Source organism: Pseudoalteromonas sp. CH_XMU1449-3 (genome assembly GCF_037027245.1).
GTDB lineage: Bacteria > Pseudomonadota > Gammaproteobacteria > Enterobacterales > Alteromonadaceae > Pseudoalteromonas > Pseudoalteromonas shioyasakiensis.
In genome coordinates this window covers 115,343-173,013 of record NZ_JAYMDY010000003.1, presented here as the reverse complement: position 1 = coordinate 173,013, position 57,671 = coordinate 115,343, and the positions used below count along the sequence as shown (strand labels likewise).

52 protein-coding genes (2 of these 52 running past the window's edge) are annotated in these 57,671 nt (G+C 48.4%); 22 read left to right on the top strand and 30 right to left on the bottom strand.

The annotated features are described in order from the left end of the window. Positions 1-77: the 3' portion of an FMN-dependent NADH-azoreductase gene (locus WA256_RS05720; RefSeq protein ID WP_335989644.1), read on the top strand. 586 nt of this gene lie to the left of the window's left edge; 77 of the gene's 663 nt are visible here — the last part of the coding sequence; the start codon falls outside the window, past its left edge; its stop codon occupies positions 75-77. 69 nt (positions 78-146) lie between these two features. Here the strand turns inward: WA256_RS05720 and WA256_RS05715 are convergent, their stop codons facing one another. Next, positions 147-605, bottom strand: a complete 459-nt coding sequence (locus tag WA256_RS05715; protein ID WP_063530197.1) for a GyrI-like domain-containing protein — start codon at positions 603-605, stop codon at positions 147-149. A 192-nt stretch (positions 606-797) separates the two neighbouring features. On the opposite strand from WA256_RS05715, the gene WA256_RS05710 reads away from it, so the two are divergent. The 6 genes from WA256_RS05710 (at position 798) to WA256_RS05685 (ending at position 5,498) form a co-directional block, all read left to right on the top strand. Beyond that, positions 798-1,424, top strand: coding sequence for a fused MFS/spermidine synthase (locus WA256_RS05710; protein WP_058584358.1), 627 nt, complete (start codon positions 798-800; stop codon positions 1,422-1,424). Then, the gene (locus tag WA256_RS05705) at positions 1,409-2,299 is read left to right on the top strand and encodes a spermidine synthase (RefSeq protein ID WP_335989640.1); all 891 of its coding nucleotides are present in this window, start codon (positions 1,409-1,411) and stop codon (positions 2,297-2,299) included. The genes WA256_RS05710 and WA256_RS05705 overlap by 16 nt, the downstream gene beginning before the upstream one ends. After that, positions 2,296-2,772 (top strand): TlpA disulfide reductase family protein, encoded by a 477-nt coding sequence (locus tag WA256_RS05700; protein ID WP_335989638.1) that lies wholly within the window; start codon positions 2,296-2,298, stop codon positions 2,770-2,772. The genes WA256_RS05705 and WA256_RS05700 overlap by 4 nt, the downstream gene beginning before the upstream one ends. A 135-nt stretch (positions 2,773-2,907) precedes the next feature. Next, on the top strand, positions 2,908-3,384 hold the full coding sequence (locus tag WA256_RS05695) for a MarR family winged helix-turn-helix transcriptional regulator (protein WP_335989636.1): 477 nt from the start codon (positions 2,908-2,910) through the stop codon (positions 3,382-3,384). Positions 3,385-3,388: 4 nt separating this feature from the next. Next, a complete protein-coding gene (locus WA256_RS05690) occupies positions 3,389-4,450 on the top strand; it encodes an HlyD family secretion protein (RefSeq protein ID WP_335989634.1) in 1,062 nt (353 codons plus the stop codon). A gap of 13 nt (positions 4,451-4,463) precedes the next feature. Next, positions 4,464-5,498, top strand: a complete 1,035-nt coding sequence (locus WA256_RS05685; RefSeq protein ID WP_062565449.1) for a DUF2955 domain-containing protein — start codon at positions 4,464-4,466, stop codon at positions 5,496-5,498. A 16-nt stretch (positions 5,499-5,514) separates the two neighbouring features. Here the strand turns inward: WA256_RS05685 and WA256_RS05680 are convergent, their stop codons facing one another. Together WA256_RS05680 and arfB are read right to left on the bottom strand one after the other, a co-directional pair. Continuing rightward, on the bottom strand, positions 5,515-5,835 hold the full coding sequence (locus WA256_RS05680) for a hypothetical protein (protein ID WP_062565448.1): 321 nt from the start codon (positions 5,833-5,835) through the stop codon (positions 5,515-5,517). Between the two features lie 135 nt (positions 5,836-5,970). After that, complete coding sequence (arfB, locus tag WA256_RS05675) at positions 5,971-6,384, bottom strand: alternative ribosome rescue aminoacyl-tRNA hydrolase ArfB (protein ID WP_062565447.1); 414 nt, start codon at positions 6,382-6,384, stop codon at positions 5,971-5,973. Positions 6,385-6,496: 112 nt separating this feature from the next. On the opposite strand from arfB, the gene WA256_RS05670 reads away from it, so the two are divergent. Further along, the gene (locus WA256_RS05670; RefSeq protein ID WP_335989630.1) at positions 6,497-7,054 is read left to right on the top strand and encodes a short-chain dehydrogenase; all 558 of its coding nucleotides are present in this window, start codon (positions 6,497-6,499) and stop codon (positions 7,052-7,054) included. Between the two features lie 48 nt (positions 7,055-7,102). Here WA256_RS05670 and WA256_RS05665 read toward each other — a convergent pair whose 3' ends face one another. Genes WA256_RS05665 through WA256_RS05650 form a run of 4 tightly spaced genes read right to left on the bottom strand, consistent with a single transcriptional unit; the run spans position 7,103 to position 9,507 of the window. Beyond that, positions 7,103-7,837, bottom strand: a complete 735-nt coding sequence (locus WA256_RS05665; RefSeq protein WP_063528012.1) for a phytanoyl-CoA dioxygenase family protein — start codon at positions 7,835-7,837, stop codon at positions 7,103-7,105. A 4-nt stretch (positions 7,838-7,841) separates the two neighbouring features. Then, complete coding sequence (locus WA256_RS05660; RefSeq protein ID WP_063528011.1) at positions 7,842-8,423, bottom strand: uracil-DNA glycosylase family protein; 582 nt, start codon at positions 8,421-8,423, stop codon at positions 7,842-7,844. Positions 8,424-8,442: 19 nt separating this feature from the next. Next, entirely contained in the window at positions 8,443-8,805 is a 363-nt protein-coding gene (locus WA256_RS05655; RefSeq protein ID WP_062565443.1) for a VOC family protein, read from the bottom strand. A gap of 9 nt (positions 8,806-8,814) precedes the next feature. Then, the gene (locus WA256_RS05650; RefSeq protein ID WP_335989626.1) at positions 8,815-9,507 is read right to left on the bottom strand and encodes an aspartate/glutamate racemase family protein; all 693 of its coding nucleotides are present in this window, start codon (positions 9,505-9,507) and stop codon (positions 8,815-8,817) included. Positions 9,508-9,708: 201 nt separating this feature from the next. Between WA256_RS05650 and WA256_RS05645 the strand changes: the two genes are divergently transcribed. From WA256_RS05645 to WA256_RS05635, 3 genes are read left to right on the top strand one after another with little or no spacing between them, the layout of a single operon-like run. Beyond that, complete coding sequence (locus WA256_RS05645) at positions 9,709-10,053, top strand: hypothetical protein (RefSeq protein WP_253048974.1); 345 nt, start codon at positions 9,709-9,711, stop codon at positions 10,051-10,053. After that, on the top strand, positions 10,050-11,651 hold the full coding sequence (locus tag WA256_RS05640) for a PepSY-associated TM helix domain-containing protein (RefSeq protein ID WP_063528009.1): 1,602 nt from the start codon (positions 10,050-10,052) through the stop codon (positions 11,649-11,651). Before WA256_RS05645 ends, WA256_RS05640 begins: the two co-directional genes overlap by 4 nt. Further along, the gene (locus WA256_RS05635) at positions 11,648-11,983 is read left to right on the top strand and encodes a DUF3325 domain-containing protein (protein WP_062565440.1); all 336 of its coding nucleotides are present in this window, start codon (positions 11,648-11,650) and stop codon (positions 11,981-11,983) included. The genes WA256_RS05640 and WA256_RS05635 overlap by 4 nt, the downstream gene beginning before the upstream one ends. 235 nt (positions 11,984-12,218) lie before the next feature. Here WA256_RS05635 and WA256_RS05630 read toward each other — a convergent pair whose 3' ends face one another. The 23 genes from WA256_RS05630 to WA256_RS05520 all read right to left on the bottom strand — a co-directional run bounded on the left by WA256_RS05630 (position 12,219) and on the right by WA256_RS05520 (position 49,265). Then, entirely contained in the window at positions 12,219-13,391 is a 1,173-nt protein-coding gene (locus WA256_RS05630; RefSeq protein WP_335989622.1) for an Arm DNA-binding domain-containing protein, read from the bottom strand. Between the two features lie 278 nt (positions 13,392-13,669). After that, positions 13,670-13,873, bottom strand: coding sequence for a hypothetical protein (locus WA256_RS05625; protein WP_250660517.1), 204 nt, complete (start codon positions 13,871-13,873; stop codon positions 13,670-13,672). Then, positions 13,873-14,229 (bottom strand): hypothetical protein, encoded by a 357-nt coding sequence (locus WA256_RS05620; protein WP_335989620.1) that lies wholly within the window; start codon positions 14,227-14,229, stop codon positions 13,873-13,875. Before WA256_RS05620 ends, WA256_RS05625 begins: the two co-directional genes overlap by 1 nt. 80 nt (positions 14,230-14,309) lie before the next feature. Next, positions 14,310-15,581 carry a hypothetical protein gene (locus WA256_RS05615; RefSeq protein WP_335989619.1) on the bottom strand — a complete coding sequence of 424 codons (1,272 nt, stop codon included), beginning with the start codon at positions 15,579-15,581 and terminating at the stop codon, positions 14,310-14,312. Then, entirely contained in the window at positions 15,581-24,712 is a 9,132-nt protein-coding gene (locus WA256_RS05610; RefSeq protein ID WP_335989617.1) for a tail fiber domain-containing protein, read from the bottom strand. Before WA256_RS05610 ends, WA256_RS05615 begins: the two co-directional genes overlap by 1 nt. Before the next feature lie 12 nt (positions 24,713-24,724). Beyond that, entirely contained in the window at positions 24,725-25,102 is a 378-nt protein-coding gene (locus WA256_RS05605; protein WP_250660513.1) for a hypothetical protein, read from the bottom strand. A 12-nt stretch (positions 25,103-25,114) separates the two neighbouring features. Continuing rightward, positions 25,115-27,049 carry a DUF3672 domain-containing protein gene (locus tag WA256_RS05600; RefSeq protein WP_250660512.1) on the bottom strand — a complete coding sequence of 645 codons (1,935 nt, stop codon included), beginning with the start codon at positions 27,047-27,049 and terminating at the stop codon, positions 25,115-25,117. After that, positions 27,049-28,875, bottom strand: coding sequence for a hypothetical protein (locus tag WA256_RS05595; RefSeq protein ID WP_335989614.1), 1,827 nt, complete (start codon positions 28,873-28,875; stop codon positions 27,049-27,051). Before WA256_RS05595 ends, WA256_RS05600 begins: the two co-directional genes overlap by 1 nt. Further along, a complete protein-coding gene (locus WA256_RS05590) occupies positions 28,875-29,252 on the bottom strand; it encodes a D-Ala-D-Ala carboxypeptidase family metallohydrolase (RefSeq protein ID WP_335989612.1) in 378 nt (125 codons plus the stop codon). Before WA256_RS05590 ends, WA256_RS05595 begins: the two co-directional genes overlap by 1 nt. Before the next feature lie 56 nt (positions 29,253-29,308). Beyond that, on the bottom strand, positions 29,309-36,097 hold the full coding sequence (locus WA256_RS05585) for a hypothetical protein (protein ID WP_335989611.1): 6,789 nt from the start codon (positions 36,095-36,097) through the stop codon (positions 29,309-29,311). 71 nt (positions 36,098-36,168) lie between these two features. After that, positions 36,169-37,983 carry a hypothetical protein gene (locus WA256_RS05580; RefSeq protein ID WP_335989609.1) on the bottom strand — a complete coding sequence of 605 codons (1,815 nt, stop codon included), beginning with the start codon at positions 37,981-37,983 and terminating at the stop codon, positions 36,169-36,171. 2 nt (positions 37,984-37,985) lie between these two features. After that, positions 37,986-38,654, bottom strand: coding sequence for a hypothetical protein (locus tag WA256_RS05575; protein WP_250660507.1), 669 nt, complete (start codon positions 38,652-38,654; stop codon positions 37,986-37,988). Position 38,655: 1 nt separating this feature from the next. Beyond that, the gene (locus WA256_RS05570; RefSeq protein WP_335989607.1) at positions 38,656-39,255 is read right to left on the bottom strand and encodes a hypothetical protein; all 600 of its coding nucleotides are present in this window, start codon (positions 39,253-39,255) and stop codon (positions 38,656-38,658) included. Then, positions 39,255-39,644: a hypothetical protein gene (locus WA256_RS05565; RefSeq protein ID WP_250660505.1), complete on the bottom strand. Its 390-nt coding sequence runs from the start codon at positions 39,642-39,644 to the stop codon at positions 39,255-39,257. The genes WA256_RS05570 and WA256_RS05565 overlap by 1 nt, the downstream gene beginning before the upstream one ends. Continuing rightward, positions 39,638-40,252 (bottom strand): hypothetical protein, encoded by a 615-nt coding sequence (locus tag WA256_RS05560; protein WP_335989605.1) that lies wholly within the window; start codon positions 40,250-40,252, stop codon positions 39,638-39,640. Before WA256_RS05560 ends, WA256_RS05565 begins: the two co-directional genes overlap by 7 nt. Continuing rightward, positions 40,252-40,917, bottom strand: coding sequence for a phage adaptor protein (locus tag WA256_RS05555; RefSeq protein ID WP_250660503.1), 666 nt, complete (start codon positions 40,915-40,917; stop codon positions 40,252-40,254). The genes WA256_RS05560 and WA256_RS05555 overlap by 1 nt, the downstream gene beginning before the upstream one ends. Before the next feature lie 15 nt (positions 40,918-40,932). After that, the gene (locus WA256_RS05550; RefSeq protein WP_250660502.1) at positions 40,933-41,277 is read right to left on the bottom strand and encodes a hypothetical protein; all 345 of its coding nucleotides are present in this window, start codon (positions 41,275-41,277) and stop codon (positions 40,933-40,935) included. A 54-nt stretch (positions 41,278-41,331) separates the two neighbouring features. Then, a complete protein-coding gene (locus WA256_RS05545) occupies positions 41,332-42,471 on the bottom strand; it encodes a N4-gp56 family major capsid protein (protein ID WP_335989604.1) in 1,140 nt (379 codons plus the stop codon). Positions 42,472-43,262: 791 nt separating this feature from the next. Next, positions 43,263-44,285, bottom strand: a complete 1,023-nt coding sequence (locus WA256_RS05540; RefSeq protein ID WP_335989602.1) for a hypothetical protein — start codon at positions 44,283-44,285, stop codon at positions 43,263-43,265. A 2-nt stretch (positions 44,286-44,287) separates the two neighbouring features. Then, a complete protein-coding gene (locus tag WA256_RS05535) occupies positions 44,288-46,426 on the bottom strand; it encodes a portal protein (RefSeq protein ID WP_335989599.1) in 2,139 nt (712 codons plus the stop codon). Positions 46,427-46,719: 293 nt separating this feature from the next. Further along, a complete protein-coding gene (gene terL, locus WA256_RS05530) occupies positions 46,720-48,444 on the bottom strand; it encodes a phage terminase large subunit (RefSeq protein ID WP_335989597.1) in 1,725 nt (574 codons plus the stop codon). After that, positions 48,437-48,940, bottom strand: a complete 504-nt coding sequence (locus tag WA256_RS05525) for a hypothetical protein (RefSeq protein ID WP_250660497.1) — start codon at positions 48,938-48,940, stop codon at positions 48,437-48,439. Before WA256_RS05525 ends, terL begins: the two co-directional genes overlap by 8 nt. A 1-nt stretch (position 48,941) precedes the next feature. Beyond that, positions 48,942-49,265, bottom strand: coding sequence for a hypothetical protein (locus tag WA256_RS05520; protein WP_250660496.1), 324 nt, complete (start codon positions 49,263-49,265; stop codon positions 48,942-48,944). A gap of 288 nt (positions 49,266-49,553) precedes the next feature. Here WA256_RS05520 and WA256_RS05515 point away from each other — a divergent pair, with 288 nt between their 5' ends. The 11 genes from WA256_RS05515 to WA256_RS05465 all read left to right on the top strand — a co-directional run. Then, positions 49,554-51,029: a hypothetical protein gene (locus WA256_RS05515; RefSeq protein WP_335989593.1), complete on the top strand. Its 1,476-nt coding sequence runs from the start codon at positions 49,554-49,556 to the stop codon at positions 51,027-51,029. Between the two features lie 80 nt (positions 51,030-51,109). Beyond that, on the top strand, positions 51,110-51,529 hold the full coding sequence (locus WA256_RS05510; RefSeq protein ID WP_250660494.1) for a hypothetical protein: 420 nt from the start codon (positions 51,110-51,112) through the stop codon (positions 51,527-51,529). Positions 51,530-52,771: 1,242 nt separating this feature from the next. After that, on the top strand, positions 52,772-52,930 hold the full coding sequence (locus WA256_RS05505; RefSeq protein ID WP_250660493.1) for a hypothetical protein: 159 nt from the start codon (positions 52,772-52,774) through the stop codon (positions 52,928-52,930). A gap of 718 nt (positions 52,931-53,648) precedes the next feature. Next, positions 53,649-53,993 carry a hypothetical protein gene (locus WA256_RS05500; RefSeq protein ID WP_335989590.1) on the top strand — a complete coding sequence of 115 codons (345 nt, stop codon included), beginning with the start codon at positions 53,649-53,651 and terminating at the stop codon, positions 53,991-53,993. 261 nt (positions 53,994-54,254) lie between these two features. Then, entirely contained in the window at positions 54,255-54,806 is a 552-nt protein-coding gene (locus tag WA256_RS05495; protein WP_335989587.1) for a hypothetical protein, read from the top strand. Positions 54,807-54,867: 61 nt separating this feature from the next. After that, the gene (locus WA256_RS05490) at positions 54,868-55,155 is read left to right on the top strand and encodes a hypothetical protein (RefSeq protein ID WP_335989586.1); all 288 of its coding nucleotides are present in this window, start codon (positions 54,868-54,870) and stop codon (positions 55,153-55,155) included. Positions 55,156-55,478: 323 nt separating this feature from the next. Further along, entirely contained in the window at positions 55,479-55,940 is a 462-nt protein-coding gene (locus tag WA256_RS05485) for a hypothetical protein (protein WP_335989583.1), read from the top strand. Between the two features lie 34 nt (positions 55,941-55,974). Beyond that, positions 55,975-56,595 carry a hypothetical protein gene (locus tag WA256_RS05480; protein WP_335989581.1) on the top strand — a complete coding sequence of 207 codons (621 nt, stop codon included), beginning with the start codon at positions 55,975-55,977 and terminating at the stop codon, positions 56,593-56,595. Continuing rightward, complete coding sequence (locus WA256_RS05475; RefSeq protein WP_335989579.1) at positions 56,592-56,912, top strand: hypothetical protein; 321 nt, start codon at positions 56,592-56,594, stop codon at positions 56,910-56,912. Before WA256_RS05480 ends, WA256_RS05475 begins: the two co-directional genes overlap by 4 nt. An 18-nt stretch (positions 56,913-56,930) precedes the next feature. Then, positions 56,931-57,575 carry a hypothetical protein gene (locus tag WA256_RS05470; protein ID WP_335989577.1) on the top strand — a complete coding sequence of 215 codons (645 nt, stop codon included), beginning with the start codon at positions 56,931-56,933 and terminating at the stop codon, positions 57,573-57,575. Further along, positions 57,572-57,671, top strand: the 5' portion of a protein-coding gene (locus tag WA256_RS05465) for a hypothetical protein (RefSeq protein WP_335989576.1). 1,979 nt of this gene lie beyond the right edge of the window; only the first 100 of its 2,079 coding nucleotides appear in the window; it begins with the start codon at positions 57,572-57,574; its stop codon lies off the right edge, out of view. Before WA256_RS05470 ends, WA256_RS05465 begins: the two co-directional genes overlap by 4 nt.

Below are 57,671 nucleotides of genomic sequence, written 5' to 3'. Positions count from 1 at the left end.
ACGACCAAAGACATCAACGCTCTTTGACTAACGCTTATGCTAAAGCTGAACAATTAGCGCTTAGATACGCCAATTAAGCAAACAACAAAGCCGCAATAAGCGGCTTTATCTGTAATGGGGCTTTACACTAAAAAATGGGTTTCGCGTTATTCAACCGAAATGAATACTTCAACTTCTTCACTGCTTTTATAAAACTCATAGTCAGTTTTATATGCTCGAATATGCGGGCATTGTTCATTACTAAAGTACTGCCAAACTTGACCCCAAACATCGATAACGGTTTGTGGCATTGCACCTTTGCCGCTAAAGCGAAGGTAGTTACCAGTGGCGAGTGTAGTTTGTTCTATCTCTGGCAAAGTGACTCGCAGGTCAGTACACGCAAAGACATCAAACTCCCCTGTGACATCAGATTCATAATGAGTGTACACGCCATAAACTTGGCTAGATGGCGCTAATTTTGGCGCTATGTCTGTGTAAAACTGCTGCCATAGGCCCGCTATTTTGGCACCTTCCCCACTCATTTCATTCATATTGCTGGTGCGAACTTTGAGGCCAAATAAAGTCGTTGGGTTGTCGATATTGATGTGTGTTACTTGCTGATCCATTGCATTTATCCTTGCTTAATTTGTTCCCTGTAAAATACCAGAGCACATGTACTTTAACCTAGCCTTTTTAATTATTTATTTTAAAAAGACTATATTTTGTTAACGGCCTTTACAGCTTAAAAAACAGTCATGGCATCCTTATCTGCATCAGGTTAAGATGGGTAAAATAACAACAAAATCAGCGGGTGTTTAATGAATAAAATCAATGCGCTTATCTACTTTTTAGCCTTTAGTAGCGGCTTTTGCATTATGGGAATTGAGCTTTTAGGCGGGCGAATTTTAGCGCCGTACTTTGGTAGCAGTGTGCATATATGGGGCAGTATTATCACTGTATTTATGTTGAGCTTATCTTTCGGCTATTTACTTGGCGGTAAGCTCTCAACCCGCAATCCTTCGTTAACTAAATATGGTCTCATTTTCTTTGTAGCGAGTATTATGGTGGTGCCAATAGTATTGTTTGCTGAGCCAATTATGACCTTTATTTTCACCCATATTGAAGACAGTCGTTACGGCTCGTTGCTGGCATCAACGGCGTTGTTTTTTATTCCTACAACAATACTCGGCATGATCTCACCTTACTCAGTGCGATTATTGGTTACCGATCATGAAAAAAGTGGTCAGGTTGCCGGTGGTTTGTATTTTGTGAGCACCTTAGGAAGCGCCCTTGGCACGATTATTACCTCTTTTTATATGGTGCTAGCATTCGATGTTAACGACATCATTAAAACCTTTGCTGCGGTATTAGGCGCGCTTGGTTTGCTTGCAATTGCGGTTAGTCAATTAAAAACGAAGGAGCGTGCTGTATGTTTAGAGTCGTAACGCTTTGTTTGATCATGACACTGCCTTTTAGCAGCTTGGCAGAAGTAATACATAAAGAGCGCTCGCTTTATCGAAATATTTTAGTGGAGAAGACTGGCGATTTACTGTGTTTAAAATTTAACGAAAAAACCCGTAAAAGTACGCAAAGTTGTATGTATAAGAGTGAGCCTAAAAAGCTGGTGTTTAATTACACCAAAATGACGTTCGCAAGCTTACTATTTATTGATGACCCTAAAAATGTACTGATCATAGGTTTAGGAGGAGGTTCACTCTCTAATACCATTCATGAGCTTTACCCTAGCGCTCATATCGAAAATGTCGAAATTGACCCCGCGGTAATAAAAGTTGCCCGTGATTATTTTAGCTTTGTAGAAACTAATAACGTAACGTCTAAGGTGCAAGATGGCCGAATTTTTATTAAACGTGCCGCACTTAAAAAACAAAAGTACGATTGGATTATTCTTGATGCCTTTAACGGCGATTATATCCCTGAGCACCTCCTCACTAAGGAGTTTTTTGCGGAAGTAAAAAGTGTTTTGGCTGATGGCGGTATTGTCGCTGCAAATACTTTTTCATCGAGTAAATTGTACCAGCATGAGTCGGCAACTTACTTCGATGTGTTTGGTGACTTTGTTAATGTTGTGACCGATGAAAACTCTAATCGCATTATTTTAGCTGGCTTTGAGACTATGCCTAGCCAGCAACAGTTAGCCGAACGCGTCAACAAACTCGCAAATAAGTTAACCCCGTACGATGTTGATTTGCAGTTACTCAGCGAGCATTTGTTTTATACTAAGGGTAATCAAGATTGGCCATCGGATACCAAGGTGCTCACTGACCAATATTCACCAGCGAATTTATTAAATTATCAATGATCAAATACGCCTTAATTGCATGTCTTTTATTTACCAGCTCTGCTGCTATGGCAGAGCACCCTTCACCCCCACCTTTAGCTGCAAGTCAGCAGCAGTTGTCTAAACTATTAAATCAATACAAAGGGAAAGTCGTGTTACTCGATTTCTGGGCGTCTTGGTGCAGCCCGTGTCGACGGTCATTTCCTTGGTTTATTGCCATGCAGAGCAAGTATCAACAGCAAGGGCTTAAAGTGATTGCTGTAAACATTGATGTTGAACGCGGTGATGCCGATGCATTTTTAGCTGAGTTTGCAGTTAACTTTAATATTATTTATGACCCAGATGCTGTTATTGGCAGACAATACCAACTTAAAGGGATGCCGAGCAGCTTTTTAATCGATAAAGAAGGCGTAGTACGGTTCCAACACACAGGATTTGTTGCTGATAAATTAGACCTCTATGAAAGCCATATCAAAGAGTTAATTGCTAAATAGTGTTATCTATCAGATAACTTTTGCTGTTGTTCGCTTTTATCGAACACAGCTATCTATTTTATTAATTGCACTAATATTTACTTAGCATGCTAACTATATTAAAATAGTTAGCATGCTAAGTAAATGGAGCGCATCATGTTTTCCACTCCCCCTTTTCACGAAACTCTTGATTTAACATTATGCGGCAGTATGGGCCGTGTGCATCGTTTATGTCGCGATGCTGTCACTTTGGCGGTTGAGCCTTTGGGCCTTACTCAATCTCGCTGGACTGCGATGATGCACCTGTTTCATTTAAACCAAGGTTGTACGCAACAAGAGTTGGCAAATAGCTTAGGCATTGAAATGCCTTCACTAACTCGCACTATTAAGCAGCTTGAGCAACAAGAGATTATTGCTCGTAAAGCTGACGCTGAAGATAAACGCAGTAAACGTCTGTACTTCACTGAGCAAGGTCTACAATTGTTAGACACATTGCAGGTGATTATTGCCGATGTGAAAGAGCACCTTTATGCCGATTTAACCACTGAGCAACTCGATACCATGGCGCATGGCTTAATTCAGATGGAACAGAATGCCCGTCAGTGTATCCGTCATTATTCAGGAGATAAGTAACGTCATGACACCAGATCAAAAGTTTGCCCGTTACGTAAAAATCTCTTTAGCGGGTTTTATTGTTTTATTTTTATATTTTGTGATTGCCGATTTGTATATGCCTGTTACACCGCAGGCCCGTGTGTATCATCCGGTTGTGCAAGTGACCCCACAGGTAAGTGGTCGTGTGACTGACGTGTTAGTGACTAATAATCAAGCTGTCGAAAAACAGCAGGCCTTGTTTAAGATTAACGATGAGCCATTCGAGCTTGCTGTACAACAAGCTGAGCTTGCTTATGATGATGCAAAACTACAAAACCAACGTTTAGATAGTAGTGTGAAAGCAATAGAAGCACAGTTAGCGGCTGCTCAAGCTAAGCTACATGAGCAAACGTTGCTGTTTGAACGCGGTGAGTCGCTACTGAAAAAGCGTTCTATTTCAGAGCAAGAGTACGAAACTATCAATGCGAACTATCAATCAAGCAAAGCCAATGTGGCTGCAATTGAAGCCCAGCTTAGCGAGGCTAAATTAGCGCGCGGTAAAATAGGGGATGACAATTTAGCGCTTCGTCATGCTCAAAACCAGCTTGAACAAGCGAAACTAAACCTGTCGTACACCACAGTGACAGCTGATATCGACGGTAAAACAGCAAACTTACAAGTAACACCGGGTACCTATGCTAATAAGGGCCAGCCGTTAATGGCGATTGTTGCTAATAAAGCTGATTTAGTGGCTGATTTTCGTGAAAAGTCTTTAGTTCACGTGCAAATTGGTAGTACTGCAAAAGTCAGCTTTGATGCGCTACCGGGCAAAGTGTTTACAGGCAAAATTGTTAGTTTTGAAGCGGGTGTGAGTGATGGCCAGCTTAATGCTAACGGTTTACTCAGTGCTACTGAAAGCAGCAACCGTTGGGTACGAGATGCACAGCGTCAACGTATCCATATTCAACTAGATGAACACCAGATGCTGGCTAAATTTCCAAGTGGTGCGCGTGCAACTGTGCAACTTCTGCCTGACTCTAGCATCGGTAGCTGGTTTGCAAGCATGCAAATTCGCTTAATTAGTGTTCTGCACTTCATTTACTAAGGCTGGGTGAGTTATGTCAGTATTGCAACTCGATGGTAATGGCTTGCGCCAAGCGCTGCGCATTGCTACGGGCTCAGCATTAGGGTTTTCACTGGCAAAATTGATGAACTGGCCGAATGGCATCTTTTTTACTGTTTACCCTATGCTACTACTCGGTTTAGTGCCTGTGCTTAACATGCATATTATTCGTCAGTTTTACGCAGGCGCGGTGTTCAGTGCGCTGTTTGTGCTGGTTGTACAAGGATTGTTTGCACACTTGCCTGTTGTAATGACAATGATGAGCTTTATAGCCTTTGCCTTTTTGTTCTATCAAATGAGCCGTGGCGCTAACTTTTTATTTGGCGCCACAACGGTGGTGAGTTTGTCGATTCAATTGCATTTTTCGACCTACACCGGCGGTGGTGTCAGTATTTATCCGCTGATCATTAGTAACGCTGTTGCAGTTGTCGTAACTGTGCTGTTTTCGATGCTAATGCATGGTTTATTCCCTGATGTTGCACCACGGCAAGGTCGGGTAATGCCAGAGAAAGCAAAAGAAAGTATACGCCACGAAGTATTGCTTTGTTCAACCGTTGCGACTTTATCATTTGTTGTATTTCAGGTATTTGATTTACAAGACTCTATCTCTGCTCAAGCAGCCTCGGTACTGATATTGTTTTCATTGTGCTGGAAAGCGGCAGGTATGGCTGCATGGCAGCGCGCGATAGGCACCTTAATCGGTTGTAACTTAGCGTTAGTGGCACAGTTATTTTTGTATAACCATACAGATATTTTGATATTTCCTGCGTTAATTCTGTGGATTTTGACCTTTATCTTTAGTCGTTATCACATAATTGGTGGCGGTATTCCGGGTGTTGGCTTTGGTATTATCACCACATTTGGTATTTTGTTTGGCCAGTCATTAGGGCCGGGGCAAGATTTGGTTTACAGTGCGCTCTATCGTTTTTCGTCGGTGTCTGTGGCCATACTATTGAGCTTATGTGCGGTGTATATAATGCATCACATCTTAAATCGCTTTGCAATGACTAGGCATCACACGTTTGATTAAAGATTAAAAAAGGGAGTTAATCAGAACTCCCTTTTTTATTGATATTTGGTTCGAAAATTGTAGGTAGAGACTTAAGTAAATCGTCTTGTTTCTTTACGACACTCTGTACACAGGTTTTTGAGGCGACATCTGCAACCCAAGCGCCCCATTGTGAACTGCCAGGCTCTTCTCCTGGGGTTGCCCACCATCTGGCTTTATAAAGAATTTCGTTGTAACAGGTTTCACTACCTTGCGGATACGCGCTTCCGGCTTGCCATGAATCTACAGCAAAACTCGACATAGGCAAAGCTGACAGCGTTATCATTGCAGCGGCAACAATGCGTGATTTCTGGCCCATACGCGGCTCCTTCTTTAATGGTGAGATTGTATGACTATTATAGACGCGGCAGGATTAACCATCAATTAACTTTGTTAACAAGTTACACTTCTTTACAGTTCTGCTTATTTTTGACACGATCTTCTGATGTGAAAGTTAGAATTTTACATTTTTTCTTAATGCTTTTGTTTGTCCTCTTTTTGTTTTAGAGTCCATGCGCTTTCTCTGAGAATTTTTACTTGGTTTTGTTGCTCTTCGTTTCTTTTGTATTTGTGTTGCATTAATGATTAATTCTTTCAAACGATTAAGCGCATCTTCTTTGTTCATTTCTTGCGTGCGATGACTTTGCGACTTTATGACAATAACGCCCTCTTTGGTAATTCGAGAATCATTTAAATTAAGTAAACGTTGTTTGTAAAAGTCAGGTAACTTTGAGCGATTAATATCAAAACGAAGATGAATAGCTGTAGCTACTTTATTGACGTTCTGCCCGCCTGCGCCTTGCGAGCGGATCGCACTAAAGTCGAGTTCCCATTCATCAATTTTGACGGTATTAGAAATAATTAACATCAGGTTCAGTTAGCTATGGTAAAAAAGGTATTGTAACATTTGTAATTGGCTAAACATAATAGCTCGACTATTTGCGCCGGTTGCTAACCATTTTGAAAGAAAGGAGATCACGATGAAAGCACTACTTATTTCTATGAGCCTACTTGCGATGAGTTTTTCTAGCTTCGCAGAAGATATTACTGAAAGCCAGCTACAGCGTTATATAAAAGCCTTACCTGCTGTGGTCAATTGGTCACAAAATCAGTCTGAATTAGATACTGTAAATCTCGGTGGTATGCTAGGTAGTTCTGATGGTGTTGACAGTTCGTCAGTAATGGATGCATTAGGCCACATTAAAGATCACGAGCTATACGCAGAGTTTGAAGCCCTGACCAAGCAATATGGTTTCACACCTGAGCAGTTAGTTACTGTTGGCTCAGAGGTATCAATGGCGTATTTAGAAAACCTTAAAGCGGGTATGTCAGAAGAGAACAAGCAACGTGTAAATCAAGCAATGAGTGGTTTACAAAGCCTTACAGCATCTTCATCTGATGCGGGTACTCGCTCAATGGCAGGTGCTTTAGAAGGTGTTAAAGCAAGTACTGCAACAGCAAATGTTAGCGAAAGTAACGTCAACTTAGTTAAGCAGTATATGCCGCAGTTAAAAGAACTGTTCGCAATGTTGCAGTAACAGCACTATCAAATAAAGAAAGCGGCGAGTGAGCCGCTTTTTTTATGCTTACTTGAATACCATAGGGTTTTTTAGCTGCTGCTTTTGTTGTGCAGTTGGTAAAAATCCAGTTTGTACAAACTCATTAAGGCTTGGGTGACGTTCAAAGTATAAAATATCTAGGGCAAAACGATTCATACCGTACAAGCCCCGATGGATCATATTTGCCGAAAATATGAGTAAGTCACCTTTTTTGAGTGCTACACTTTTACCACGAGTTAGTGAGTCACTATTTCGAGCGCCCTGCTGTTCTAATCTAACTATTAATTCTTCATCTGAATCCCAGTTTTTATGGCTGCTTGGTATTAGCTCTATTCCCGGCTCATCTTCAAAAGCAACGCGGCAATGCAACACTTCAGGGCCGCTAAGAGCGGCCTTTTGCGCATCAAGCTCTAAGTGATACTGCATATCGCGATGCCAATAATTTGCCTGTTTAGGGTTGTAAGGGTTAAAGAATAGTTGAGTATTCATAAACTGGGGCTCAGCAACAATACCCTTAACCTGTTTCAATAGTGTGTTGGCGCTGACAAACTCAAAAAGAGCAAACTTTTCCTCAACACTTAAACATGCAGCACCAGTCAAACCTGAGCTATTAATCCCTCTGGATTGGTAAAAAGATTGGTTTTCTTGCAACCAGTGATGATGAAATTTATCGAGAATTGGCCTTACCTTGCTAAGCTCACTCTCTGTGTAAAGGCCCTTTACATGGTAGTAGCCGTTTTCAGCAAAAAAGTTATTTTCCATTTTTTTACCTTGCTAAAATTGCACGTATTTTACTACTAAGCTCAGGCAATACTTGTTGCTCAAACCACGGATTTTTCTTTAGCCAGATATTATTGCGAGGGCTTGGGTGAGGCAGTGGCAAGTAATTTGGCCAATATTCACGCCACGATTTTACTAACTCAGTTAAGGGCAGCTGCTTAGTGTGGGGTAAATGATATGCCTGCGCATACTTTCCTAAGATAATGGTGAGCTCAATATTATTTAGTTGCGCTAAGAGCTTTTCACGCCATGCAATCGCGCACTCTTTTCTTGGTGGTAAATCACCTGATTTTCCTTTGCCCGGGTAACAAAAGCCCATCGGCAAGATAGCAAAATTGCGCTCATCGTAAAACTCATCACTCGTTACACCAAGCCAAGAGCGAAGCCTTTGCCCGCTTGCATCATTAAACGGTTTGCCACTTTCATGCACTTTAATTCCCGGTGCTTGACCAGCAATTAAAATGCGAGCCCGTGGATTAAACTGAATAACGGGCCGCGCTCCGAGTGGTAAATGAGGTTCGCAGATCACGCATTTACTAACTTGTTCTAATAATGATTGAGTACTCATGAGTTAGTAAAAATATGATCTATGCTTGCTTTGACCAAACTGCTAACTCATTACCACTTGGCTCTGTGAAGTGAAAACGACAGCCTCCAGGAAAATCAAACAAGGGTTTAATAATTGTGCCGCCGTGTTTTTCTACCTGTGCTTGAGTCTCTTTAATATTATTTGAATAAAGCACCAGTAGCGCGCCGCCATTATTGGTTAAGCTAGTTAATGGGGCTTGATAAAAACCGCCATCAAGGCCCGCTGATTCAGCGCTAAAAGCCGTGTATTCAGGGCCATAGTCGGTAAATTGCCATTTAAAAACCTGATGAAAAAATGCCTTTGTTGCGGCTAAATCTTTAGCAGCAAATTCAACATAATTTAAGCTATGGTGGTTCGACATGGTGTGCTCCTAATTTAAACAATTCTCAAGCGCCATAGCGCAATGAAGTGCTGTACTATCAAGTAATGGAATAGATGTATCTGATTGTTGAACTAACAGCGCTATTTCGGTGCAACCAAGAATAATGGCTTCAGCACCTTGCTGAGTTAGAGCATCAATAATGGTTAAATACTCAGCTTTAGATTCTGGGCTGATGATGCCTTTACATAGTTCATCATAAATCACTCGATGCACTGTTTCACGCCCCTGTGCATCAGGAATTAACACGTCTATGGCGAATTTATCAGCTAGGCGTTGCTTGTAAAAGTCTTGTTCCATAGTGAATTGTGTACCCAACAAAGCCACTTTTTTAAAGTTATTCTGGATCAGGTTTTCACCAACTGCATCTGCAATGCGTAACAAAGGAATTGCAACCGCAGCTTGCACTTGCTCAGCTAGTTTGTGCATGGTGTTGGTACAAATTAATAAATAATCCGCGCCCGCAGCTTCAACTTGCTTAGCGGCCTTAATGAGTATCTCGGCCATCTGTGCCCAATCTTGTTGCTTTTGCATAGCTGCTATGTGGGCAAAATCGAGGCTAACGAGTACTATCTTGGCACTATGCAGCCCCCCAAGTTTGTTTTTAATGCCTTGATTTAAAAGCTGGTAGTAACTTTGTGTAGACTCCCAACTCATGCCACCGATTAAGCCTATTGTTTTCATTGCAGCTCCCTTTTTATTTACTTAACACCATATGATATTGCACAGAACAAAGCTAGCAGATCATTATTTTACTAACAGATCGAGTTAGTTGGTTCTGTTTCATTATTTAATACGTGCATGCAAATGATAACTACTATCTTTTCTGTTTGTCGGCGATATAATACGGGGTTTTCTTCTCGTGTTATTTTTTAAGGGATTATCATGCATTCTCAATCATTAGATGCAGTGACTACCAATCGCCCTAAAAATACAGCTAAAAAGCGCTCTGTGAGCCTATCTTATCGTGTTGCTGTGTTTTTGCGTTTCGTTGCAGCCATCATTGGTGGTTACGCCTTTACCAGTGTGCTTATTTCATTACTAGCTGTGTTATTACCACTTAATAAACTCGACAGCGTGCTGTTAACCACGACTCTATCGGTATTTTTTTACTGTTGTGTGTTTATTTGGGTATTTGCCGTTAAGTCTTTAAAGACTGTTTGGATCACTATTTTACTAACAACTAGTGGGCAATTGCTGGCCCTTTCATTGATTAAGGATTGGTTATGAAAGAGAGCTTTTTCCGCTCAATGACTTGGCTTCATACCTGGGTTGGCTTATTGGTATGCTGGTTACTGTTCTTAATCTTTTTTGCTGGCACCATCAGCTTTTTTAAAGATGAAATCACTATTTGGGCCAAGCCTGAAACGCACCATGTGCAGCATCAAGCACAACGGGTTCAGTCTCAAGCCGAGCAAATTAATTATGTGTTTGCGCAATTACAGCAACAGGCACCTAATTCATTATCTTGGCGGATAAACTTACCTGAGCCGCGTAACCCTGTTTTAAGCTATGGGTTTGCTGAGCCTAAACAGCCTGGTCAGCGCCGTGCACCTTTCAACTATACACATCTAGACCCTAATACCTTAGAGCAATTACCCGAACCTCGGGAAACTAAGGGGGGTAACTTTTTCTATCGCTTACACTTTGATTTACATTACATAGATGTATTTACTGCAAGGATAATTGTTTGTTTAGCCTCATTATTTATGTTGGTAGCGCTTATAACAGGCATAGTGATCCACAAACGTATTTTTAAAGATATGTTTAGCTTTAGAGCAAACAAAGGCAGCCGAAGTTGGCTCGATGCACACAATGTTTCGTCGGTGCTGGCACTGCCATTTCATATCATGATCACCTACACGGGGATTATCACGCTTATATTTATGCTGTTCCCCTACCCTGCCGAGACTGTATATGAAAATGGCTTAAGGCAAATGTTTGATGAGGCATTGCCTATTAATAAACGTGCAAAGCCCAGTGAAGAGCAGCGCCCTATGGTGGCAATCAAAGATGTGTTAGATCAGATTTATACTAAGTCACCGAATGCCGACATTAGCTACGTGTTTGTTAGAAATGCCAATACAGCGACCTCACAAATCGTGGTTTATTTGGCAACCGGCAAAGAGGTTGTAGATAACGGACCACGCTACTTATTTAGTGGTGTAACAGGTGAGCTTGAAGCGAGTTCTGGCGAAGATTGGAGCGCTTCGGCGCAGTTTTATGACTCAATGACGGCATTACATAGCGGTCGTTTAGCCGAGCCGTTGCTACGTTGGTTATATTTTTTCTGTGGTGTAGCTGGCTGTGCCATGATAGCTACAGGCTGCATCATGTGGGCAAAGCGCTTACGCGAGAGGCTCAAAGCAGAGCAAAAACCAAGCTTTGGGCTTAAGCTCGTTGAGACACTAAATTTAGCCACCCTGATGGGTTTACCAATTGCAACCGCAGCGTTCTTCATTGCTAATCGATTATTACCTTTAGGGTTAGCCGGGCGTGCCGATAAAGAAATACTCGTGTTTTTCTTAGCTTGGCTGGCGATGCTAATCGTTGCTGTGATCGGCCGAGAAAAACGCCACTGGCGCTATAGTGCTTGGCTTAACGCTGCTGCTTGCTTATTAGTACCAGTGGTAAATGCGTTGACAACAGATGGTAATTGGATCACGTATTTACTAACTCAGCAGTGGGCCTTATTCGGTATTGATAGTGCGTTTATTTGTGCTGGGCTGCTGTTTTTACTACAAAGCAAAAAAATACCTAGCCATAAAACCGCTACAAATAAGACTAAATTAAATAAAAACAGGCTGTTAAAGGAGCAACAAGGATGATGGAGTTACTGCAATTTAGTCTCTGCTTTTTAGGCTTTAATTGTTTTGCACTTGCAAAATTCAATCATTTCCGTGATGTATTTAAAAAGAAATTAACCGAAAAACAGCGAAGTAGCTTTTTATTCAGCGGCTGGATCAGTATTTTACTAAGTTTGGTGCTTTGCGTGCTGTCAGATGCTGGGTACGGCGCATTGCTATTTTGCGGTTATATGGCTTTAAGTGTACTTATGCTCATGATTTTATACAGTTTTACTGTTTCATGGGTAAAGCATGTCAGTGTATTAACTATGTCTGTTTTGCTGTTGAGTGGCTTTTCGGTGATGATTTTGTAGTGTAGTTAGTAAAAAACTGATCTGATACCAATTTGCAATAGTGCTTAATTAAGTAATAAAAAAATGGGTAGGCAATGCCTACCCAAGCAGGGGATTAAATTGGGGGATCACATGTTGTTTCAAATTAACGACGCTAAGTTTGCCTAGCATCCATTACAGTTGTGTTGCACATTCGTGATAGTTTAAAGACAGGTGTAAAGCCCCTTTACGCCCTTGAAAACTTTAAACCCCTGTTTTACATTGATTTTTTAAGCTTCTCTACTTTTGTGGGGTCATCGAGGGTCCATTCTGGTTTCGCGTCTGGTATGAACTTACCGTATGTCTTGCGAATCATTGAAACATTACTATGACCTAAATGCGCTGCGACGGAGGCTTCAGGTTCGCCAGCCTTGAGCATCCAGCTCGCAAAGCTGTGTCGGGTTATGTACCTTTTCTTGTAGCCTACGCCCGCAGCCTCAAGAGTTCTTCGCCACGCCTTCATGCTCATGATGTCCGACTTCTTGAACGGTAGCCCCCGCTCCGTCAGCCATACCCTCTCGGAATCGTGCGTTAGCAATTGCTGTTCTAAGACTGATCTCGCGGAAGATGGAAGGTAAATCTTCCTCGCGAGGCCACTCTTCGGCGTCTGAATCGTTCCGTACTTTGTTAAAGTGCGTTTCACAGTGATATATGGTAGACATACGTCCTCTCTCCTTAGTGCCAATGCTTCACCCGGTCTGAGACCAGACCAGAACATAAAAGTTATTAATCGTTTTCGTTGTTCGCTTTTCGTGGCTTCTACTATCCTTTCCGCTTCTTCGATAGTAAATACACTACTTTCGGACAACGCCGCCTCATCTTCTTCGCCTCTCGTCACGGCTTTTGACTTGCGCTCTACGTTGTCTAAGAGTGGGCCGAACGGGTCAGCCTCTAAGTCAAGCTCGATAACGGCTCGGCGGACAGCGATCTTAATAGCCCATAGCCTCCTGTTAGCCAAGTACACCGACGGGGCTGTATCTATAACCCTAACTCTAAACTGTTTAGCTTCTTTGGGGCTAAGTTTACTAATGTCCCAATCGCCTACAGCTTCGAGTAGCGGACGAACTAGGTGCTTGTAAACGCGAACAGTGGAGTCCTTGACACGCCCGACGCTTGCGTCAATGAAGTGCTTCTGCAAAATATGTGATAGCATCTTCTCGTCTTTCTTTAGACTCGGATCATTAGGGAAATAATCAGCTAAATTGAACTGGCCTAGGCTAATATCACGCCTAATCGAGTTAAGCATTTGCTCTGCGGCCTTGATGTTCGCTTTAGTTGGTGGTATTCCTAGTGACCGTTTCCATTGTTGCTTTTCATTTGGTGGGCGAAAAGCGATGCGCAGTTTTCCTCTGTGCATTGTTATACCCTTGGGTAAATCAAAATCACTCATGGTTGCTCCTGATGTGATTCACCCCCCACTATTAGATTAAAGTACGGGGATCAGCGTGTCTATAAAATTGGCATAAAAAAGCCCCCGTTCAATTAAGAGCGGGGGGTTTTGTTTTTGTAGTACGATCAACGCATTACTTCAGGGCTTCTTCAGCCAGCTTGTGTAATTTGTCATCCCACTTGTTCTCTGTCTTAGTCGTCAAATACTCTGACGCAAGAAGGAACACCTTTGTTAAGAACTTAGTCGTCATGAAACGAGTAAGAAGGAACGCTGCGAATTTACTCACTCTCAGTGCTCTCCGTCTTTGGGGCTAGTGCGCTAACTGCGGCGATTAAGCCTTCAAGGTCTTGGCCTTGGTAGTTAACCGCTTGAGCTACAGCGCCCAGTGCTTCATTTGCTTGTCGTGTTGCGTCCATTGAATCAAGAACACGTGCTTTTAGTTGTGTTACTTGTGCTTGTAACTGTTGGACTTCTTGCTGCATTACTCAACCACCTTAATTACTTCGCGTTTGCAGTGTTCTTCTGCGGCCTGCTCTGCCGTTAAGCCTTTATACACATCAACTGGTAACGTGTAGTCAGCGAAGTCCATGCTGTACGTAGCTGGGTCGATTAGGATATATGGCGCACTGCCAGAATCCTTCGCTTCTTGCGTAGGCCAGTAAGCCATGCGGTAATTCAACGAGAAGTTCGCGCTGTCCGCAGGGATTGTCCCGTGGCCTTCATCAACGCTGTACGTGAATGTCTCGCTAGTGTTCGCGCTGAACTCTGAACGTAATACTTGGAATACTGCTGCTTCGTGCGCTGTACCCTGTGGGTCTGTAAATGCTGTTGTAAACATTACTGCTACCTTTTTGTTATTGTGAGCTGAGATTATAACGCGGCACTACTACAATTAATAGTAGTGCTACTGTTAATTGGTTACACGCCGACGCAACGAACTTTTACCTGTGCGCTTGTAGACAGCGTTTTTGTTGGGAAGTCCTTGTGCCTAGCGTACATTGTGACTGTGCATGTGACAAAGAACTCTTCACGTTTCCTGCCGTACACTGTGACATGCACCGACTTGTTAGCACTCGACCAAGTACCAGGGCTACCCGAAATAGAGCTGAGTGTTGGCTTTTGAACGGGGTTCGTCGTGCCGTAGCCACTGTGGAACTTGTAGTCGAGCGTGTATCTAAACTCGGCATTGTCCTTGATGAACTTGCTGTAACCTAAGTCCCAGTCGTCGGCCTCCCCCGTCCAAATGTTCCAGCCTACACCGGTACTTTGATCACCATACTGGGTGAGCATTAGCCTTGTGTCTCTGTCCCTCGGGTGTAGAGCTATAAAAAACGCTGTCGCTGCCCCTCGGAAGTCCGTAAGCCTTATACTGCCTGACGTCGGAATGCCCGAGTTGGCGGGCATGTCGGGTACATTTCGCCCTTTTCTGAAGTAGTCACGCAGATTACCCGCACCGCCGAAGAAACCCTTAACATCTAGTAGACTTAGCTCCCCAGATGTACGACCGAAGTTGATTACATGGTGGCTTGAAGGCACAAGCTCGGTACTAGTGCTAAGTGTGACGGTATGCACTCTTGAGCCTATGCGGACTGTGACAGTTTTACTCTCTAGCGACCCTGTTGGTGCTCGAAACGCTATTTGGAATCTTTTAAGGTACGTGGAGTTCATAAAGAAGTCTGTAACCCAATTGCCGTAGAAGTCTTCTTCATGGTGGCTGGTAGCTAGTTCTACCAATCGGAAGCGAACTTCTGGGTCATCACTTCTCAGGTGTACTATTGTGTACGCCTCAGTTTGGAGGGTGTGGATCTGGCTTACCACAAACTCGTTGGCGTTGAGTCCGCTGTAACTGCTCGTAATGCTCGGGCTTAAGTAGTACGGGTTTGGCTTGTCTATTGACGGCACAACCTCAATGGTGAACGGGTGCTTAGAGCCGTCCACTGGGTCATTTACCCGTAGTGTACTTTTGCCATACGGTGCGTTTGACTTGATGTGGTACGTGTCATCCTTACCCAACTCAAGCACAGCATTTAGCGTGCTAGTCCAGTAGGTTGATTCGAACCCTGTAATATTAACCGTGCTGCCTACACTGGTGCTAGAGAAAAGGACTTTCGTCCCTCTCTCTACTTTGATGTTGTTTGGAACATCAACCAGACCATCACGGTTTGCGTATATCCTGATGGTGTCTGCCACTATCTAGCCTCCAATACTTTAACTTTTGCTGTGAGTTCTTTTACTGCTTCAACGAGCATTGCAACAACACCGTTGTATGACACGCGTTTTACGTCGTCTTCCTCGACAACGGCTTCAGGTAGAACGGCCTCAACCTCCTGTGCAATAACGCCCGTTGATACAGTGTTTTCTAGGTCGGTTCTTATGTAGGTATTACCTGACAGCTTCATGACCTTGTCTAGCGCATTTTCAATCGGTTTGATGTCGGCCTTGATGCGGCGGTCCGATGTAGCGACAAAATCCGCAGCATAAATTTTCTTCGCGAACGTAGCGCTGCCTTGGAAACCGATACGAGTATATATAACACCGCCGTTCTTGAACGTGATACTGTGTTCTGTCCTACCTCCAACACCGCTGCCGAACTTATAGCCCATACCGTAGTGGGTGCTGTGCGTTCGCCAGTCTGTGCCGATAGTCCATATCATTTGTTCTACGCCAGTGCCCAGCTCTTTGTAGTTGCCGACAATACCACCCTCGCCCGTTGGGCTTGAGCTAAACAGCTGATGCTTGAATCGAATACCGCCATTGGTGTTTATCGACTGTAAAGTATCGGTGCTTGAAGAGAAGAACGCCCTGCCCGCGTACGTCCTAACCCACGTGCTGTCCGTCATGTGCAGACCACCACCATGCGTAGCGAAGTAGATACCTTCATCGCCGTGCGCCCGATACCAAGTATTATCGCCGTTTATGACAGTTTTGTTGTCTAGGCCAACTGACATACCTTTGATGACGGCAAGTTTACCGTCTGTCCTTACAGGCCAACGACTGTGGATTTCTCCACGCACGTTGCTTGTGTTCGTCCGTGGCGCATAATTTGAGCCGTTTGACGCTGTGTACGTTCCAATGTGAGCAGTGGCATCAAGCTGATTGCCCGCTTCGCTGTGAATCCTGTAAACCGCGCCACCGCCACGCAGCCAGACAACTAGACCACTTGTAGCGAGCACCATGCCGCCGACCATCGTAGTGTATGTTTCTGAGAACTGGATAACTCGAAGGTCATGGTCGTTGCCACCCCAGCCAGAGTCACCAGACCAGTAAAAGTCGAACGTTAGACCGCCTTTATGTGACGCTGTATTCCAAGTATCAGGCGCAACGTCGCCATATCCTCGGTTAATCGAGAAGTGACCGAACATGTACTTTGCGCTACCTGTGATCAACACGGGGTAGTAAGTGTTCGCGTCGCCACCGACAGTAATATTCTTATAGTTAGTGAGTTTAAGGCCGCGAAGCGTCGAGTCGTTACCGGTATGCCACGCTTTGTTTTTGCCCAAACCGATGTAGGCTTCTTCAGTCGTCACCTCAAGCATGTTTCTATCGCTTGTCGAGCGGATAGAGAAAGGTGATTCAGCGCCAGTGCCACTGCCACCAACTCTTAGTCTTGGCGCATTATTGTCCCAACCTAGGCTCACGCCCGCACTGTGGTTCAGTGGGTTATATGCGGTGACTAAATCCTTCGATGAAATTTCGCCCGAAGCTATGATCGACCCTGTACCTCCAATTACGACACTTACTCCGCCCTCTGTCTCATGACCATTGCTACCTTTAACAAACCGCGCGATGTCACCGCTGCCGAACTGGTTTACATACAACGTAGCCGCTGAAGAGCTACGGCGGACGAATAGGTAGTTGTTCGGAGGACTAGTCGTGCCGATGCGTGCGAAGTTCGTAGCGTGCAAGCCATCCAGTTTGTCTGCGTCAAGGCCTGAACCTGACCCATCGTTTCCTGCTGTCCAGATCTTATGTCCAGCCACGGTCGCGCCCGCCTGACTCAGATCAATACTGCCGTCTACCTTTGCGACAAATACGTTCGAACTGTTCGATTTAACGACAAGTGCGTTTTCATTGCCTGAACCTGTGCCACGATACTCAATATCGTAGAAGTACGTCGCGTTACCTATTCTGATGTGACCGTCAGCGTTATCATACGAGCCGTCACCGCCGATCAACAATGCAGTGCCAGTTTTCTTTAGAGTTACCCCGCCGTTGATTACGTTGTTCTGGTCTTTTCGTACATAGCGACCGTCACTCTCGTTTTTAGAGTAGACGCCGACGAACTTACGAACTGCGCTCATGTCATTGCAGAATCTGATATAGTTATCTGATGTACTAACCCGATACGCAATACCGCCGCTTATCGTAGATTGATTCTGGTAGTCTGACCTAAATAGGCGAGCAAATATGTCACCGCTGCCGTTACGAACTGGAACACTGTTGCCCGATTTAGACATAGATACACTGTAGCCACCTACTTTCGATGAATCCGAAGCTCTTGCTGTCTTGCCTAGGTATAGGCTGTCCGCCCAAGCTTTATCGACAATGGTTTTCCACTTGCTCCAACCAGCGTTGTTATACGAACCTGTACGGAACATCGGGTTGCCGTTGGCTGTGTAATCCCGACTGTAAGGTGTAAGCAGTTGGAACGCGCCGCCGTCCTGCGTAGCTGTATAGCCGGGTATGTTCAGCACTTTAGCGTAGTTGACAGGCCAACCTTTTGAAGATTCAACAAAGCTGTGCGATAAGCCTTCGGCGTAGAACGCTCTTGGCGTGTTGGCTGCATTGGCATACTTACCACCGTTTCTTGGCGCTGATATAACTTGATCTGCTTTCCCTGCGCTAACAGCCTTTGACGATTTGCCTAGGTACTTGCTCGATAGCGCAGTGCCGTTTTCATAGATAGTGACACCGTGGACTTGTTTGAACTTCCAACTTGACGTGCCGAGCGAGCCGTGATTGTTAGCGTACGGTAATAGGCCTGACGACGTAGTGCGAATCCAACTGCTTTGCGAAGCTGGGTTATTAACGAAGCTGAAACATGGGTAAGAGCTACTGCCCGCAGTGCTTAGGCCGACAAGCGATGGCTGTTCCTTAACGTCCGCCCAACGTACGTCAGTGATGAATCCACCGCTCGACTTAGTTGGTTCACTAGCCGACATCGACACCGAAAGGCGTGACGCATAGTTATCATGGCCTGATGCGAAATCAGGGTTCGTAATTACCATGTGGTACGTGTAGTTCTCGCCTGAAGTCGGGGCTGGCAAGATGATTCGGTCTTCGAATTTGAATGACGTGCTGTACCTTGTGTAAGTGAAATCACCACCGTCTACTTCTACGCCGCTTATAGACGAAGCCAGTCGGAGCGTTGACTTGCCACTTGAGAAGTTGAACGGGACACCATTCAGATACAGTGTAACGTCGAACTGAATGTCTTTAAGGCCTTTCTCATTCGGGCCAAGGAAAGAGATTGTCAGCACTTGAGCGCTACCGCCCGATTTAAGCGTGGGTAGGTCAAAGCGTTTATTGTTCCAGACACCTTTAGCCGAAACCGACTCAGTACCACCTAGAATCTCTGCATCTGGGTTGACACGAACAAGGCCATCTTTGAACGCTGGGTCAATCATGTAGTCTTGGATCGTACCCGCTGGCATTGTTAGGTCTGGGCTAAGCAATGAAATACCATCAACGGCTAAGTTACCACTGTCGATTGTCTCTGCCGATAATGCTTTGATCACCGCTTCATCTAGGTACATGAACTTGCGGTCTTCAGAGAAGTAGAACGGGAACTGTTTTTTGTCCTGCTCTGTGCTTGGATTCCAATTAGGCGGAACAATAGCAATCTCGTCCGCTTGGAAGTACATCTTACCACCTGCCTCTGCACCGCTGCCGTCAGCAAGTAGGTGGACACCCGACACGCGACCATTGGCTTCGGCTTTGATTACACGTTCGGCCTTGAGTACGCCTGTCTCGGTGTCCGTATATGCTTTAGCTACGTCCACTACTTCAGCAAGCGCCTTAGCATTTGCGCTGCGGCTGTAGACAATATCCGACACGTAGGCTGGTGCCATTACGCCAGAACCCGCTAACTGGATGAATGGGACTAGGCCATTGATGTTTTCACGAACATGCTCGAATACACCTTCAACGAAAATCCACTTGTCTTCGTGTGTGTTGACGCGCACTTCAGAAGGCCAGTACAGCTGATCCGCATTGTCAGTTCTACCACGGAAACCAAAGTTGAGGTTTTCTTCACTGTGGAACGTATATACCCAAGCTGAAATGTAAATCTTGTCGCCGACCACTACAGGGAAATCTGCATGGTGATCGTAGGTGTCACGCGTTGTTACTTTAAGCACATGTGTTCTACCTGACAATACAGGCAGGCCTTCGTCTGCAATGCTAACTACTTCGCCCGTTGACCAACCGCCTCTGTCTAGGCTCGCGTCAAACACGCCACGGACTACAAGGTTCGGGCTGCTTAACGATACACGGTCTAGTCGTTTTGCTTGCTCTGCGCTGGTTGTTTCGAGCGTGCTCACTCTCGATGTATTGCTGTTCGATTTGCTTTCTACGGAACTAAGGCGCGACGCGTGGCTGGACGCTGTGCTTTCTAGCGTGCTCACTCTGTTCGTGTTGCTATTCGCTTTGTTCGTAGCGTTCGTGGCCTTCGTTTCTACGCTGCTCAAACGTGATGCGTGGCTGCTGCTGGTGCTTTCAAGCGTTGATACACGGTTTGAAACAGTAGTTGTTCGCGCGTTGGCTGTGTTCGCATCGGCCTGCGCATTGTCCGCCTTGTTGACTGCTGTAGTAGCCTTCGTTTCTACGCTGCTTAAACGTGAAGCGTGACCGTCCGCCGTTTGCTCTAAGGCGCTAACCGATGAACCTACATCACCACCGCGTAATTCAATCTCATGGACTGAACCGCCGTCAGTAGTAGTACACCAAATTGACAGCTCATTGTCGCCCTCGTTTACGTCTACAAGGTACTCGAACCACTCAATAGCGTTGTCCTTCGACACTACAGGTCTTTTACCTGAATCAACACCGTTGATGCCAAAACGCATACCACCTTCAGGATCACGTAGTTTAAGGCGAAGGGCTGCTTTGCCTGTGTACTCACAAGGCAGGTTGAACTTACGGCCTGTCGCTAACGTTGAGTTCGACGTCCATGCCCAGTTGCCGACATAAGACTTTTGAATCTTAGCGCCAGCCAGTTGTTCAAGGTTAACTGTCTCGACTTCTTCAAGGCGTGAAGCATGATCACCCGTTGTGGTCTCAAGTGAAGAGACACGGTTCGAGTTAGAGTTCGCCTTACCGTTGGCTGAAGCAGCAAGAGTTTCAACCGAGCTTAAGCGGCTTGCGTGAGAGCTACTAGTGCTTTCAAGTGTGCCGACACGGTTTGAGTTGCTATTAGAACGCGATTCTACGCTCGTAATTCTACTCGCATGGCTGTTACTAGTCGTTTCAAGAGAGCTGACGCGGTTAGTGTTGCTCGTAGATTTACTTTCTACACTGGTTAAGCGGCTTGCGTGGTTGCTGCTAGTGCTTTCAAGTGTTGTAACGCGATTCGTGTTGCTGTTCGACTTGCTTTCTACATTTGTCAAACGGCTCGCATGTTTAGCGCTTGCTGTTTCAAGAACTTCTACTTTATTCGCCGACGTATTGCTAACTTGCTGTGCTTCGAACGACGGGCGTAGATTTGAGTTATAGCCAACTGCTTCGTATTCATCGGTAGTGATGTTCGTACGAACAGAGAAAGGCTTTTCACCAACAAGGAACAAACCGCCTGCTACTAGAACTGGAGAACTGCTGTTACCGCTGTGTGTGCCTTCGGCCTGTCTACCGCCTTGAGCGCCTGTGAACTCGTACTCTTTGTAGAGCGAACCGTCTAATTTGTACGCTTTAACCTTGTTAGGCTCTGGGCTTGTGATTGCCAAGTCATGCACATCATGCGGGAGTAAGTACGTGTCGCCAGCCATGCTTCGCGCGATGCCTGTCTCACTCGCTGAGCCGTCACCGTCACCGAAATCGAAGACAGCGAACAGGTCTTCACTGTAGTAATAGCCCGACCCGTTGTTGTGTACCGGTGTCGAGTTTTGCTTGATGATTCGAACACCTTGCGAACCAGTTAAATGCTCACGTGATAGAGGCATGAAAACAGAATGGTCAGCGTCCGCGCCATTACAACCAGTACCCATGATTGGACGAGTAGCCGATGCGAAAATGTATTCGCCGTTAGTACCACGCTCAAACTGGATTGCCGTTAGCTCACCCGCTTTAAGTTGGATGGTATCTGAACCCGAATTTGTCTCGATTGCTGCCGTGCCGTCGCGGTATGAGAACTTAACTTCGGCGTCACCGTAGAGTGAGATTAAGTTACCACGCTGTCTACGCTCACCGTCTGTAGAACCAGAACGTGATGCAATCAGAATGTCTCGGCTTGCGAAATACGTTGAAGGCAGTGGGAAACCATTAACACTTACTAGTGCAAGCGGCTTGTTAGACTCAACACAAGTGCCTAGAGGCGGATTGATCGTACCTGTGTCGCCTTTCGACAGGCCTGTGATGTGTGGTACACCGTCGAAGTAGATTGTCGTATCGTCCTCGAACGCACCGTAGGAAATATTGCCATTGTAGCCTAGGGCATAACGAGGTGACATTGCCGCCATTGACGCGAACTGACTTACGTCATCATTGCCATTAACCTTCTCGCGGAACTCGATGCTAGACAGGCGTGATGCTTTGTCGGCGTCACTCTCTTCAAGCGTTGTCACACGTGATGTAACAGCATTGACTTTGTTGTCTGCTGAAGTAGCTTTCGTTTCTACATTGGTCAGGCGACTAGCGTGTGATGCGCTGGTTGATTCCAATGTGTTAACACGGTTCGTGACTGAGTTGACCTTGTTGTTCGCTGTGTCCGCGTCTGCCTGCGCTGCGTCTGCATCGCTCTGCGCTGCGTCTGCATCGCTCTGCGCTGCATTAGCTTTGTTGACTGCTGAAGTAGCTTTCGTTTCAACGTTCGTCAACCTAGATGCGTGCGTCGTGCTTGTTGACTCAAGCGTGCTAACTCGGTTTGTCACTGAGTTCACATCGGCCTGTGCTGCATCTGCGTCCTTTTGGGCTGCGTTCGCTTTGCTTACTGCGGTAGTCGCTTTCGTTTCTACATTCGTTAAGCGTGAAGCATGAGTGTCGCTGGTTTCTTCGAGCGTTGTCACACGGTTCGATACAGTAGTAACACGGGCATTAGCTGTGTTCGCGTCGCCCTGTGCTCGCGATGCATCATCAACACCTTTCTGCGCTGTGGTTTCTACAGTGGTTAGTCTGCCTGCATGGTTTTTGCTAGCTGTCTCTAGTGACTTAACCGCTGAGCCTACATCACCGCCTCGGATCTGAACACCACTTAGCGTGCCGCCATCTGGACTAGCTTGCCAGAACACAATGCTGTTAGAACCTTTCTTGATGTCAACGAGGTAGTCAAACCACAGTGTCGCTCTGTCTGCGCCCTTCGGCCTAGGTAGTTCAACGCCATTGAGTTTGAACGCTATACCGCCCTCTGCATCATTCAGGCGTAAGCGAAGCGCTGCCTTGCCTGCGTAGTCTGATTCGAGCGTTAGCTCCTTCATACTGCTAGTAATGCTTGTAGAACCTGACCACTCAGCGATGATATTGGCTGTCGCAAGCTGCTCAAGGTTAACTGACTCGACCTGAGTTATACGCTGTGCTTGGTCTGTCGTTGTGCTTTCCAGCGTGCTAACACGGTTTGAGTTGCTGTTAGCCTTAGAGTTGGCGCTATTGGCTAGTGTCTCTACATTCGTTAGACGATTAGCGTGAGTTGAACTTGTGCTCTCAAGCGTTGACACCCGGTTAGAAACCGTCGAAACATCTGCATTTGCCTTGTCTGCATCAGCTTGTGCTGCATCTGCATCCTTTTGGGCTGCGTTCGCTTTGTTTACTGCGGTAGTGGCCTTTGTCTCAACGTTCGTTAGTCTTGAAGCATGAGCGCCGCTAGTTTCTTCTAGGCCTGTTACTCGGTTCGTGACTGTTGATACATCAGTGTTGGCCTTGTCTGCGTCAGCTTGTGCTGCATCAGCCTTAGATACTGCTGTGGTGGCTTTGCTTTCTACATTCGTAAGACGACTAGCGTGAGTGCCTGTAGTCTTTTCGAGCGTTGTAACCTTACTTGCTGTGTTGCTGGCCTTGCTTTCTACGTTCGTTAGGCGCGAAGCATGTTTCGCTGAAGTCGATTCTAACGTGCTTACTCGGTTTTGGGCATTGGTTGCCTTGGTCTCTACATTAGAAAGGCGTGTGGCGTGCGTAGCGTCCGTTTCTTCAAGTGTTGTGATACGGCTTTCTGACTCATCGCCGCGTGCTTCTAACGTACGAATACTTTGCGCGTTGTCTGCGTCTGCTTGCTCAAGGCTTGTGATTACTGAATAATTCTCACCGTTCCAAACCCCCAAGCTTGATAGACGACTAGCGTGTGTGCCAGTAGTTGTTTCAAGTGAAGCTATGCGTGATCTGTTTTTGCCGTCGCTAGTCTCAAGGATAGACACGCGCTGCGCCTGTTCGTCGCTCTCTGTCTCAAGGTTAGCAATCTTTGAGCCTTGACCATTCGTTAGTGTGACTAGGCCTGTAACATCATCTTTTACACCGCCCAAGTCTAAAGCAACTGAGTCTATCGACGCGTTCGCAGCGCTTAGGCCGTCTGTTGCTCGTTTGTCTACAGCGCTGATTGATGCTGTGACATCAGTGTTTACTGTATCAATGCGACCGTTTGCCTGAGTGATGGCCTCGTCGATACGGGTTACATCAAGGTTTACATTCGTTTTTAGGCTGGCAAGACGTGAGTCTACGTCATCCAGTGATAGCGATAGATTTTTGTTAGCGTTGGCGAGTGCTGCATCAGCGGCTTTTAGGCGTGACTCTGCATCAGCTAGGTCTGTCTCGAAACCTGTCTGCTTGTCGAGAATGTCGTTAAGAACTGTCTCGTCTACGTCCTGTCCGTCTTGACCTTTGATTAGTGACCAATCGAAGATTGAAGGGTCTGACAAGTCAGGCTGTTCGGTGCGTTGGCCTGTGCTGAAGCCAATGTATTCTTTGTTGGTTGGGTCAAGGCTAATGCCTGTTCCCTGCGCGTCATCAGCGTATGCTTTCCATACGTGATAAGCTGGTCCAAGTGGGACTGCGCCTAAGTCGATTAAGTGCCATGCACCTTCTAACTTAGCGTAAACGGCGCTATGGTCTACCCATGCGCCGCCTTTCTTTACTTTGATAGCCGAGACTCGTTGCCAAGTCCCGTTAATTTTTATAGCCGACATGCGGTTTTACCATTAGGAATCTGCGACAATCCAAATGTCACCATCACGACCTTGGCCTGCACTTGGGGCAGTAGTCGAGACAGTAACGCGATTACCTAGTTTCTCTAATGTGTCACTCACCTGTGCTGCTAGGCGAGTATTTGTGGTTGCAGACACGCTGCGCATAATACCATATTTCGCGTTAACTTTAGTAGCTAAGTCATACGCTTCGTCTATTTTAATTTCGGTGTCGCTCACTACTTCGACAACCTCATAGATTCGGTTAGTCAGTGCGAACATGTCACCCGGTACAGGCTTGTTGACAGCCGATGCCCAGTACGTGCCGACACCTGTTACAACGTCGCTGCCCTTGGTCAATGTGACCTTACCTGTTCTATACCATTTACTCATTTTTACACCTTGTTAGTATAGGCCTCTCACGTTTGTTAACGTGCTGCCTGATTTGAATATGTCAGCAACGATTGCTGATTGTTGAACTAGAATGTTGTCGTTCACATCTGGCCTTAGCTGGACAGAGAACGAATGTGATGCTTTGCCCTTGGGGATCACACAGCCGAGCTGCACTGTCACCGAGCCTTCTTCGCCCACGTTCTTCGACCTGAAGACTTGCTTCACCTCGCCATCTAGGTACAGAGTCACAATGAAGTTACTTGATGAACCACCGCCCCCTTGGTGGTCGAGCGCTATGCCACTGACGACAAGGTTACGATCATTGGTTTCGCCAAGGATTCCCGCTTCGATTGTCCCCGAGATAAGCGTGTAAGTTTCGAGTGCGCCTACTGTGTACTCTTCGTTAACGACAACGACTGCACGGTCTACAATGTCGCCCTCGACGTTCGTAGCCTTCAATGTACCTTTGACCTCGCACGACTCGTCGATAACAACGTTCTGTAGTCGCCCCGCATTTGCGTTTACCTGACCACTGAAGAACGCATTTTTAGCCGTTAGTACACCTTGGTTGTTGACCAAGAAGTTCGTACCAATCTCCAGCGTAGAACCCTTGATGCTACCGCCCTCGATGGCTGGTGATTTGAAGCTAGTGCCCGCCTTGATTTTCTCTGCGGTAACGTTCTGCGCCACTAGGCTGAAGATTTCTGCTGTGTTGATCACCGCTGCATCAATGACCGTCTTGCCGTCTTTAATGATGAACGGGGCTACCGTGTCATTGCCGCCAGTGACAGCGAACGTCTGTGCATCGACAACAAAGCTTGTTTCAGTACCGTCATTGAAGAAGCCAACACCGCCCTGTAGGTCTTGCACGTTGGTCTTCACGCCCCATTGAGCTTGATAACCTGAACTAGCGGAAGCAGAGGCCGAGGCTAACTGCTGTAAACTCGCCGACTGTCCGTTGTAATCCACACGGAAGTCTCTAATCGCTTGAGCAAGTGCGCCCTCTTGGTTCGTAAGGACAGTCTCAAACTCTTCGATTTTAGAGTTGATAACGTCGCCTAGGTCGTTTTCCCATCGAGCCTCAAGGTTCTGAATACGCATGACGTAGGCTTCATCAGCATTGACCGCTGCATGTATTCCGCCTGCCAGCCGTGCGTAGTTCTTCGCAAACTGCTTTTGGATTGTCTCGCCTTGCGTGTGCTTCGAGATAGCGTCACTCATGGCTTGGTCTGCAAGAAGGTCACTAACCGAGCTGTTTTCGCTGAGTAGCTTAGATAGGCTAGTGTCGCCGAAGCCGTTGCCCTGAAGCGCACGGTTCAACGCGTCAATAGCGCCAAGTTCCGACTGCAACCAATCGTAGTTTTCGCCGTTGAACACTTGCTCGCTGTAGTCCTCAAGCACTTGCTCTGGATTGTCTTTAGTCGTCACGCGCACACCGTTAGCATTGCTCGGCGCACCCGCTTGATAGTCACGGTTTAAGTGTCTGATCCAATATACATAGGTACTCGAACCATTGACCGAATCTGAGTAGAACCCGCTAGTTGACGAGCCAACGAACAACGCTTCAGCGAATGTCGGGGTCGCATCTGGTGTCTCAGTGATGTCCACACGGAACACCTCAGTCAATGCGTACCAGTCGCCCGCTGGCCTATCCCATTTGAGACCTACCGCAGTGAACATCGCGTACACGTCTAGGCCTGTAGGCTGCGGCGGAATTGGATCACCAAAACCGCCTTTGTCACCTTCAGCCGACGAATTTACAGCGAGCCTGCGCAAGTCCGTTGTGCCAGTACCGACCTTTAGGTCACGGAATGTAACAGCCCTGTCTAAGTGGTTGCCGCGCCCCATGCCCGACTGCACCTGAACAGTCTCACGCAATGCCGTTAAGAAATGCGAGACCGAACGCGGTACGTCTTTCGGTACTGGTGGCAACGCTGTTTTTGCCATTAGATAAATTCCTCTGGTGATTGAGCTAACTGCACGTCACGAACTTCAAGCGGTGCTGCTTGGCTGATAGAGTCAACCTTCACTCGCCATCTGTGAGCACGGGCATTGAACGGCAGATAGAAGAACATAGGGCTATCGACTAGCTTGGTGTATGTCTTCTCTTCGCCTGTCAGCGCATGGTCATAGGCCACCGTCACGCTCACTGGGTAGCGGTTAGCACGTACCTTCGCGATGTTGAACGCTACAGGGTCATTGAACAGGTATGTCTTCGATTGCCAATTGGCCTGTAGCCACGCATCATCCGACGAGTCGAACTGCATTAGCTCTTGTGTGTCTACATCGACGTACGCCAAGTCATTAGTTGACTCAAGCTGCACGAAGCAAGACGCGTTTAAATCTAGTGTGCGAACCCCTGCGTTTCTGTCTAACGCGTCAAACACCAATGTCTTGCGAGTCGCTGGACTATGCACAAACACCTTGTTGTCGTAGTTGGACAGCTTCAACGTTGACGGGTCTAAGTCGCGCCATTGTTTATTAGATAGGAAACCTTCGCTTACATTTGAGATCGAATAGTCATCAATGCGGTGTAGGCCTGTATCACTTGTGAAATACACAGCGCCCGCTACCTCAGTGACACCATGCTCACTTGAGCAAGGAACTGGATCAGATAAGCGTGTTGTGTCCATCGAGTCTGGGTGAACACCTTGAACCACATACGGCACGCCTGTCGTTAGGACAACTAGGTTCGCTCCCGCTGGTTGGATGGTCACAATGTCTTCTTGGAACACTTTGTAATACTTAACAGGCCAAGCGTAAAAGGCTTCAGGTTCGGCAAAACACAGTAAGCGCTTGTTGTGGCCTACTAGAATATCCGCGCCCATTATTGCAACTTTCTTCATTGAACCGCTTGGGTACAACTCAGTATTCGTGTCTGGTGCGCCTGTCCAGTCTTCATTGAGTGGTGAATCAAGCAAGTCGCCACTGTATGTCGTATCAACGTACGTTTTTTCGTTAATGCCAATTTCAGCCACGAACTGGTATTCACCTGTACCACTGGCTGCTGTATTGGTGCGGAATATACGAATCTTGCCGTCGGTGTTGCGAAGTGGGTCGGTCGCCATTACACCCTCTGCAAGCTCTGGGAACGTGAGCGTCACAGCCGTAGTGTTTGTGTACCGGTACTCCTTAATCTCGACTAGGTCTGTCGGGTTAGATAGCTGGCTCAATCTGCCCCACGCATCCACGTAGCAGTACGCGTAAGCAACTTCTGTTACGTCGTATTCAACGTCTTCAGGCTCAATATAAGGCATGATGCCGATTATGCCGTCACCGTTTAGGTCTTCAGTAGCCGCGCTCTGACCGTCGATAGGCTCAACCTTCTCCGAGCCGTCATACTGCGGCGTAGGTTCTTGGTGCCAATAGTCCGCGACTGCTGTTTCAATTGATACGAAGTCAGGTGGCTTAGGGATATTCAGTGGGTATGCTACCGAAGGATATGGACCAGCCCCAGACTCCGCGTTCAGGTTGTACGCGACCTGTGGGTCTTTGCCGTGGCCTGCGATAACAACGTAGTCATAGGCGTCGTTCTTCAATGGAGCACGGACAGCGTAAGTCGGTTCAGCCCAGCTAAACCACTCATTGTTGTACTTGAACATTGACTGCGTATCAGCACGACCTGTTGCGCCAAGCGATGACGGCAGTGACCAAGGCTCAAGGATGCCACGTTCAGACTTAGTATTGTGTGACAGTACAGCGTAGCCGTCTGGTACTTGTTCATCGTCGTACTTTGGGGCTGTACCTAGGAAGCCTGTGAACTGGATATTCATTAGTTGTAGTCCCAGCTAGTAGCTTCGTTCTGCATACGGAAGTCGATGTGTAAGAACGTCTTACCGAAGCCGAAGCCTTTAGCGCCAAGCTTTAGAGCTTCTTCGATGATGCGCATACGCAATCTGCCGTACGGAACACGAATGTCAAAAGCCACACCCTTATGGTGCGTCCCTGGTTTTTCCTTTTTCGCTTCGTCTGGATGGTTTGCACAGCGGTAGGCGCTGTTTAGGACTAGAGGGACACCGACACGCGTACGTAAGGTTTGCAGCATACGCAGCGCATACGGGTCACACTCATTTGGAACTTGGCGGTCACATTCGGCGCATTTGCAACGAAGTTCGACCGCCTTAAAATCCTTAGTGCTAGGTTCTGTCATGTAATGCCCTATTCTTATTGTTATTACTTATAGGGCATTATAACAGTAACACTGTTTTATTTAATCAAATTTTTGACGTTGTCGTCTACCAGCTCACGGAAGAACGGATGTTGGTTGGCAACTGGTACGAATCGACTAGGGTTCGCCTCAAGCATTGCGACGTCCACCGCCAGTTGAGCAATTGGTCCTGCTGCTGCAACCAGTGGGTGATTGCCGTACGACGTGCCACGGTAGACAGACTCAGCTATCGCAACTGGCCCCGCTCCGCCTGTAGCCATCAACGTACTACCAACCCAGTCGGCAATATCACGTTCGCCCTGCCATTCGGGACGGCCTAGTGGGTACTTGATATGCTCACGGATGACTTCAGCCATTAGCGCCATTGGTAGAGCTACAGCCGCAGTGATGGCGATAGTCTTCAACGGGTTCTCGCCATTAGCACGCTTGGTGTTGAAGTCCTTGACCAGCCCTTTATGCACATTGTCGTAGAAACCGTAGAAGAACTTTTTAAGCGTAGTCACAAGTAAGAACCTTGGATCATTCGCGATCAACGGTAGCTGCGTAGAACGTGGGTTCGTCACTGCTTCGTTAACGAACTTGTGTACTGCGTCGCGGTACTTACGGCCTGCAATGCTGTCTAAGTCACGGTTCTTATTGAACTGTAGAACGTGGTGCGCTTCAACGCCTAGTTCTGCCAGCTTCACATTGTCACCATCTTCTACAGCACGAACAAGGTAGCGCTCTGCCGCTTTAGTTGCTAAAGCTCGCGTCATCTTGGTCACGTAGTTCTGACCGTTGTACTTGAACATGGTCGCCTGAATCTTCTGCGATACACGCCCCATCGTCATATCATTCATGTTATACATTTCTTGCAATGAGTGCTCGATAACATCGTCAGTGATTATGTCGAAGTCGCGGGCAACTCTGACCATTTCTCTTCGGCCTGACATTGACATGATCGCACGCGCATCGCCCAGCATACCGTCTGTCTCACCGCGCATACGGGCGTAGACAGCGGCGACCTCTGGAATACTCGCAATGCCTGAGAACATCAGCACTGTCGCAGACTGAAGGGCTAACATTGCCGAGTTGAAAGTACGCATCCTAGGTGACATGTTGATACCCAAGCGGCCTGTAACGCCTTGATATAGCTTAGTGTACGACTGTCTGTTCGTCGGGTGAACTTCGCTTTCCATTCGTTTGAACTCGGCATTGCTGTCCCACTTACCGTTGACCTTGCCGCCATGCGTTGCGTTCCATGCAGCCCAGCTCATTGACGCATTTACAAGTCGGATCAAATGACGTGGCGCGTCTGTATCTGCGAAGCCGCCAGCCTTCAACTGTTCGTACATGCTGTCGAGCACTCTGCGTCCGCCGCGTGGTGGACTAGTAAGCTCTGGCCTGATAGCGAACTCTGGGTAGCCGTTGCCTTCTAGGATAGATTCAAGCATCTGCTCTGGGTTCTTCACCTTGCCTTCACGTAGGATAGACAGGAAACCTTCACGGTTGCGCTCAACTTTGTGCAAGTCTAAATGCACCTTAGCGATTACAGGTTCAAAGTTTGGATCAGATTTACGTACATGCTGCGACAAGTTAGCCAAGAACGCTTCGTACTTCTTGCTTGCGTCGCTCTTCACGCCATTGATACTGTCTTCATAGCCTTGCTGGATGAAGGCTGAATCACCAATATCCTTGCCGATACGTGACGCAAAATACTCAGTATCGTTACGACGAATCGCTGTGTAATCATCCGAACGGGCAGCGGCCTCTGGGTGGATTCGCTTAAGTCGTGTCTTGGTCATTTCAAGTAGACGGTAGAACGGCTCGCGTACAGCACCACGGCGGCGCTTCATGACTTTGACCACCTTACGTTCGAGCTGAATCTTACGGCCTTTGCTCATGTCCGTACCTTCGGCCTGTTTGAGTATGCCTTTCTGCGCTTTCTTTAGCGCTTCTAGGTCACGCTCTGCGGCCTCAATCTTTGCAGCATGGGCTTCTTTCGCCGCTTTGATTCGCGCTGAGTCTTCGCCGACATTAGCTTCGATTTTCTTAGCTCTTTCAAGCTGGTGTTTAGAGGCCTTCAGCTCTTGGTACACGTCAGGCTTAGAGTCGAAAAGCACATTACTGCGTTTCTTATCTGCGCGGGCTACAGCCATAAGTAGGTCGTGTGGTGCGTTGTCTAGGTCGCCCATCGCGTTACGCATTTCAGTTGTAGTAAAGCCCTTCTCGCCTCCGTTCTCAACAATAGCTCTCAACTCAAGCTCGCCGTAGCCGTCAATGACTACCTCTCGCTGCTTAAGCTGCGTCATCGTTTCGCGCTCTTCGGGGCTTACCTTCTTGCTGCCTTTACCCGCAGTTCTAAGCTTATGTAGCTTGACCAGCTTAGCATTTGCTTCGTTCTTCGATAGGCCTGCGATGTCGCCCTGTCTGATTTGCCCTACAAGCGCCTTGCTCATGGCTTTTTTAGCATCACTAAGTCTAGCCTTTGCCTCATTGACGAACGTGGCTTTCTTCGTTGCGGCTCTGCTTGGGTCGTGTGCCTTGAGTTCTTCGAGGGCACGTTCCGCTGCTGCCACGTCTTTGTCAAATGCCGCTGAGACACGCTTCTTCTGCGCCGCTTTCTCTTTATTCACCTTATGGAGTGCATCACGACTACCTAGGCCGAAGTCTTCTCGGTTTGCAAACTCGTCTTCTACACGGGTCTCTCGGATAGTAAGCTCGCCACCGTCCTTCGCTGCTTGTTCAAACTCACGGTCGAACGCTGAAAACTCGGCTTCAGCCAGTAGGCCGTCAGCCTGTTCCTCGGTTAACTTACCGTTTTGCAGCGCTTCTTCTACATAGTCTTTGTACTCTGACAACGTTAAGTCATCACGGTAAACATTACCTAAATCACCGTCAGCTACATCAGTCAGCTTAGGGTCGCCCTTCGACTTGCTGGCCTTACGTTTGCGGCCTTTCTGGTAGATACTGCTGCGAACTGAGCCAAGTGTCACTGAAGCACGCTTGTCGCCTGCCATGCGGTACACAACGACATCATCGCCGATGGTGTTTACATCGAAGCTGTAAGCTGGCGACACGCCATCATCTAGCTTGAGTGATTGCAGTGCCGAGATACCAGACAACACAGACGAACCAAGCTCTGCGATAAACTCGTCACCGGCATTTTGACCGTCGAAGTCTGTATCGTTCTCACGCAATGCCCAACGCGTCACTGCATCCATGTCCACCATGTAGCGCTTACCGGAGTCATTATCACGGACTACTAGGCCTTTTGTGCTGCGGTTCTTTGGCGTCACTTCACGTACTCGTTTCATGTTACCGAACGAAGACTTAACGATGCGGTGCAAGCGGTCTTCAGGGCTAAGATCTACGCCGAAATCGCCTACAAAGTCAGGCTTCAGGACATTGATAGACGTTAGGTACTCTTGAATCTTATCGTGATCACCTTCGTCGAACAGGTCACGAATACGCTTAACGGTACGAGCGTTCAAGTGGCGCACACCGTCTTGCTTCTCTTCAGTGCCTTGCGTAAAGGCCTTCTTCGGCGCATCAGCACCCGCAATACCACCTGTTAGGCCTAGGCCATACTCTTGTCCTTTGAGCTTCTCAGCCTTGCTGTTGGTCGCTCTGCCGCGCTTAAGTTTGATGCCTGTTGACAGCTCTACTTCGTTCGGCTTGACCAGCTCACGTGCGAAGTCTGCAAGCTTTTTACCGTCAATGCCTTTGATACGTCGAAGTGAGTGGAACGCATGTTCTAGCTGCTCCGTTCGTTTAGTGTAGTTAGCCGCAATCTCACGGTTAGACGGTGGTGCATCAGTAGTGCTCTGCGTATCGCCTATGCTGCGCTCTGAGCCGTTTTCGTCAACTTCTACACCCTCATGTCGTAAATCATCTTTGAAGCCTCTCTCGCGTGAAATAGCCTCGTTCTCGACCTCATTAAACAACTGGTCTACAGCTTTAGGGTACGACTTCAATAACTCATAGTGATAGATTTTATCTTCTAGGTCTTCAATCGCTTTGACAACGGCCTTGTTGCCTTGCTTCTCGTACATAGCTTTGTTGGCAATTGCCTGCTTGTGCGCTGCTGACAGGTCGGCTGGGTTAAACAGGTCTTTTCGAGTCTTAGCCTTCTCGTAGTCCTCACGGCCTTTGATTAGCTGGCCTACCTGACCATCAGAACCGTTGCGTGTACCGAGCTGGCTCTTGATGTAATCGAGCTTGCCGTCCATCGTTGTTGGGCGCTTAGACTTCTTAGGCTTCTCACCTAACACCTGCTTAGCCAGTGACTTGACGCCTTCTTTGTCTTCAATGTTTGGCTTGCCGTCTGGCGTGTGCTGCGTGTTGCTAATCTTGGCGACCAACGCGCGTCTGTCAGCCTCGAAGTTGCCAACACCTTCGAACTCATACTGCTTGGCGATTGGCGCAAGCGCTTTGCGGTCTTTGGCGACGGCTGCTTGGAACACGGCTTTCGCTTTAGGGCTTTTCTTGCCCTCTTTGGCAATGATGGTCTTGACCGTCAGGCCTAGTGCTTTATCCGCTTTCTGAAGACTTGCCATACCCTCCGCAAGCTCTTCTTTGGTTGGCTCTCGACCTTCCTTCATCCAATTAGGCGCATCGTCACGGACAGGCTTAGGCTTTTGCACTGGCGCATCACCTTCAGGAACTGTCGGTTCTTGCTTAACCTTCTCTGGCTGTGGTTTAGGGTCAGCTTCGCGCTTCATGCGTTCTTGGGTCTTGAACCTGTCGCTTTTAATCTTCGCATAGTCACGGAACATCGCACGACCGTCGAATGAGTTAGCATGGCGATAGACAATGTCTGTCAGGCGTGGGCTAACAGAAGCTAGCGCATTACGGATTGCTGTGTCAGTGCCTTCATCCTCTGCGGCCTGTAGCTTATCTCGCTGTGCATCAGTCATCTTGATACGGCCTTCGCGTGACAGGTCTATGACACGATTGAACGTAAAGCGTAGTGCTTCCTCGCCTTTCGCTGAATCGTAGCCGCCGCTCACTGGGGTTTTGCGACCGTAGTGCGAATCTGCGGCATAGCTGGCAAGTTCTTCGTTAGTCAGCTCGCCTTGGTCTATCAGTTTACCCACAGTGCCAATGTCCACTGGCTTGCCGTTAGGCTCAAGCTTGGCCTTGAGTTCGTTGTATCGAGCGCTTGGTAGGTTCGGCACGTCTTTAGCTGTCATGGCGTCAAACTGGCCTTGGCCTGCTACTTCCATGCTATCAGTTTCTTTGAACGTCTTAGGTGTACCTGCTTTAGACTTCTTGCTGAACGTTGCACGGGCTGCACGGTCAATGCTCTTGTCTATGCCTTCGCCCAGTTGCACAGGCTCATATTCATCACCGTTAGCGCGGAACAGCTGCTCTTCTTCGACTTCCTCGTCTGCTTTCCAGCCTTCAGCGTCAATCTTCTGGCCTTCCGCATCTGCGTCCTGTGCTGCTTTGTTGTATTCACGCATGAAGCCGATAGTGTTACCGGTTGCTGAAGCTGCGCCACCAATTACGCCACCGCCGATAACAGCTCGGATGCCCGACTCGACAGCGTCTTTCGTTTCAAGACTCCAATCATCACCGCCCATTTCTGTCGCGATAATCTCATTGATGACTGTCTGTGCAACCTCGGTAGAACCTTCAGCCAATGCACCGACCTGTGTCGTGATACCAACGTCCTTTAAGCGCTTCATTACTGACGGCTTGGCGAATGTGTCCATGACAGGTTTAAGGGCTGCATCTGATACGCCTGACGCTTTCATTGAACGGCCTAGGACAGCAAGGAACGGTAAAGCGTTTGCCGCTGCACCTACAAGGCCAGCGCCGAGTGTTGCGTCCGAGTGGTCTTCGTTGCCGCTCTCGTCTAGCCTGTTTTCCATTGAACCCGCCGATTGAGCGAAACCAGACAATGCGGGGCCAGCATATAGGCCAGCTTTCGCGCCCTTGAGTAACGCACGGCCTGCTGTAGCACGCATAGCAGCCATAGCTGAAGCACCAACCACTGCACCAGAACCACCAGTCGCAGCACCAGCCGCTACAGTACCCGCCGTTGCGATCGCATCTACGATTAGACCAGGGGCGGCTTCACCTAACGTTTCGACAACAAAGTCTAAAGCCTGTTCGAAGCCCTCAACCTTCTCGTATGACTCGAACCGACGCTTGTTGGCTCTAGCTGAAATACCATGATTGAACGCGATTAGCTCGCCTTCCTTCTGCCATTCTTCGTTGCCAAGTGCTTCACCGATGTAGTTGAGTGCGCCACCCAATGCCGCCTTTGTCTCGTCTGTTCCACGGTCGAACGCACGTTCAAACAGGCTGCGACGGTCTTTGACATCGAACTGGAAATCACCGTTTTCCCAAGGCGTGAAGTCATCGGCACTGGCGCGAATCTTGTCGCCTACAGCGTTCATTTCTTCATTCGTAGAGCCACCGTAGCCTAACGCTCGACGGCTAATGCCTGTCATGTGCGCTTGCATTGATTCTGGATCACTTGTAGGCATAGCTGCGCCCGAAGCCACCATATCATGCGCAATATCGCGTCCGTGTTTGTCGCGAAACTTTGAGATGTTACGACCGTAGTGCCCGCTTTGGCCTGTAGGCTCAACGTAGCCACCATCGTCCATAACACCTTGAACTAAGTTTTGAGCGTCTTGGGCGTTAGGGTGCGCGTCCACTCTGCCATCATGGTACTTTTCGTCAGTATTGAACCCATCGGCACGGGCATCTTTTGCCTCGCCAATATCCCCGCTATCGCCGTCGCGTAGCTCTACTGAGCGTTTGTCTGGTTGCCCCTCTTCTTCATTACCGCCTGCTGACAGTAGTGCCGAGAGCAATTCATTGTCGTTCATAAATAAAAATCCCTAGTCGTAAGAGCTAGGGATTTTATCATTGTTACTGATTATATACATTAACAGTATTACTATTTAATGTAGCCAGCCGTAAAGTCCGAGTCGAACAGCTCTTGTTGCGCATCACTCCAAGTGCCGCCATTCTTCTCAACCTCAGTCATGAACTGGTTTAGCCTGTCTGAGTAGTTCTTACGAACTTGAGCGATAGGGATTTCAGCGTTAGAGCTTGCACGTAAGATGGTCTGTGCCGCTGCTGGTTTATACTTGCCCAGCGCCGAAGTCATATACGGTAACACAGTCTCAGCGCTTAGGTCGCCATCACGTCCGTTGTGCTTGAAGAACGCGCGAAGACCCTCATTGAACATCGCACCGAACTCCTGCCTTCCCATGTTATTGAGCCCAAACTTGCCAGACCCAACAACACCGGTCGCAAGTGCCTTAGCTCGACCTCGTAGACCCGCCGCTTCTTGGCCTTTCATGCCGAACTCCGCCGCGAACTGGTCAGCTATGTTAGCCGCCTCACCTTGAAGGTACTTGGTCACGTCAGCCACAAGCTTCACTTCGTCTTTCTTAGCCTTGCTAACTGCTTCAATATAGTCCTTCTGCGACTTCAGAAACGCTTGCTGCTCCTTCAGTAAGGCGGCCTTGCTTCGGTTCGCCACACCAGCCATTTGCACTCGATGCTTCAGCATGTCGTAGCTGCTAGTGCTCATGTCACCCGTTTCCATGAAGTTTGTCATCTGCTGCTCACTGATTTGGCCTGTGACGTACAATTCACCAACGGCTGCGGCACGCTCTCTGTCTCGCTTAAACGAGCCGTAAATCATCTGCGTTTGTGCCTCAGCTGACGGCTGAGCGGCAATCTCGCGTGTTTTCTGCGAAGGCTTAGGCAATGCGCCACCTTCCTGCTCTAGACGCGTTCTGGTTGCTTTCAGGTCTTCAATGCCTTCAGGTGTTGAAACCTTAGTCGTCGGTTTAACCTTAAGCTCGTCCTTCTTGTTCAGGGCAGCAAGTCCTTTGTCGCCAAGCCATAACCAAGTAGCACCTTTCTTGACGTTGTTAGCTTCCCATTTAACGGCCTGCGAAAACAGATCACCGACGACCTTACGCGCTTTCTGGGTGTTATCATAGATTTCACCAAGACCGCCGAAGCCTTCATCTTCAGTCTGGGCTTGCGGCTTAGGCTCAGACTTCTTTGCTGGAACGACATTCTCGCCGCTAATAGCTTTGATCAGGCCTTGTTCCTTAAGGTTAGCCATGAACTCACTCTCGCTCGCTGGTCGTGCTTTGCCATCATCGCCCACTGTGAAGCCTGCGCGGATATAAGCCGCCGTTTCTTCAGGTGTTGCGCCGTTGGCCTCTGCTATCTCAGCGCTACGGGCTGCGTGCTGTCTAGCCTCACCGACACTCGCTTTAGGGATGCGGAACGGTGGCGAGTTCTGGTCGTGTGGGTTCTTAGTGAACGGATCGACACGGCCTTCGCCTTTCTTCACGCCGAGGATAATGTCATCGCCATCGTCGATAACTTCAACGCCTTGCCCTTGGCCTGACGCGCCTCCACCAATTGCTGCGAAGGCCTTTTGTTCGCTGGCGTTAAGCTCCGCCATCATTACATCACGATAGTTTTCGCGTGCTTTTAAGCCTGCCGCTCGCTCGTCTGCAATTCGCTGGCGTTCTGAGTTACGGTATTCCGCTTCGTCCATCTGCATTGAGAGTCGAGCATTTTGTCTGTGCTCGTCCATCGCTAGACGACGCTCGTTGATGCGGTTCTCATAGTCTTGTTGGTCGCGAGCATATTCGATTTGCTCTTGACGTTGTCTGTAATTGGCATAGTCGCCAATAGCGCGAACGATCGCTGAACCGTCGCGCATACCATATCCTGCCATAATTAACTCCCCGCAGCGCCGCCAGCAGCGCTACCAATTGCCGCACCCGCAGAAGCACCCGCAGGACCACCGTAAATACCACCGATAACACCACCTACAACCGCACCAGCCTGAGACATGAATCCTGTCTTAGCTGACTTGTAGGCCTGTTCACGTTGGTTCTTAGCCATGTATGCCTGAGACATAGATGCCTGACCTGATTGCTGTAACTGCTCTGAGATAGACATTAGCTCTGTTCGAGCCGCTTGCTGTCTGTTTCGCTGGTCATCATGAGCCTGTGTCATCACAGCGTTTCGAGCCTTAGTTACCGAGTGTCGCTGGTTGTTAGTCAGTGATGCCTGACGAGAGGCCAGCGTGCCGCCCATGCTGTAGCCGAGCTGTCGTTGTGTCATTTCCTCAGTCTTGCCCTGAAGTTGCTCAGACAAACGACGAGAGCTATCAACAATCTGTGTGCTGGTAGTTTCGTCAACTAGTTGGTCAATGATAGGCACAGTGTTTTTGTTATAGTCAAGAATCTGTGACTGATACATCTTATTCAACTTGTACTCGTACGTATTCGTATAGTTGTCTGCCGCTGCCGCCAACGGGTTGTTGCCATTAGAGCTATTTACTTGCCCTGTCCCGTCCTTTGTTTTGTTTCTGCCGTCCTCAACGGCTGGTCTTGTTGCCATTTTATGCCCCCATTCCTGTTGAGTCGTAATTCATAGCCGACATGCTGCTGTACGGATCAACACGCGTTTCTGCTCTCGTTTGGTCAGCAATACGTCGTTCTTTTGCCGCCTCTCGTTTGTCCGCTTCATCTTTCGCGTACATTGCCGCTGTGACTGCTGACATGCCCAAGTCCATCACTGCCTGTTTCTTCTTGTTATCATCAACAAATTCAGACATAGACTCGTCATTGTCGATGCGAGCCATGCTGCGGGCAACGCGCTCAGTGCTTGAAGTGTCACGACGTACAATATCGCCCTCAGTGTTGTACGAACGCCCGCCTTTGCCTGTCGCTGAGATCCCCGCACTGGTCACATCAACCGACGAGCTAACGGTCTTTGTGCTGCCACTTCTACGTGCCTTTTTGAGCCTGTTGAGTGATGCTTTAGCCGACTCTGCCCCGACACGGGACATTGCCTGACCTCGCTCGTCGCGTCTGTGTGAAGCAAGGAAGTTGTCACGCACACCGTCTTTAATGGTCGAGCCTTTTTCGAACATTTCGGTCGCTAGATTAACCTGTAGCTTCTCACTTAGCGGCGTTTTTGGTTTATCAGGTGAAGCCATCAAATATCCTTCGCATAAGTTATTGTTTCAACGTGGAAACCATTTCTGATCGCCACCTTTTTCCAGCCTTCTCTTGGGCTAGTGAAAGTGATTTTACTACAGTGGTACTTCTTAGCATAGCTAACAGTTGAACTAATAATCTCACTCAGGTCTGAAGCACGACCATTGAAGGAATGAGCCGCCAGAACGTGGCAAACACCCGGCATCCATTGAGCAATGAAGAACCCTTCATCACCTACCAGATGCAAGGTAGCTGCACGCATTTCTAACAGTTCGTAGGTCTCTTGCGGCGAGTAGCCACCAAAGGAACGGTAAAGCCGTTCAATGAACGGCTCTACTATTGGGTACACTTCAGGTAAATCCTTTATCTGGAAAGGGTCTGTTACCATGAGAACCCCTTGTTAAACTGGACTGCGCGCTTAGGCCTGCTACGGTCTCTACGTGTCTCACGTTTAGCGAGTTCGATACCCTCGCGGAAGTGGTTTTCGTAGAACGCAGCCGCACGTCCATTAGTCCAAGGCTGTTCGGGCATAGACAGCAAACGAGCTACTGCGCCACGTCGAATAACATCGAACCACTTATCGCCTAGTGAGTCAGGCACACTGTCAATATTACGGTTGGGCTGCACGACAACCGATACCTCAAGCGTGCCCTTCTCTGTTGCGTCTAGCAAAATGGTGTTACCACTGTGCGAGAACTCTGAGATCTGGTTCGTTGACTCGATACGGTGCGGCAGAGTGCTTACGAGCTTTCTGCGACCGTCACGGCCTTCTGGTTCAAAATAAGCGTAGCGAGTCGATGCTACATACGTTTCTGCTGGCATGTCCTGAAGTAGTACGTTTATGTCTTTCACTGGCAACCGTTCCGTGTGTCGCCATGCCTCAGACAGCCTGAAGAACTCTTGGATTGCGTAACGTACCTGTCGCGCAACCAATGAGTCTAAAGGCTCTGGTACATCAGGGCGAATACTGTCTACCCAGTCTTGCACCAGTACCATTACTTAGCCCCGTTTCTATCGCGTGTTACTGCGTTGTCTTGCTCCATGCTTGACTGCGTATCACTGATTTGCGACGTGAACAGGTTATAGTAACCAGATGCTCTCGTTTGCATCGCTTCTGACTCTGTGAACTTGGCGAACGCACGGAATAAGACGTAGTTCGCAACACAGGCCGCATACATTGAAGGTAGCGGGAACGCGTCAGTCAGCTCAACAACCTCGTCAGGTGTTGTGCCAATGACCATTAACAGGCTACCAGTGCCGTCAGAAGGCGGGTAAACGAAGAACGAGCGTGGATCAGTAAGACTTGCACTGTATCGGAACACAGTCTTTGTCTTAGTGCCAGCCATCCAGTCAGGGTCTTCGTTGTCTAACGTAGAGCGCTCTACGCGACGAACAGCACGGCCTTCTTCACCATCAACAAGGTTGCAGATAACCTCTAGTACACGCGATGCGCCTGTTGACACTACAGACTGCTTAGAGCCTGCTGCTAGTGCGAATGATTCAGTGCTGCTGCATGACTCAGGGCGAACACGGGCAATCTCTGCGCACGCTTCGTTGAACCATTGAATAAGCTCTGGGTCGCGCCACTGCACACCACCTTCGTCGATGTCGCGCAATAGAACGCGCACGCGGTTTGTTAGTATTGTTCCTACGGTAAGCAAGACGCTATCCCCTTATTAAGCTTGTTCTTTCTTTGCTGCGCGTGTTGCTGCTGCTTTCTTGGCTGCTGCACTACGCTTAGCTTTTTCGGCTTCTTCTTCAAGAATCGCTGCTTTTTCCGCTTCAGCCGCAAGTTCAGCTTCGCGTTCTGCTTTAGCTTGGCGTTCAGCTTCAGCCGCAAGTTCAGCTTCGCGTTCTGCTTGGCTCATAACGTCTTCAAGCGGTACAAGGCCAGCACGGATAGCTGCTTCTTCTAAGTGCTCTGGTACTGTGCGTACTTCGCCTGATTTAACGCGGATAACATGACCACCGATTGGCGCTGTTACACGGATTACGTTGCGTGAGAAGTTTTTTAATTGCATTGTTATTTTCTCTTAAGGTGATAACTGGGGGTGCGTACGTCACCCCCGTTCAAGTTAGATTGCGAAGTCGATTCGCAGTACACCGTAGTCTTGCTTGACGTTACGGTCGGCAGTTTTCTTAGCGTCTTTGAACTGCATTTTCTTCATACCGAAGATTTTGCCGTACGCGATGCCGTAGTTGTTGCCGTAGTCGAAGTGGTCTCGCTCGTCCCATGAAGGAGAATCTAAGTCGATGAAACCTAGAGCCTGAGCACCACACAGTAAGCCCATGCAGCCTTCAACTGTGCCGTCTGCGCCCCACTTAGAACCAGCCTCAGCACCTAGCGTTGTAGGAACGTGGCGGAACTCGTGAATGTGTAGGCCGTCAACGATGTATGACTCACCGCCAGCGAATAACGTGTTGCTTTCACCGCGAACGCCTGCATGACGCGCGTTTTCTTTGAAGTCAGGGTCTAACTTCAGTGCCGCTAGTGCCATTGGGTGTAAGAACAAGTGATACACTTCTGAGCCGCCATTACCGCGAATACCACGGATATAGCGAGTTTTAGCGATCGCTTGTAGGCGAACGATGTGGTCATAACCTAACTTGTCGTCAGCCGTAATTGCAGTTGTATCTGCATCAACAACTTTACCGCCTTTAAGACACATTAAGTGGCGCTCTGAAGTAGGCGCTAAGCCGCCCGCAGTGTTGAACGCAAGGTCTGATAGGTTGTCATCATTTTTACCCTGACCAGGGCGAACGCGACCGTCGTTGGTTTGTGCGAAATCTAGGCCTGCTAACTGTAGGAACGTCATTTGGTCCATACGGTCAGATAACCAGTAAGCTAGTTGGTCACGGGCTTGCTCACGGAAGTTAACAACCGTCTTCTGGTCGTTCATCTTACCTGTGTTCTTAACAGCGTTTCGAAGTTGGTCAACTTCTACTTTGTCTTGGTGAGCAGTTAGCGTCGCTTCGTTGCCCGTCAGTTCGTTGTCACCAACGATACCGTCGCCGTGCATATCTGGTACTAAGGTCACGATTGCTTCTGTACCACGCTCTGACTTAGTCAGCTCCGTGATGCGTTGAATCATCGCGTTCTGGCCTGTACCCATGAACTTCGAAATGAACATCTTTTCGCGTGCTTGGTGCCACGTATCACGTGACCATACTTTTTTAGCGTCGTCGTCTAACGCTGAGAAATTAGTCTTTGCCATTTTAAGCATTTCCTTCGTTAGTCCCTGCGTCGTACTTCTTCTGGAACGACTACAGCGGACTTGTAAATCCGAGTGTTTGTGTCGTCCCGTAACGAGGGTCTAGCGATAAAATGCACGGCATAACTGAGCTGTGAGGCAGGATTGTTTAACAAGGCATCACCTTGGCGATATAGCTGAATATTAGCAAAGCTAATATTCAAAGTAAACAGTAGGGCTAATAAAAGTGTTTAGCAGTAGTGCTTGTCGTTCATAGCAATGGGTCAAATACTGTCATTGACGATGGTAATAATATTTTTTAGGCGTATAGTGGTTTGTAGAGGAAAAACATAAACGCGAGGGAAACGCGTACAATGCAATTGAACTTATAATAATTACATAAAGAATGCCTTTGTCTTTCAGCTATAATTTCCCAAGGAATACTGACAAGATTATGAAAATTCTTTTACCTACTTTGTCATCACTAGCACTTGATGACGGTTTCTGGGGCTTTGCCTCAGTTTTAGCAATCTGCGTTACTGCAATCATCTTGCAGACAATGAAGGGAGCTAGGAAAAAAGAGTAGTTAACCAAAAGCCGACCTAATGGTCGGCTTTTTTACGTTTAGAGTATCAGGAACAGGACAGCGGCTACTATGGCAACTGCTATGCCCAGTGCCGTAGCGATTGCTGAGTGAACCCATGCACCGATGACGACGTAGGTAGGGTAAGTCATACCCGCCCCCGCCAGTCTGCGGCCTGTGAGTGGGCACACGGCTAGAACCCACATTAGGCCGAATAGGACAGCGAACGAGATCATTCTACGTAATCGCCACGTGCATGAGCTAACGCTTCTTTGCTAAGCTTGCCGAACTCGTCGTCGCCTAACTTAGAAATATCAATTCGAGGTCTGTTGTTCTCACCTGAACCGCCTAGTTTGCCACGCTCTTTGTTAGCTGCTTCTAGCTTGCGCTTAGCGTTGATTGGCTTCTGGCGAGGCTTAGCCATGTCAGGCTTAGGCTTCTCGGCCTTACGGTCAACTAGGCCATTGTCCAATGCAACAAGCTTAACTGACTTCTTAAGCGCTTCAGCCATCGACATACCACGGTCAACGTACAGGTCACGCATTTCGACAACTTCTTCGATTAGGCCTTGGTCGGCATCTTCGTTGCTGCTGTCTAGCTCTGGGTAACTTTCGCTAAGCTGTGCCGCTGTGCTCTGTAATTCGCTTACGGCACGGTCACGGTCAATCTCAGAACGAACACGGCCTGATACTTCAGCTTCCGTTGCTTCACGAACTAACTGGCTTTGAGAGGCCATCATCTTGCCGAAGATTTCGAACGCTTTGTCCGTTTCACCGTCAAGCATTGCTTCCTGCATACCCTCAAAATCTTCGCGTGTGAACGCCTGTGCCTGTTTCTCAGGTTTAGGGTTATCATCCTGCGGTGCTTGCTCTTTAGCGCTTCTGAGCTGTTTCAGCTCGTCCTCAAGCGCACGACGTTTCAAGATTTCCTTGTTTAGTCGAGACAGTGGGACTTTAGCGTTTGACTTACCTTTGGGCTGCTCAAGCTCTTCATCTTCGCTTTCTTCTTCAGAATCAGCCTCGTCAGCATCTTCGCCCGCTTCTTCCGTAGACTCGTCTTCTTCTTCCAGATCGTCTTGCTCGGCATCCAACTCACCTTCTTCTTCTTCGCCTAGTTCTTCCTGCTCAGGCTCTTCCTGCTCAGGCTCGTCATCCACGATGAAGTCGCCACGCTCTTCTGGCGTAGGAGGTGTGTAGTCATCGTCCAGTACAACTGTACTTGCGTTTAGTCCGTTGATGTCTTGGTTTGCAGCCATTATTAGTCACCCTTTTTATTGTTTTTATCAGTGTTACTGTTATTTTTATTTTCGGCATTATACGCTAAATCCATAGATTTCATAGCGATTTGGCTAGAAATACGTTTATCGTTCATGCTGTTTTGGTTCTGATGGCCTCTAGCCGCCAGTGCGATGCGTAGTGACAGCTCTTGCTGCTTGGTCTCACGTTCTTGCTCTAGGCGCTTAAGTTCCATCTGAGCCTCGTTGAAGCCTTCCAGCGAGTTGGCCTTCGCCATCTTCTCTTTAGCCGTAGCCAGTGCCACGCCGATGTCCGCGTCCATCTTCTCAAGCTCTTTACGAAGCATGTTAATCTGGTGCTCGACTTGTAGTTCTTCAAGCGCTGCTTGTTCCTCGGTAGGTTCACCGAAGCCTTGGCTGTTCTTAAGGAACTCAGCGATTTCGCCACGCTTGTTAAGGTTAGAGTGCTGTACGACAACATGGTCAGGGATTGCGACACCCATTTCACGTAAGCGTAATGCTTCTTCAAGCTCTTGGTCAGCCATAGTGCCGCCCGCTGCTTTGAAGCCAACTTCCACTGCGTAATCACCCACTGTTACATCATTCAGGATATTACCGTCGTCCTGTGGCATATTGATGCCGATCTGTTCAGTTCGTTCCTCACCCTGCATGATGCTTGAACCCGTGTTGTTGAAGTAGCGAGTCTCTGTGTAAAAGTCCTGCACTAGCTCAAGTATCTTACGGCCTACACTTCTACGCGCACGCTTCAAGTTACCAACGACAACTGACACTTGGATTTGACCACGGCTGATTGCTGCTTCTTGCGCACGGCCTGACTGGTCTGCTCGCGATGTGCCAAGCATTGACGAGTTAACTGCCGAGATTTCACGGATAGTCGAAGCGGCCTTCTGCGAGATTCGGTCGATACCGGTAGGGATTTGGTTTGGCTGAATCTTGTCTGGCTTTTCGTAGCCACGCTTGTACTGAAGCACTAGGCCTGTCTCAGCGCCGCGCTCTTCTAAGTCTTCAGCGTCCATGTCAACGAGCGAGTCTTCTTGGATCACCCAGCCTGAGTTAGCCGTCGTATTAACGATGTGCAACTCTTGTGAGCTGGTCTTGTTAAGAAGGTTCTGCGGGTCGATAAGGTTATCAACTGGACCGAACGGATTACCACGACGGAAGTACGGGAAGAACGGTACAATAGTGAACGAGCGATAGATTGACCAATCATCATCAAGCACTACGTCGTCCGCCGTTACCGTCATGCGAACTCGGCGACCTTTGCGCTTAATTACTTTTAGGCCGTACTGTTCTGCGAAGGCTTCTGCTTCTTCTTTATTCGAGCCGTAAGGTACTGGGCGAAGTGCGCCAGTCGTCAGGTCGGCAAAGAAATACTGGTCATCAACTCGATAGTGTTGGCGTTCGATAACACGGATGCGGCGAAGCTCACGGCTGTCGGCCTCGTCCTGCTGTGGTCTACGCTCACCACCGAATGTCTGCTCGAAATACTCGAAGTTCTCTACCGAGCCAACCATACCGCTATCGACTAAGCCTTCTAGTTCTTCGGCCTTGTCCCAACCATAAGTCGCACCGATTTCGTCAGGCGTCAACCAGCGTGAAATGAATACCTCATTCCATGTGGCTGGGTCAGCGCTCTTGGCCTCACTGTCTGGGATAATATCGACTGGGTCTTCGTGCGTTACTACAACCTCACCTTGTAAGTTACGTTCGAACGACATACGCACGTCGAAGTAGCCACGACCAGTGATAAGGCCATCAGCAAACACGTCTTCTTCCACGTCGTCGAAGTTACACGCGTCGAGAATCGTCTTAGTGATCGTGTTTAGGGCGAAGGCTGTCTGTTCGTCACCGTAGTCGCGTGGGCGGTAAGTCACTTCGACCTTACGCTCAAGCTGTTCGCCAATGATGGCGTTCACGGTAGATAGAATCATGTTCAGTGTAAGAGCTGGTCGGCCTTCACCATCTAGGCGTGCCTTGTCCTCTTTCTTCCACTGTTCCCCTGCGTAATACTTGTTGTTGCGTATCGCGCGTTTAATGAAGTCTTTGTGCTTGGAGCTGTTAGCTTCCTCGAAACGAGCAAAGTTATCGCGAGCTAATATCTTGCCTTCAAGCTTTTTGCGTGGCGATGTCTTCTTAGTCATTTTTGTCTAGCCTATCAGTTAGGCGATCAATGGCCTTCGTTAGCGCATCAAGCGTCGAATCAAGTTTCGCGCTATCAATCTCAAGCTTGCGAATACTCTCGTTGTTCAGCTTTGTCTGGTCTTTTAGAGGCTTAATAACGACCGTGTGCCATAGGCCTACGACACCGACTACTAAACCCCCAAAAGAAACGACTATCTGGAAAGTCTTAACGTCCAAGGTTCACCCTGTTTTATTATTATTGTTTTACTGTTGAGATATAATAACAGTAGCACTAATAATTAACAACGCGAAGCTATGCAGACATGCCCGATTTACGTGCTTTCCTGCCGCCGCCATACTTGCCCAACTTGTCCTTAAACGACTTCTTAGGTTTGGCCTTCTTCTCGTTGCGAATACCGAACAACATAATCATCTGACCAATCCAAGCTAAGGCGTCCACTTGGTCATCGTTAGCGCCTAGAGGGAACTTAAGTAGCTCATTCTGTAGCGCAGACATCCAAGGGGTTGACTCAACTGTCGGAAAGTAAACCTTGCCCTGCTCCATACGACCCTGAATAGGTCTCGCACGTGTGCCTTTGTCAGCGCCGCGTGTCCTAAGCTTCTCATATCGTAGTGAGATACCGCGCTCTTGCTCAGCCTTCTGGATGAATGGCTCAAGCGTCAGCTCAATCTGGCCTGTCTCGATGCCGAACAGCTCAGGGTTATAGCGCTCTTGGATAGCGAACATCTGGTCGATAAGCCCTAACGAGTTCCAGCGCCCACGCTTCAGGTCAATGAGCCAAATGTTCTGCTGCCTGTCGATACCCACAACGGCGAACACACTGTAGTCGGCGGTCTGCTTGGTTGATATAGCCAAGTCAGCGGACGCATACAAGCGCATTTCGTTCAACGGCGGGCAGTCCGACGGGTGATAGTAGCGGAACATATCTTTCGTGAAGAAGTCACCGTCTTCTGATACTGGGCGCTGTTGGTATAGTGCTTCCCAGTCTCGCGGGATCATCGCACGTTTGATACGACGAAGCGCAGGCAGTGGGTAGCGGTCTTCGTGCAGCGCTTCGCCCTTCTTACGATACTTCTCGTCTTGCGTTGCAATGGCTGGGTATTCCACCAAGTCCCATTGGTCAACGTCTTCAGAGATTGGTTCGCCCTTCTCTTCCGCTTCCTTCTTCGCTTCAGCAAATACGTTAAGCAGCCAGCCCGCCAAATCGTCATCGTGCCAGCGAGTCTGAATGATAAGGACACCACCACCGGGAGCAAGACGTGTATAGAACGCTGACGAGTACCAGTCTTTCACCTTCTGGCGTGTGACTTCCGACTCGGCTTCTTCACGGTTCTTCACGGGGTCATCAATGATACCTAAGTGAGCACCACGACCTGTGATTGGACCACCTACACCCGCCGCAGTAAAGCCGCCACCTTCAGTCGTCATCCACTTTTTAACGCTCTTCGTGTCAGGCGATAGTCGAGTCTTGAACGCAGCCTTGAACTTGTCGGTGTCGAGCAAGTCACGGCACTTACGGCTGAAGTCCTCTGCTAAGTCGCCCGAGTAAGAACAGGTGATAACCTCATGCGTCGGGTTACGGCCTAGATACCAACTTGGGAAAGTCTTTGAACCGATTTCACTCTTACCGTGACGTGGCGGCATGGTGATCATCAAACGTGGCGAAAGGCCGTTCTCGATGTCCCGTGCAAACTTTTCCAGTCGCATACAAATGTCGGCATGAACCCAACCCGGCATATAAGCGTCATTGTGCCGCTTGATGAACGGCAGTAGTCGTCGGCGCACAAGCTCACGTTCCGCAAGCTCTTTCTTGGCCTCAAGCTCAGCGTTAAATGCCTCGATTTCCTCATGGTTGACGCGCTGCATTTCCATCTGCACACGGTCTATCTGGTCTTTGTTTGTAGGCCGAACGAACGTACCAAGCGACTTAGCACATGGTATGCAGTGCCGCTTGTCGTACATTTCGTAGTGTGGGATGGACTTCAAACATTCATGGCAATGTTCTACTTTAACCATCCTCGGACACCTCCACGTAATCATCAGGCGATAGGTGTATCTCTTGGCCTGCCAGCTTCATTAGCTGTTCGTCGTCCATTGATTCCATTTGAGAACGGTTGGTGACAGTGACTTCGACTTTCTCAGGCGTTGCTAGGCCATGCAGCTTAACTAGTGAGTCAACGGCACGTATCTCTTCCATCGCTGTAGCAGACTTGGCGTGCGCTTCAAGGTAGAGCGCCGTTGCGTCGTCTTTGGTGAACTCAATAGCACCAGCCTGAACTGCAACTTGTCGCTGCATTTCGCGCATGTATGAGATAGCAAGTTTGATGTCTTCGCGTTCGGATAATTCCGCGACAGCACGCGCTGGGTGTCGGTAGCCCGCAGCTCTAGCCGCAGCAGAAGGGTTAATCCCCTGCGTGCGACGTTGAACGTAAGTTTCTTCTTGAGCTGTGAGTTTTGCGATACCGAGTGATGCGTAGCTGCCACTTAAAGTTTGTAGTGACAGGTCGCTCATTTTAGTCCTTCCAAACGAAAGTGTTGCTGCCCACGTGTGTCCATTGCTCTTCGTCGTACTCAAGAGCCTCTGTGACGGTCAAACGGACAGAAGTATAGGTAATGCCCCCCATTCGCTTTTCGCCCACGTAGACGATCTTAGGCGTCGTTTTAAGGCCTATGGTGTCGATGGCTGTGCCAGCGAACATGCCTAAAGGGATAATGAGCGTAATTGGTCTAGGCTCACTCTTAATCTCAGTATTCGCTTCGTACATTAGGTCTTCTGCCACTTCTACTAGTTGAGTAGCCAGCGCCTTAAGTTTCCCAGCGAGGTCTTTCTTATTCATTATTATTAGCCTTACTGTTGATGTTATCTAATAGTAACACTAATGGCGATCGTCGCAAAAAATTTGCAGAAAAATAATTGAGATTCGTCGATAGAAGACCCCCGCCCCCTTGTTCGTTTTTAGTTGAGCGTTGCCCGTGGTTTTTCTGTGTTTGTGGTTGGTTGTTGTTATGTATGTGTCTTCTCTGTGAAGGCGCGGTCGGTTCGGATTGATTCTGATTCGGACTATTCAATAGAAATGGGATTGAACCTACTTAGGAGTCCCTAAACATTAAAGAGAGTAAATACTATGAAAAACGTATTAATCACACACGCTTCATCAACTGACTTAGTTATCGACGGCGAGGCAATGCTAGGCCTATCAGTAGCAACGTTCTCAAAGACAGTGGTTAGCGCAATAGACGAGCTTAGCACTGTTCACGGTCACACGACCAATCGAGTCGTCGGTGCTGTGTCAGGTGCGCTACGTAGAGAGCTTGGCAAGCGAGTGCTTAAGGCTGAAGGGCTTATCAGTGCTTCAATGTCTGGCGCTATCATGGACAAGGACGAGGCGAAAATCAAGATGCTAACCGAAAAGGTGACAGCAGTCGCTGACTGGATAGAGGCGTTATACGAAGAGTACAAGCCGCACGCAGACATACTTGGTGGCTTATCTAGCTATGAGGTTGAGTTCCACCCGTTCCAACGCAGACAGGCACGCAGCTACACAGTGGACAACGAGTTGGATGCTGAAGAGCATGAAGAGTACACGTTCGACGAGTCAGAGGATTACATGGACGACATGGCTTCACTATGGCTAGAAGAACAGTCGTTGATTGCTGACATGTCACAGGCTGAGCTGCGGACGCAGAAGGTGAACGCAACACAAGCAATGGACAGCGAGCCACAGTACGAAATCTACAACATCACTAAAGAGGAATGGATAGAAGAACGTCTATACCGCAAAGAGGACGAATGGTTCAAAGCCGCAGCATACGGCGCTTGGGATGCAATACAGAATACCCTAGACCGAGCGAAAGCTGACCCTGTATATCCGCTAGTTGTTGAGACAATCGGCGAGTTATCAGAGAAGAAGCTAGGCGCTGCAACCAAGATACTACGCAAGGCAATTGACCTCGAAATCAGAGTCGAGCGCTTAGAATCACGTAAAGAGTATATCTACGACCAGATACACAAGATGGACAACACGAGCGAAGAACTAACAATCGCTGCAATGTCTAACTCAGTACGTGACGACGAGATAACAGAGCTTCAGACGGAGCTGCGTGACGCGTACAAGGTGTCAAACTTCCTGAACCGCTACGCAAAGGAGTTTGAGAAATGGCTATCACTTGTCGAGCTTGAAGTACCGCATCGCGTCTATTCATCTTACGTAGCCTTCGACCCTGTTCAGTTCCTAGTCGATCAAATGATTAAGAAAGCTGGCTACATGGGCGAACGTGTCAGTCCACGTTCTATGGCTAAGTTCCAAAAGGATGCACTGAAGCTGCTTGGGAATCCAACGACTATCGAGTCTTTCGTAATTGAAGATGGCGAGTCAGCAGGCCTTGAGCTATGGGGCATCCACTTCACAAGAGGAGAACACGAAGAGTTGAAGAAAGCTGCAACTGAAATTGGAAAGGTACGAGCTATCAAGTTCAGACACGACGAGCTAGCTGCTAGAGAGCTTAAGCTGGACAAGATAGTTAAGAGCGCAGCGATGCGCAATAAGAAGCCTACTAGCCCTTTCGAGCTAGAGGCCATAACAAAAAAATTCTTATTCTAAATAACATTAGATAAAGAAAATAAAGACAGGGTGCGGGAACACCCTGTCTTCGCCACGCACTATAAGAGAGAGAAAAACACATGTCAATCAACACATTATCAATCGACGATTTATTCGACACTAACGACCTATTCGAGAGTGCAGCACACTACGAGGCATCACTAGCCGAGGTTGACACGCCTGTTGCTGAGAAGATACGCATTAGAGCCTACAGCGCTGAGTATTACGAGTGGATAGGCCAGAGCATACCTATGCCTGAGAAAAGCCCTGAGATTAAGGCTGTGGAGCTAATCAAGGCATCTAGCAACGGCAAAGCGTGTAGAGCATGTGACGGCACAGGCCTATACCGCATCCACAAGCACAACAAGGACATTCCATGCGCCAAGTGTGCGGGCAAAGGCTACATCACGCCAATCGACGAAGCACGCAGCAAAGCGTACACAGCACGTCGTAACGCTGGCCTACCGATGGACGCAAGCCACACTGACTACATTCACTAGTCTGTAGCCCTCGTCATTCCTATAAATCTTAATAGCCTGGTCAAACACCGAAAGGGACACTGACCAACGGCTAAAACATCTGCTTTTAGGGCACAGTCAGGGCGATGGCGCACAGGTATGTTGTTCTGTCTCGCCAGTCAGTGAAGAGTGAAAAGGTGAAGAAAGAGCGGGTATGTGAGTGTGAGCAGTGAGAAGTGAGAAGTGAGAAGTGAGGATGTGAGGATCAACGAAAAATAAAGAATAATCAATGAATGGCGAATGTCAGTTGTCAGTCGTTAATCAGATTCTATCTAGTATGTTGTTTGTAGAGTTTGATAGAGCAATGTGGTCAGCAATGTGGTTCATGCGGTTTGGAGAGTGGGCGTTGTGATTGTAAGTGGGGAGCTTAGATTTTGCTTACAGACGTTCCACTTAACCTCAACGCTTAGTACGCTTCGTACAGCCCGCTACGCTCTTACACTCGTTCCTCGTTCCACATGTCCGGCGTCCTGCGTCAAGGTAGATTCCACGACTGACACAAAAGTCCAAGCGATCACCCCACTGACTGCACACAAGCCGAGAGCGGGATAACGGTTACGAATTTACTTTTACGGGGGCCTTTTATGACAGAATTTAAGAGTCATTCCAACAGAGGCCGTACTACTGAGGCCGCGCGCCGAGCAACGAGCAAAGGCCAACGACCACTGACCACTGACCATTGCCCAACACTCGACGACCGACGACCAACACACGACGCGCACCACTCACTGCGCGACGCACGACGAACAACACTCACCGCCTGCTGACCACTGCATACTGCAAGACGCGACACCACCGCGCATCGACCAGTGAGAAGTGAACAGCTAGCGGCGCTCAACACAGACTGGCCGACCTTCATAGGCCGACCTTCAACACAGGATAGACACATGCAACCGATTAACGCACTACACCGCCGACTGCTGGCTGCTGAGCCAACGCTTGACCTCTTCACACTTAGCGGGCGAGTAACAGCGCTCGGCATGATAGGCCAATGGCTAGACCACTGCGGTCAATGCTTAGATAAGGCGCACGCCCTTCAAGCGGCAGGCGACCGACGAGCAGCGGCTAAGCCCTACCAACAATGGTTCAACCTGACGATACAGATTGGGCAGTTGCACGACCTGATACACGAAGCTATCCAGCTACACGACAAACAACAAGCAGCATAGAACAGGAGACATTCGCATGGCGATGAACACGACCAACACAATTGAACGAATCAAGATGGCACGACGCGCGATGGGCGACCAACGTCAGCAATGGCAGGCGGCGATGGATGCAGGGCTGAGAGGACGAGCCGAGTACCATGCCCAACAAGCGGCGATGTACGGGCGAGAAGTGAAACGCCTACTAGACCGCTGCCCGACCTTCATTTACAGTTAATTGCAAAACAACGGGGAGAAAGTCGTTAAGGAACAACAACTTGCACACGGATAGTGCTACTTTTACGGCTTTCGACCAACATTCGACGCGTATCGGATAACGGGTACAGGGCGACATCGGGGCGGTGGACGCAAGACAGGCAAAGTGTCCAAGTTATGACACCGACTGTCCACCCGTTGTCCAACCCCCTTGGACAGCCACAGCCCAGAGGACGCAACGCCTAGAGCGATTTGTCCAACTTGTCCAACTTTTTTCTACCCTACACTGTGTAATAACTATTATTCATTATTTAATACTTAACACATATTAAAAACTTTTCTCTCAACGCTAGGCTGTAGAAGTTGGACAACTTGGACAACATGGACACTGTACGAATGTCGAGCAACTATCGGCTCTCGTATAATTCCAACAAACTGTCATAAAACGGGTGCGGGGTAAGTGACCACTAACAGGTCGTACCAGTGAAAGTGTCCAACTTATTTTTGAAACTTGGACACCAACTTGGACAACTTGGACACATTGTTTAATCATTAACCACTTTGCGCAGATTATCGACAGGTGGTTAATGATTGCACAAAGACATGCAATTTCACACGATAGACGCCCGATATGAGGCGAACCGACCAAAACAGACAATTAGGAGCACAGAATGAGTGTAACAGTACCCTACTCGCGGCGGCGGAGATATGTTCAGCCATACTTCGACCAAGGAGTGTATTTGTTTGAAATCGAAGGCGCAACACTGAACGGCGCAGGCGACCCAGCTATCAACATGAGAGTATTGGAGTCGTTTGACGGGCGTCGTGTTGGTGTCTACTACTTCCGCAACTTTCATCTTACTGCAGCTACCAGCGAGAAGTCCCGCGCCCTGTGGGACAGAAAGTTCGACATGCTACTCTCAGCGCTCGGCATCCAAGAGCTAACAGACCTCGGTGTCCTTGTAGGCCGCACGGTGCTTGTAGAGTTCACGAAGGCAGGCCTTGAGCCGTTGCCCAACTTCTTATCACCTGAAGCGCGAATGAAAGCACCGCCAACGTTCACTACCGAGCTGGCTGCTGCTTAAATATATTAGCGCTACTGTTGACATAGGTTAACAGTGGCATTACCATTCGCGACCTTTGACGGAGGGAGAGCAATGCCCAAAGCAAGAACAAGAGCTGTTAAGTTTAACAGCATGTCGTACCGCCAACGAGCGGAGAAACGCCTAGCACGCACGGCTTTCGGCTGTCTAGGTATAGTAGTAATACTGTTGGCAGCGGCTATAAGCTACGCCAGCAAGTAACGAACAACAAACAACTATCACAACTTACAGAGAGAATCCCCGATGAAAACTATTCACACTAACGCAATGACAGCTACTGAAGTAACGACACTAATCAAGAACTTCATGGGCAACCCACTCCACGCGCTAAGCAAGGACTTGCACCCGCTAATCATAGGCAAGCTGTTCGCCGAAGGCACAGGCGCTAAATACCGTCATCAGCTAATGGGCGCAGCTATTAACTCAATGTTTGTAGAAGAACTGGCAGCGAACATCAAGTTCGACCGCGAGAACCCACAACAGATGATTGAGCAGACCATCGAGTACATGACCGTGATGTTCAAGGAGCAACTTGAGCACTTCGCTGCGCAACCTATCGCCCTAGAATCGGCGACGATAACGCACGACGAATACTACGCGAAACGTGACGAGAAGCCTGAGCAGGCCGACGAAGAAACTGCAGTAAGCAGCGAACCATCGGACGACGTACCAGAAGAGATTGTCGAACTGCTTGACGCTATCGCTGACGCAATGGGCGGCGAAGGCTGTGGTGAGTGTGACGGCTGTAAACGCCGCGCGGCTAAGAAAGCTGAAGCGCAACAGGCGAATGACTAAAACTCTATTGCGGGTATTCCAAGGCGGAATGTCCGCCTTAAGCAACAAAAAGGAATACCCCATGTTCGGCAGCAAAGAACAGGCAAGAATAATTAGCGAACTAACAGCGCGCGTTTCAGCATTAGAAAGCGCTCTACGACAGAACCGACGTGAAGCAGTGAAGTCACACGACCGTATTGACCAAGCAAACCTACGTGTAGCCAACATCGAGCACTACATCGGTATGCGTTCACACAGTTTCAATGACGGCGGTCGCATGTGGAACTACATGCAACTGCACAAAGACATAAAGAACGGACAGCGCCCACAGTCGTTGTTCGTAGCCAAATCAAGAGTACAAGCAGCATGACAGACAACAACCAATACCTACCAGTCACCCAAGCAGCAGCGGTAGAAACAAAGATTCAGAACTCAGTAAAGATTAGCAAACAGCTAATGAAATCTGAGCTCAAGAAGCGCATCGACGACCTAACGAAAGAAGAGCGAGAGGCTGACACCAAACTATCAGTGGCACGCGACTTGGTGAAGATGGCGACCAGAACGCTAGTCGAAAAGCACGCAATGGACTACGTAGCCAGAGATGGCGAGCTGACGCGCATACGTAACTTCTTCAACAAGTTCTCATGTATTGAGCGCGATTCCGCTGAGAAATACTTCGACAAGAACACAGACATGGTTCGTTGTGTGGAGACAGGCCTTGCTGAGTCTTGCATGTTAGGCACTAGCAACTTCAAGACAATGTGGCCTGAGTACCAAAAGCAGTTCGAGGAAGACGGCACGTTGAACCTGACAGTCGAGCTTCGCATCCGTGACTACGATACCGGTGACTACGACGAAAACTACCTGCGATTCGACCTTGATTTCCATGCAACCGAAGAGCTTTACAAGCTGAGCGATGCCTTCAAAGAAGCAGACGAGAAGTGGCGCGAGCTGAGCAACAAGCTTGATTCACTTAAAGAGAAGCTGAACGGCATCGACCAAGTTGCTGAACAGATGGAAGCACAGCTATTAGTCCAAGAGCTTAGCCAGTCAGAAGAAGGTCGCTTGGCACTTGAGACCGCAGGCCAACTGGTGGGCGACATGCTAGGCGAAACCCCTACTCTTCTACAACTGAGCGGTGACAGCAATGAATAAGCAAGCAATCAAGAAATACACAGGAGCATGGTAAATGGCAAGTCATAACAACGTACTGGTTGAACGCGCTGACATTCAAGACATGGAATTTCATGTAGACCTAGAAGCAGTGGTGGCTGACTTTGTATCAACCCCTAGCGACATCAAAGACGTGTTAGCGAGCGTTGACAGCGACGACGTTGCGGCCTTCGTTGCAGCATGGTTGAACGACGAATACAACTCAGGTGAGTTTGTCCCAGCAATACGTCACATCATGTACGCGAACACCATGCTAGACCTAGCGAGCACGCTAATCATTGCCGCTGAGCAAGAGCTTGAAGATGGTACGGACGTGGACCCGCTATGTGTCGAGAAGATGGTGGCTGAAGAGCTTGCGAAGCGCGGTCATACTGAAGAAATGCAGAAAGTGTTATCGGAAGATTACGAACTGGCGGAAGCACTGAAGCAGCAGCTATTCGGAGACCACAGCAGAGCCTTGCGCAAGATTAGCCAGTCACTAGAACCAGCTGTCGAAGCACAGCGAAGCATTCTTGACGACACAAGCAAGCCTATGCTTGAGCGCATTGACGCTGCGGCACGCATCAAAGACCTGTCGGAGCTAATCAAAGCGATTAACCCAACGCCTAAAGACCAACCTTCAGAGGAAGCGGCATGACCACAATTAACAGTAGCGCTACTATCAACGGTATTAGTGGCAGCACAGTGACCATCAACGGTCAGTCGTTCAAAGGCGGTGACGTGGTGATTGCCAACGGTCGAGTTTACGTGGACGGCAAAGCACAGACAGTGCAGGCCGAACCAGAAATCAAAATCGAGATTGAAGGCGCTGTCCACTCAGTCTCGACCACATCAGGCGACGTGTCAATCAACGGCACAGTCGAACGAGTCAAAACGATGTCAGGCGACGTTGAAGCTAAGGCCATTACTGGCAGTGCAGAGACTATGTCGGGCGACATCATAGTTAAACCATAACCAACACAGGTATAAATCATGAAAAAATTGAAGCTAGGCCTACGCCTTAATGCGTACAACCGCCAGAAGATTGCACAAGCTGTAGTACATTCGAAAATCGGTGGTCGTATTGACAGCCTGAACCGAGAACTAGCTGAGCTGGGCAAAGAAGTTTACCAATCACTGTTCGACATGTACGGCCTTGGCAACCTTTGTGCTGACGGCCAAGATGTATCGACTATCATGGAAGGCACATTGCCTACTGTCCCGCACTTAACAGTTGTAAGCGCTGACCGTGCATCAATCATGAACCTTGAGTTCGGCGGTGTGAAGCCTATCCCTTACCGCTATCAGGTGGGTAACGTTAACGAAGCACTGTTCGAAGACTTGCCGATGATGGAAGAGCGCATCATGGGTGTATTCCCTAAGAGCGCCTATGTGCAGAAGCAAGCGACTGAGATTCAAGAGAAGATTATCGCTTTCCTTGAAGGCCACAAAACACTTCGTACAGTGGTTGAAGAAGCCCCAGAACTGGCTGACATCATCCCCGACGAATACTGTGAAGCACCAGTCGAAGGTAAGTCACTGGACAGCATCTTGTCGGGCGACGAGCCTGCCGAAGAAACTGCAGTATCGGAAGAAGCTGCGGAAGAGTCAACAGAAGAACAGGAAGGTGCTGCATGAGCAGCACTTTCACCCGCAACGACCGCCTAACGCTGGACGTGATCAAAAAGGCTTTTGACCTAGACATTATCGTTTTCCTTGACTGGGAATCGTTCT

Coding starts and splice junctions, on each gene's coding strand:
- WA256_RS05715 (WP_063530197.1), bottom strand. CDS start 605: ATGGATCAGCAAGTAACACACATCAATATCGACAACCCAACGACTTTA.
- WA256_RS05710 (WP_058584358.1), top strand. CDS start 798: ATGAATAAAATCAATGCGCTTATCTACTTTTTAGCCTTTAGTAGCGGC.
- WA256_RS05705 (WP_335989640.1), top strand. CDS start 1,409: ATGTTTAGAGTCGTAACGCTTTGTTTGATCATGACACTGCCTTTTAGC.
- WA256_RS05700 (WP_335989638.1), top strand. CDS start 2,296: ATGATCAAATACGCCTTAATTGCATGTCTTTTATTTACCAGCTCTGCT.
- WA256_RS05695 (WP_335989636.1), top strand. CDS start 2,908: ATGTTTTCCACTCCCCCTTTTCACGAAACTCTTGATTTAACATTATGC.
- WA256_RS05690 (WP_335989634.1), top strand. CDS start 3,389: ATGACACCAGATCAAAAGTTTGCCCGTTACGTAAAAATCTCTTTAGCG.
- WA256_RS05685 (WP_062565449.1), top strand. CDS start 4,464: ATGTCAGTATTGCAACTCGATGGTAATGGCTTGCGCCAAGCGCTGCGC.
- WA256_RS05680 (WP_062565448.1), bottom strand. CDS start 5,835: ATGGGCCAGAAATCACGCATTGTTGCCGCTGCAATGATAACGCTGTCA.
- arfB (WP_062565447.1), bottom strand. CDS start 6,384: ATGTTAATTATTTCTAATACCGTCAAAATTGATGAATGGGAACTCGAC.
- WA256_RS05670 (WP_335989630.1), top strand. CDS start 6,497: ATGAAAGCACTACTTATTTCTATGAGCCTACTTGCGATGAGTTTTTCT.
- WA256_RS05665 (WP_063528012.1), bottom strand. CDS start 7,837: ATGGAAAATAACTTTTTTGCTGAAAACGGCTACTACCATGTAAAGGGC.
- WA256_RS05660 (WP_063528011.1), bottom strand. CDS start 8,423: ATGAGTACTCAATCATTATTAGAACAAGTTAGTAAATGCGTGATCTGC.
- WA256_RS05655 (WP_062565443.1), bottom strand. CDS start 8,805: ATGTCGAACCACCATAGCTTAAATTATGTTGAATTTGCTGCTAAAGAT.
- WA256_RS05650 (WP_335989626.1), bottom strand. CDS start 9,507: ATGAAAACAATAGGCTTAATCGGTGGCATGAGTTGGGAGTCTACACAA.
- WA256_RS05645 (WP_253048974.1), top strand. CDS start 9,709: ATGCATTCTCAATCATTAGATGCAGTGACTACCAATCGCCCTAAAAAT.
- WA256_RS05640 (WP_063528009.1), top strand. CDS start 10,050: ATGAAAGAGAGCTTTTTCCGCTCAATGACTTGGCTTCATACCTGGGTT.
- WA256_RS05635 (WP_062565440.1), top strand. CDS start 11,648: ATGATGGAGTTACTGCAATTTAGTCTCTGCTTTTTAGGCTTTAATTGT.
- WA256_RS05630 (WP_335989622.1), bottom strand. CDS start 13,391: ATGAGTGATTTTGATTTACCCAAGGGTATAACAATGCACAGAGGAAAA.
- WA256_RS05625 (WP_250660517.1), bottom strand. CDS start 13,873: ATGCAGCAAGAAGTCCAACAGTTACAAGCACAAGTAACACAACTAAAA.
- WA256_RS05620 (WP_335989620.1), bottom strand. CDS start 14,229: ATGTTTACAACAGCATTTACAGACCCACAGGGTACAGCGCACGAAGCA.
- WA256_RS05610 (WP_335989617.1), bottom strand. CDS start 24,712: ATGTCGGCTATAAAAATTAACGGGACTTGGCAACGAGTCTCGGCTATC.
- WA256_RS05605 (WP_250660513.1), bottom strand. CDS start 25,102: ATGAGTAAATGGTATAGAACAGGTAAGGTCACATTGACCAAGGGCAGC.
- WA256_RS05600 (WP_250660512.1), bottom strand. CDS start 27,049: ATGGCAAAAACAGCGTTGCCACCAGTACCGAAAGACGTACCGCGTTCG.
- WA256_RS05595 (WP_335989614.1), bottom strand. CDS start 28,875: ATGAATATCCAGTTCACAGGCTTCCTAGGTACAGCCCCAAAGTACGAC.
- WA256_RS05590 (WP_335989612.1), bottom strand. CDS start 29,252: ATGACAGAACCTAGCACTAAGGATTTTAAGGCGGTCGAACTTCGTTGC.
- WA256_RS05585 (WP_335989611.1), bottom strand. CDS start 36,097: ATGAACGACAATGAATTGCTCTCGGCACTACTGTCAGCAGGCGGTAAT.
- WA256_RS05580 (WP_335989609.1), bottom strand. CDS start 37,983: ATGGCAGGATATGGTATGCGCGACGGTTCAGCGATCGTTCGCGCTATT.
- WA256_RS05575 (WP_250660507.1), bottom strand. CDS start 38,654: ATGGCAACAAGACCAGCCGTTGAGGACGGCAGAAACAAAACAAAGGAC.
- WA256_RS05570 (WP_335989607.1), bottom strand. CDS start 39,255: ATGGCTTCACCTGATAAACCAAAAACGCCGCTAAGTGAGAAGCTACAG.
- WA256_RS05565 (WP_250660505.1), bottom strand. CDS start 39,644: ATGGTAACAGACCCTTTCCAGATAAAGGATTTACCTGAAGTGTACCCA.
- WA256_RS05560 (WP_335989605.1), bottom strand. CDS start 40,252: ATGGTACTGGTGCAAGACTGGGTAGACAGTATTCGCCCTGATGTACCA.
- WA256_RS05550 (WP_250660502.1), bottom strand. CDS start 41,277: ATGCAATTAAAAAACTTCTCACGCAACGTAATCCGTGTAACAGCGCCA.
- WA256_RS05545 (WP_335989604.1), bottom strand. CDS start 42,471: ATGGCAAAGACTAATTTCTCAGCGTTAGACGACGACGCTAAAAAAGTA.
- WA256_RS05540 (WP_335989602.1), bottom strand. CDS start 44,285: ATGGCTGCAAACCAAGACATCAACGGACTAAACGCAAGTACAGTTGTA.
- WA256_RS05535 (WP_335989599.1), bottom strand. CDS start 46,426: ATGACTAAGAAGACATCGCCACGCAAAAAGCTTGAAGGCAAGATATTA.
- terL (WP_335989597.1), bottom strand. CDS start 48,444: ATGGTTAAAGTAGAACATTGCCATGAATGTTTGAAGTCCATCCCACAC.
- WA256_RS05525 (WP_250660497.1), bottom strand. CDS start 48,940: ATGAGCGACCTGTCACTACAAACTTTAAGTGGCAGCTACGCATCACTC.
- WA256_RS05520 (WP_250660496.1), bottom strand. CDS start 49,265: ATGAATAAGAAAGACCTCGCTGGGAAACTTAAGGCGCTGGCTACTCAA.
- WA256_RS05515 (WP_335989593.1), top strand. CDS start 49,554: ATGAAAAACGTATTAATCACACACGCTTCATCAACTGACTTAGTTATC.
- WA256_RS05510 (WP_250660494.1), top strand. CDS start 51,110: ATGTCAATCAACACATTATCAATCGACGATTTATTCGACACTAACGAC.
- WA256_RS05505 (WP_250660493.1), top strand. CDS start 52,772: ATGGCACGACGCGCGATGGGCGACCAACGTCAGCAATGGCAGGCGGCG.
- WA256_RS05495 (WP_335989587.1), top strand. CDS start 54,255: ATGAAAACTATTCACACTAACGCAATGACAGCTACTGAAGTAACGACA.
- WA256_RS05490 (WP_335989586.1), top strand. CDS start 54,868: ATGTTCGGCAGCAAAGAACAGGCAAGAATAATTAGCGAACTAACAGCG.
- WA256_RS05485 (WP_335989583.1), top strand. CDS start 55,479: ATGGTTCGTTGTGTGGAGACAGGCCTTGCTGAGTCTTGCATGTTAGGC.
- WA256_RS05480 (WP_335989581.1), top strand. CDS start 55,975: ATGGCAAGTCATAACAACGTACTGGTTGAACGCGCTGACATTCAAGAC.
- WA256_RS05475 (WP_335989579.1), top strand. CDS start 56,592: ATGACCACAATTAACAGTAGCGCTACTATCAACGGTATTAGTGGCAGC.
- WA256_RS05470 (WP_335989577.1), top strand. CDS start 56,931: ATGAAAAAATTGAAGCTAGGCCTACGCCTTAATGCGTACAACCGCCAG.